Source organism: Epibacterium sp. HA2-3 (assembly GCF_055693725.2).
The window spans coordinates 538,447-596,117 of record NZ_CM172490.1; the positions used below are offsets into that span (position 1 = coordinate 538,447).

Genomic DNA, 57,671 nt, shown 5'->3' on the forward strand with positions numbered 1-57,671 from the left:
CTGGCCCGCCGCCAGCTGGCGACCTGATGGACGCGCTCGAGACAAAGTTCCTGCGCGAGTTTCTCGCGGTGGCGCATGAAGGTTCGATCCGGCGCGCGGCAGACCGGCTCAACGTGGTGCCTTCTGCAATTTCGCGCAAGATTGCCGAGGCCGAGGCGCGGCTTGGGGTCACGCTGTTTGAACGCAGCTCCAAGGGGGTTGTGCTCACCGAGGCCGGGGAACTCTTGCGCGAGCACGCGCAGCACATGCGGGACGAGCAGACCTATCTGCTGGATCAGATCGGCCATTTTCGCGACGGGCGCAGCCAGATCGTGCGTATTGCAACCGGCGAGGGGTTTGCAGCCGACCTGATGGGCAAGGGTCTGTTGGGGCTGACGCGCGCGCATCCCGAGCTGCGGTTTATTGTCGACCACGCGGGCACGGATGAGATCCAGCGCAAGGTCATCGAGGGTGAAAGCGACATCGGCATTGCCTATAACCCCCTGATCACAGACGCGACCCGATCACTGGCCCAAGCGCGGCAATCGCTCTGTGTGATCGCCCCGACCCACTCGCCTTTGGCCCAGCGAAAGAGCGTGACCCTTGCCGAGGTGCTGGAGCATCCGGTGGCGATGCTCAATGCCGGCTATGCCATCCGGCATCTGGTCGGGCAGGCAGCTGCGGACCGGGGGTTGGCGCTGCGGGTGCAGGCGGAGATGGCCTCGATCCCGTTGCTGATCCACTATGTCTGCGCGGGGGTCGGGATCAGCTTTCTGCCGCGCTTTTGCGCCACCAGTCAGGCTGAACGCGGCGATCTGGCGGTACTCGACATCGAAGAATCCTCGCTGCAGCAGGTCAGCACTCATCTGATGGTGCGCGCGCGCCGACGCCTGCCAAAGTCGGTGGCATTGGTGGCACGATATCTCGCCGAGAATATGCAGGCCTTTCGCGACTGACCGGACAATGCGTTGCCATGGTGGCAACACATTGTGCGCAAACGACACTCTTCCTGTGATCACCTCAGCTGCGGTTTCCTGATGCAAAGCGCCCAAGGTGGGGCGGTGCAGCAGGGAACACAGATGGCAGCAACACAGAACAAACGGGCCGGGGTGATCGGCCTCGGTGCAATGGGGCTGGGCATGGCGCGCAGTCTCTTGAAGGCGGGTTTTGCCGTGTCTGGATATGACCCGGCACAGACCGCTCGCGAAAACGCGGCGGCGGCGGGTGTTTGGCTCACTGCTGACACGGATGCTGTCTTTGCCGACTGCGATGTGATCGTGCTCTCCCTGCCGACCGCGCAGCATGTACTCGCTGTTGTGCAGGCGGCTCAGGCTGCGGGACATTTGGCGCAGACTGGCGCTGCGCGGGTGATCGTGGACACCTCCACCTCCGAGGCCGCGACGAGCCGGACTCTCGCCGCAGAGCTCTCAGCCCTAGGGCACGGCTTTCTGGACGCCCCTGTGAGCGGAGGTCCAGCCGGGGCGGCCTCGGGACAGCTTTCGGTGATGCTCGGCGGCGAGACGCAGTGGCTTGAGGCCGCGCGCCCGGCGCTGGAGGCCATGGCTGCAAAGATCCTGCATGTCGGCCCGAGTGGGGCAGGTAACGTGGCCAAGCTCGTGAACAATATGCTGGTTGCAAATCATATGGTGACCACCCTTGAGGCGCTGCGTTTGGGCGAAGCGGCGGGTGTGGCCGCAACAGAGATGCTCGAAGTGGTGAATTCCGCGACCGGACGCAGCGCGATTTCGGAGGTTCACTATCCCAACTGGGTGTTGCCGCGTAGCTTTGACAGCGGGTTCTCCGCGGGGCTGATGCGCAAGGATCTGCGTCTCGCACGCGCGCTGGCGGCAGAGGTCTCTGTGGCGACCCCGATGGCTGACCGAGTGGCAGAGCTCTGGGCTGAAACCCAATCGGGCCTGAGCGATAGCGATGATTTTATGCGCATGGGGGACCCGCAGGTGGATCGCCTGAGCGCCAGGGAGGAACAGGCATGACAAAAGATATGATCGACATCACAGGCCGTGTGGCGACCCTGTTGCGCGACCTCACAGGCACGTCGGAGGTCCGCTCATATGTCGGGGGGGAACTGGTTCAGGGGAGCGGCGCTGAACTGGAGCTTACCGATCCTGCCACCGGAGTGGTCTTTGCCCGGTATCGCGATGCAGGTCCGGATGTGGTTGCGCGCGCAGCTGAGGCCGCGCGGGTGGCACAGAAAATCTGGTATGCCAAAACCGCGTCAGAGCGTGGGCGCATCCTCTTTGAGATCGGGCGCCAAATCCGCCAGCATGCCGCCGCCCTCTCGGAGCTTGAAGCGCTGTCATCAGGCCGTCCCATGCGTGACACAGGCGGTGAGCCGGCCCGTATGGCGGAGATGTTTGAATACTATGCAGGCTGGTGTGACAAGATCACCGGTGACGTGATCCCGGTGCCTTCGAGCCATTTGAACTACACTCGCCAGGAACCGCTCGGCGTGGTGGCGCAGATCACGCCCTGGAACGCTCCACTCTTTACCTGTTGCTGGCAAGTGGCGCCCGCGATCTGCGCGGGCAATGCGGTCATGATCAAGCCGTCGGAGCTGACGCCGCTCACTTCGGTGGTGATCGGGATCTTGTGTGAAAAAGCGGGCGCTCCCAAGGGGTTGGTCAATGTGATCGCGGGGGATGGGCCCGGGTCGGGGCAAGCGATGATCGCGCAACCGGAGACCGCGCTTGTGGTCTTTGTTGGGTCGGCAGAAGCAGGCAGCAAGATCGCCGCCGCGGCTGCAAAACGCCTGATCCCCTCGGTGTTGGAACTTGGTGGCAAATCCGCCAATATCGTTTTTGACGACGCCGATATTGACCGCGCCGTGGTGGGCGCGCAGGCAGCGATCTTTGCCTCTTGTGGCCAAAGTTGCGTGGCGGGGTCACGCCTCTTGGTGCATCGCTCCGTACAGACTGAGGTGGTGGAGAAACTCTCTGCTGCTGCAGCGCGTATCCCCGTGGGTGACCCGATGGATCCTGCGACACAGGTCGGGCCCGTCAACAACCTGCGCCAATGGAACAAGATAGACGCAATGGTCCAAGCCGCGACCCGTGCTGGGGCCAGTGTCGCGAGCGGTGGTGGCAAGCCTGCAGCGCTCGCGGCATCGGGCGGGTTCTTTTACGCGCCTACGGTGCTAGATGCAGTCACGCCGCAGATGGAGATCGCCAATGAGGAAGTCTTTGGCCCGGTGGTTTCGGTGCTGCCCTTCGACGATGAGGAGGAGGCCATTCACCTTGCGAATGCGACACCCTATGGCTTGGCCGGGGCGGTCTGGACCCGAGACGTGGGGCGGGCACACCGGGTCGCGGGCGCTGTACGCGCGGGCACCTTCTGGATCAACAGCTACAAGACCATCAATGTGATGTCGCCTTTTGGCGGGTTCGGGCGCTCTGGCTATGGACGTTCCTCCGGGCGCGAGGCGCTCTCGGCTTACACGCAGACCAAATCCGTATGGGTCGAAACAGCTGAAAACCCGGCCCAAGGCTTTGGCTACGCGCCGGGCTGACGCCAAAGCTCATCGCTCCCCCCAGACAGTTCATCGGCACCCGCCTTGCAACGGGGCCGTTGCTAAATTCACGCGCCTCTGAGAGTGGGGGCGCAGATCGAAATGACAGGAAGTATATTCATGAATATCAAGGACATCGTCCTAGATTGGCGATTGCACCTGAGTGCGGTTGTCATCACGGTAGTCGCCGAGGCCATCGGCGTTGTCAAAGTTCCCATCGGCTTTGGAGCGATCCTGCTGCTGCCGTTGCTTTATGCTTTTGTGCTGGGGCTCTTGATCAACCCCAATGTCGTGGGTGCGGCAAAGGTCTGGATCTCGGATCGCAACGTGAAGGCTGCCTCTCCGATGATTGTGATCGCGATCATGCCCTTCATTGCCAAATTTGGCACCATTATCGGCCCCTCGATGGAGACCATCATTGCCGCCGGGCCAGCGCTGATCCTTCAGGAGCTTGGGAACCTCGCCACTATCGTGCTCGCCTTTCCGGTGGCGGTGCTTGTGTTGCGCATGGGCCGAGAGTCGATTGGCGCCTGTTTCTCTGTCGCGCGCGAACCCAATATCGCGATCATCGCGGATAAATACGGTCTCAAAAGCCAGGAGGGCGCTGGGGTCATGGGCGTCTATGTGATCGGCACGCTCTTTGGCACGTTCATCTTTGCCATTCTGGCGTCGATCCTCGCCACCACCGGGATGTTTTCCATTGAAGCGCTCGCCATGGCCTGCGGTATCGGCTCCGGGTCGATGATGGCGGCTTGTTCTGGTGCCCTCGCCAGTGCTGTGCCCGAAATGAAAGACCAGATCCTCGCGCTGGCGGGCGCCAGTAATGTACTGACCTACGCCACTGGCATGTATCTTTGTGTCTTCGTCGCACTGCCGGTGACTGAAAAACTTTATGATTGGCTGGGTTCCAAAGAAACCACGGCCCCACAGGCGGGAGAATAATCATGAGCGAGACGCAGTCTTTCGAAGATCCGACCGTTGAGCAGAAACTGGGCCTTGGCGTGCATGCTGCGGCGTTGATTGTCGTGTGCGTGGTGGTGCTCGTGGGCAATACCGTGGCCACTGACAACAGCCTGCCCGACGGGCTGGTCGGGCTCATTGTGTTGTGGCTGATCTCTATGGTGGGGCTGACGCTGACCGAGATCGTCCCGTTCAAACTGCCTTCGGTGGCGTGGATTTCGCTTGTCGGCATCATTGCAACCTTGCCCTGGACCCCCGGCAGCGCCTGGGTGCTGGATAAGGTTGCGCATGTAAACTTCCTGACGCTCGCAACCCCGTGTTTGGCCTATGCGGGTATCGCGATTGCCAAACGCGAGATCGACATTGCCAAGACCTCGGGCTGGAAAATTGCGGTGGTTGCGGTTCTGGTGATGACAGGCACCTACGTGGGCTCGGCCGTCGTGGCGCAGATGTTCCTCTGATCTCGTGCTCTCGCCCTTGTCTTGCCGGGTGCAAATCGGGCGGGGCAAGGGCGGATTGCTCTAGGGTGGCCTCACGTGCCACCGCAGAGGAGACAAAAAAGCCGCCAGCGGGAACCCCGCGGCGGCTTTCGTGTTTTGAGGACCAGTCCCTCAGAAATCCCAGTCGTCATCCTCGGTCGCAACTGCCTTGCCGATCACATAGCTTGAGCCGGACCCGGAAAAGAAGTCGTGGTTTTCATCCGACCCCGGCGACAGTGCGGCCATGATTGCCGGATTGACGCGGCAGGTCTCTTCCGGGAACAGGGCCTCAAAGCCAAGGTTCTGCAGCGCCTTGTTGGCGTTATAGTGCAGGAAGTTCTTCACATCCTCTGTGAGCCCAAGCCCATCATAGAGCTGCTCTGTGTAGCGCGCCTCGATATCATAGAGGTCAAACAGCAGACCAAAGGCAAAATCCTTAAGCTCCTTGCGCTCAGCCTCGCTGGCGCGCTCCAGGCCGCGCTGGAACTTGTAGCCGATGTAATAGCCGTGAATGGCCTCGTCGCGAATGATCAGACGAATGAGGTCTGCGGTGTTGGTCAGACGCGCGCGGCTCGACCAGTGCATCGGCAGATAGAAGCCCGAATAGAACAGGAAGCTCTCAAGGAACACGCTGGCGATCTTTTTGCGCAGCGGCGAGGCGGTGGCGTCATATTCGCCGAGGATCAGACGCGATTTTGCCTGCAGATGCTCGTTTTCCGCCGACCAGCGGAAGGCTTCATCCACTTCGGTGGTCTGACAGAGGGTCGAAAACACCGAGGAATAAGACCGCGCGTGCACCGCTTCCATGAAGGAGATGTTGCTCAGCACAGCCTCTTCATGTGGGGTGATCGCGTCCTGCATCAGGGTCGGCGCGCCTACGGCATTCTGGATCGTATCCAGAAGCGTGAGGCCAGTGAACACCCGAATGGTCAGGGTCTGCTCGTCCGGTGTGAGCTGGGACCACGACTGGATGTCATTGGACAGCGGCACCTTTTCCGGCAGCCAGAAGTTTACCGTCAGCCGGTTCCAGATCTCCAGATCCTTGTCGTCCTGCAGCCGGTTCCAGTTGATCGCTTTGGGGACAGCGCGGGCTTGGGTCATATCTTTCATACACTCGATCTCAGCAGCTTGGGGGCGAGGCCCCTTCATCTTTTCCAAAATACCTCGGGGGCGGCCACGGAGGTGGCCGGGGGCAGAGCCCCCACCCGATTTACAGCGAACAGGACACGCAGCCTTCGACTTCGGTGCCTTCGAGGGCCTGCTGGCGCAGGCGGATGTAGTAGATCGTCTTGATCCCCTTCTTCCACGCGTAGATCTGCGCGCGGTTGATGTCGCGGGTCGATGCTTCCGCCGGGAAGAACAGGGTCAGCGAAAGCCCCTGATCGACGTGCTGTGTGGCCGCCGCATATGTGTCGATGATCGCCTCAGGCCCGATCTCATAGGCATCGCGGTAATATTCGAGGTTATCATTGGTCATATAGGGCGCGGGATAGTAGACGCGGCCGATCTTGCCTTCCTTGCGGATCTCGATCTTTGCGGTGATCGGGTGGATCGAGGAGGTGGCATAGTTGATATAGCTGATCGAGCCGGTGGGCGGCACCGCCTGAAGGTTGCGGTTATAAAGCCCGTGCTTCATCACCTTGTCGCGCAGCGCTTCCCAGTCTTTGCGGGTCGGGATCTCGATACCTGCGGTCTCAAACAGCTCTTTCACCCGGTCCGTTTCCGGCAGCCAGTCCTGTTCGACATATTTCTCAAAGAAGCTGCCATCGGCATAGGCCGAGTCTTCAAACCCTTTGAACTTGGATTTCTTTTCCTTTGCCAAGGCGTTCGAGGCGCTGATCGCATGATACAGAACAGTGCAGAAGTAGATATTGGTGAAATCCACACCTTCTGCGCTGCCGTAATGGATGCGCTCGCGGGCGAGGTATCCATGCAGGTTCATCTGACCGAGACCAATGGCGTGGCCTTCTTCATTGCCCTTGCGGATGGAAGGCACAGAATCGATGCTCGACATTTCAGACACTGCATTGAGCGCGCGGATCGCGGTACCCACGGTGCCTGCCAGATCGCCACCGTCCATCGCACGGGCGATGTTCATGGAGCCAAGGTTGCAGGAAATATCCGTGCCCATCTGCTCATAGGACAGGTCGTCATTGAATTTGGACGGCTCGTTGACCTGCAGGATCTCCGAGCAGAGGTTCGACATCGCAATGCGGCCCGCAATCGGGTTTGCGGCATTCACCGTGTCCTCGAACATGATGTAAGGGTAGCCGGACTCGAACTGGATCTCGGCAATGGTCTGGAAGAACGCGCGCGCGTTGATCTTCTTTTTGCGGATCTGCGGGTTGTCGACCATCTCGTGATATTTCTCGGTGACCGAGATTTCCGAGAAGGCCTGACCGTAGACCTTTTCCACGTCATGCGGCGAGAACAGATACATGTCCTCGTTTTTCTTGGCGAGTTGGAAGGTGATATCCGGGATCACCACGCCCAGCGACAGCGTCTTGATGCGGATCTTCTCATCCGCGTTTTCGCGCTTGGTATCTAAGAAACGCAGAATGTCCGGGTGATGCGCGTTCAGATAAACCGCGCCGGCGCCCTGGCGTGCGCCCAGCTGGTTGGCGTAGGAAAAGCTGTCCTCAAGAAGCTTCATCACCGGGATGACGCCCGAAGACTGGTTCTCGATGCCCTTGATCGGGGCGCCGTGTTCACGAATGTTGGTCAGCATCAAGGCCACGCCACCGCCGCGCTTCGACAGTTGCAGCGCCGAGTTGATGCCGCGCCCGATCGACTCCATGTTGTCTTCGAGACGCAAGAGGAAGCAGGACACAAACTCGCCACGGGCCTTTTTGCCGGCATTGAGGAAGGTTGGCGTTGCAGGCTGGAAACGACCGTCGATGATCTCTGACATCAGCTTCATCGCGAGCTTTTCATCGCCACGTGCCAGCGTCAGCGCGTTCATCACCACACGATCTTCATAGCGCTCGAGATAGCGCTGCCCGTCACGGGTCTTGAGCGTGTAGGAGGTGTAGTATTTGAACGCCCCGAGGAAGGACGGGAAGCGGAACTTCTTGGCGTAGGCCGCGTCCCAGATCTTGCGGTGGAAGTTGCGGGAATATTGATCCAGCACTTCGGGCTCGTAATAGCCTTTCTCGACGAGGTAGCCGAGCTTTTCATCCAGCGAGTGAAAGAACACGGTGTTCTGGTTCACATGTTGCAGGAAATACTGCCGGGCCGCCATACGGTCGGCGTCGAACTGGATGTTGCCCTCGTCGTCATAGAGGTTCAACATCGCGTTCAGCGCGTGATAGTCGAGATCGGCGGTTACGCTTGCGTCAAGCATGTCTGCTGCTCCTGTGCCGCCCAGAACCGGGCGAGGCCCGCGCGCATGCGGGCGATGTCTGTTTCGGTTCCCGCCAACTCAAAGCGGTAAAGGACGGGGACATTGCATTTCTTGGCGATCACATCCCCCGCGAGGGCAAAGGTGTCACCAAAGTTGCGGTTGCCTCCGGCAATCACACCCCTGAGGAGGGCACGATTGCGGCTGTTATTCAGAAATTTGATGACCGGTTTTGGCACTGCGCCCCGGCCTTCACCATCGGCAAAGGTTGGCGTCACCAACACGTAGGGCGCATCTACCTCGGGGGAAGGCTCCGTCTGCGGCAGCCGCAGAGCCTCAAGCCCCAGTCGCTCCATCAAACGGGCCGTATTGCCCGAACGGGAGGAGTAATAGACAAGCCCGACCACTTACCCGGTCACCTTTTACCTTTATGCCAACTGGCCGATCAGGTCAGGGCGAAAACCAGCCCAGTGCTCTTCGCCAGCGACCACCACGGGTGCTTGACGATAGCCCAGACCCTGCACCATTTCCAGAGCAGCGGCATCTTGTGTCAGATCAACGAGGTCAAAAGAGATCCCTTTCGCCTCAAGAGCGCGGGTGGTGGCGGTGCACTGCACGCAGGCAGGTTTTGAATAGACAGTGATGCTCATCTGCAAGATCCCCTCAGGTGTTGTCCTTCTGGGCGGAGAGGCCACGGCAGCCGACACCGGTTCCGGTGTCAGATGACGCGTCCGGGCCCACCGCCGCGGTCGTCGTGTGTCGTGCTCTGGCAGGTCTCCTGGCTTCGCGGCTCAAACGCCCCCTCCCGCCTTCCCAACGCAGCAATGCGTCAGTGGCACGGGCAGGGCTTGCCGCTTACAGTTGCGGGGGCAGCACCGGATTTTCACCAGTTTCCCTCTTCGCTTGCGAGTCGCCTCGAAAGAACCAAAGCAACACGATATTGATGCAGATGCGCGAAATGGTCAATATATGGTGTAGGACGCGTTGATTTTTGTTTTCCACAGGGCAGGGTGTTCGCCCGCGGTTTCTTTGTGGCTGCAATGTAAGGGGATCGGCAAATTCGCACACCCTTACCCCCATCTTTATCCACAGTCTTGGATCAGACGGGCCGTGTGAAATTGTCGCGCAGCTGTGTCCTGCAAGACATACTACATACAAAGACGCCTCCGGCGCGCGCCGTCCCGGCCCTCACGCCCCGCGATTGCGAGAGTGCTGATGGGCTCTGGCGAGCGGGGTGAGCCAGTGCTCGCGCCGGTCTGTCCATAGCTCATAGGTCGGCGTGAACTGGTTTGGCTGATCCATTGCTCCGAGATGGAGTTCTACCTCACCTTCGCTGCATGAATAGACCGATGATCCGCATCTCGGGCAAAAATGTCGGCCCTGATATTGTTGCGTCTGGCCGAATACTTCGACCTCCTCAGCCGGGTAAACCGCCGCGGCCCAGAACACCGCACCATGGTGCTTGCGACAATCCATGCAGTGACACAGGCCGACACCGATGGGGGGGCCGGAGGCTCTGACGCGGATATCGCCGCACAGGCAGCTTGCAGTGACCTCGGACATGGTGGACCTCCTCAGCGCATGAGGGCTCAGCTTGCCTGGTGGTCTGCTCCGGTCAAGGCAAACCTGGCACGGGTGCGATTGGCAAAGGCCACCAGTGTCAGCATCACTGGAACCTCGACCAGTACGCCAACCACGGTTGCGAGCGCCGCCCCGGAGTGAAGCCCAAAGAGGCTGATCGCGACAGCCACCGCCAGTTCAAAGAAATTCGACGTCCCGATCAGCGCGCAGGGTGCTGCGATCCGATGTGGCACCCGCAGCGCATAGGCGGCGCCATAGGCGAGAAAGAAGATCCCGTAGCTCTGGATCAGGATGGGCACGGCGATCATCGCAATCACGCTTGGGCGGTCCAGAATGACCTGACCTTGCAGGCCAAACAGGATCACCACCGTTGCGATCAGCCCCAGCATCGAGAGCGGTTTGATCCGTGCGAGAAAGGCCGTGATGCGCGCCTCTTCCGCCAAGCGGTTGCGGGTCCAGAGACCGGCCATCAGCGGCAGAGCAACAAACAGCACCGCCGACAGGATCAGCGTGCTCCATGGCACCTCAATGTCCGTGACACCCAAGAGAAAGGCCACGATAGGGGCAAAGGCCACCACCATGATGAGATCGTTCACCGAGACTTGCAGCAGGGTGTAGCTTTCGTCGCCCCGGGTGAGTTGCGACCACACAAAAACCATCGCGGTGCAGGGCGCGGCCCCCAAAAGGATCAGCCCCGCGATATACTGCTGTGCGTCTTGGGGCTCCAGAAAGGGTGCAAAGATCACCTCGAAGAACAGCACGCCAAGTGCGGCCATGGTAAAGGGTTTGATCAGCCAGTTGACCACCAGCGTGATCGCAAGGCCCTTGGGCTGGCGCGCCACGTCCCGCAGGCTTCGTGGGTTCACGCCAATCATCATCGGGTAAACCATGGCCCAGATCAGTGCCGCGACCACCAGATTGACACGGGCCACCTCCAGCGCGGCGATGGCCTCCATCACGCCGGGGGCCAGACTGCCAAGCGCAATGCCTGCCGTCATCGCCAATGCCACCCAGAGGCTCAGGTATTTTTCGAAGATGCTCATGCCGTGGCTCGTTCAGATGTTGGGGCAGAGAGGCGCCCTGCAGCCAATGCGCTGAGTGCGATCATCAGGGCTGCGGTGCCAAGGCAGGCCGCGACCCCGCCCAGTTGATAGGTGAGACCAGAAAGCAATGTGCCCAGGAGCCGCCCACCCGCATTGGCCATGTAGTAAAAGCCCACATCCATCGTGACCCGCTCGTCCTTGGAGAAGGCAAGGATCAGGTAGGAATGCAGCGAGGAGTTCACCGCAAAGAGCGCCCCAAACAGCAAGAGGCCGATGACCAGTGTTGCCGTGAGCCAAGGCGCGGGCGCGCCAGACATCACCACGGCCACGGTCAGAGCCGCCGGAACCAACGCCAGCAGGCTCGCCCAGTGCCGCGCGGCGGAAATCAGCTCTGCCTCAGAGCGGCTCGAGGCCCGTAGGATGCGCGGCGCCGCCGCCTGCACCGCCCCGTAGCAGATGATCCAGACTGCCATGAAGCTGCCGATCATGAAGAACGCCGCGCGGTTGCCAGCCTCGGTGCCGTCCGAGAGGACGGCGTAGAAATAGACCGGAATGCCGACCACGAACCACACATCGCGCGCCCCGAAGAGAAACACCCGCGCCGCCGAGAGCCAGTTGATGTTGGCGGACTTGGAGAAGACCTCGGAAAATTTCGCGCCTTTGCGTCCCGCCGGCAGCCCCTTTGGCATCGCGATCAGAACCGCAATCAGGATCGCGGCCAGGATCAGCGCCATTCCGAGCGTGGCCCATGTGAACCCGGCAAGCGCCAGAAGCACCGCGCCCAGCCCAAAGCCCAGCCCTTTGACCGCGTTCTTGGACCCTGTCAGCACCGCAACCCAGCGAAACAACCCGTCGCCTTCTTTGGGGGCGAGCAGTTTCACGGCAGATTTGGACGCCATCTTGGCCAGATCCTTCGCCACACCCGACAGGCCCTGAACTCCCATCACAAAGGCAACCGACGTGGCGATCTGCCAGCCGGGATCAAGCTGCGTCAATGCAAGCAGCGCCACCACTTGCAGCGCAAGCCCCGCATAAAGTGTGGTCGTCAACCCGAACCGCGCAGCAATCCAGCCCGCCGAGAGATTGGTGACCATGCCCGCGATCTCGTAGAGTATAAAGAGATAGGCCAGCTGCACCGGGCTGAAGCCCAGCGTGTGAAAGTGCAACAGCACCAACATGCGCAGCGCGCCATCCGTGAGCATGAAGGCCCAATAGGCTGCGGTCACCGCCATATAGGCGGCAAGGCCATTTTGCGCGGGCGATTGGGTCACAGGCTCTCACCCACCATCAGCGCCACGTCCACCAGACGATGCGCATAGCCCATCTCATTGTCGTACCACGCGTAGATCTTCACCTGCGTTCCGTTCACGACCATGGTCGAGGGCGCATCCACAATAGACGACCGCGTGTCGTTGGTGTAATCGGCCGAGACCAGCGGGCGCAGCTCATAGCCAAGGATGCCGTCGAGTGCGCCATCGGCAGCCTCTTGGAACAGGGCATTCACCTCTTCGACCGTGGTGTCGCGCGCGACCTCAAAGACGCAATCCGTGAGCGATGCATTGAGAAGCGGCACCCGCACGGCGTGGCCGTTCAGCTTCCCTTCTAGCTCCGGGTAGATCAGCGTGATCGCCGTGGCGCTGCCGGTGGTGGTCGGGATCAGCGAGTTGAGCGCCGAGCGCGCGCGCCGCAGATCCTTGGCAGGGCGGTCCACGATGGTCTGGGTATTGGTTACGTCATGGATCGTTGTCATTGATCCGTGTTTGATGCCGATCCCCTCGTGCAGCACTTTGACCACGGGCGCGAGGCAGTTGGTGGTGCAGCTTGCCGCGGTCACAATCCGATGGCGGGACGGGTCATAAATGTCATGATTGACACCCATCACGATATTCGCCGCATCTCCGTCCTTGACCGGGGCAGAGACCACGACCTTTTTGACGCCAGCCTCAAAGTAAGGCGCAAGCTTTGCTTCGGTCTTAAAAACGCCGGTGCAGTCGATCACGACATCAACGCCGTCCAGCGGCAGATCCGCAAGATTGGTCTTGTTCAGAACGGGCAGGCGGGTGCCGTCGATGGTGATGCTCTCGGCGTCGCTTGAGAACTCTGCGTCCCAGCGGCCATGAACCGTATCAAACTCCAGAAGATGTGCGTGCATTTCAGCATCGCCCACCGCGTCATTGATCCAGGCGATCTGAGCGCCGCGCTCGAGCAGGGGTTTGAGGGCCAGTTTGCCCATCCGGCCGAGGCCATTTACTGCGTAGACGGTCATCTGCTGTCCTTTATATCGATTGGGTCGCGCCCCTTGGGGCTTCAGTGTGTGCGGGCGATGTCGTCAACCGCTCGTTGCAGCGAAATCCGGTCCAGCTCCGTAAAGGGCAGGGCGGCAAAGGCGCGGATCCGGTTCTTGAGCGTGCCATAGGCCTGCTGAAAGGCAAGACTCTGTTCCGCTTCGCTGCCTTCGGCCTTGACCGGGTCAGGCATGCCCCAGTGGCCAGAGATCGGCTGACCTTCCCACGCCGGGCATTCCTCATTGGCGGCGCGATCACAGACGGTAAAGACGAAGTCGAACTTTGGCGCGGTATCCCCGATAAACTCGGAGACGTTCTTTGCGCGCAGCCGGCTCACGTCATGGCCCTTGCTGCGCAACACGTCGAGCGCGACCGGGTTCAGCTCGGAATAGGGGCGGGTGCCCGCCGAGTAGACATTGAACCGCTCGGCGCCCTCGCTGTGCAGGATCGTTTCGGCAAAGATCGACCGGGCAGAGTTGCCGGTACAGATGAAGAGGACATTGTATTTAGAGTCGGGCATGGCGGGGGCCTCCGATGTCATGTCTGCAGACGCGGGAACGCAGAGGTCCGGACGGCCACGGCAGCAGTCGAGAAACAGGGCATCAAGCGTTTCGCGCATGCCTGTCATATCGACCTGATAGTTGAGCCATGTGCCCTCGCGGGTTTGCGTCACCAATCCGGCCTGCATCAAAGCAGATAAATATGACGACAATGTACTGGGCTTCACATCCAGCGCTGTCGCGATCTCTCCTGCGGGAACACGGTCGGGATAGCGGCGCATCAAAAGCCGAAACACCATGAGGCGCTGCGGGTGGCCCAGAACGGACAGGCGAAGGGGAATCTCTTTTTCCATATTTCGGGTTTTATCGAAATATTGATGCGGTGCAAGAAAATTCAGCCAGGTCGCACTAGGTGGCCGGAAGCCTTTGCCAAAAGGCCGGTGTTCCGGTTCTGAAAGGCTCCTTGGGCGGAGCAGTCTTAGGGTGCGCTTTGTCGAAGTTCGGGTCTTCGGGCCGGGCGGTCGAGGACAGCTAAAAGTTTAACGACCTGCGGAGCGATTCAGAGGATCTTAATCCGGGTAAATGTGGCAGAAAGGACAATTTCTGCCGCCCCGACCTGCCGATTTATGAAGAAATTACCCTCCAAACCGAGAACAATGCGCACTCATCGATGCGAGAGAAGATACAATTTGTTATAAATTTCAGGATATTAGTGACAATTTGTCCAAATTGTTAACTTTTCCACCTGCAAATCCTTAATTTTCTGGCATTCTGGCAACGTCTGACCTGGGGGGGTTAAGATTTGTTAAGACTGACACAATCAATCCATGTTTTGGTCCAAGGCCTGCAAGGGCCAGCCATATTCCAGCCGCACGCCTGAACGAGTGTGGAGTTGTGGGAACATGGAGTGGAAACATGAGACGAGTGCTTGCGATTATCGCGGCTTGCTTATCCTTAGGCCTTGCCGAAACAGCGACTGCTAAAGATGGACGTGCCAGCAGCCTTCCGGGGTGGGAAGCGGTTGGTAGATTGAATATTGCTGGCAAGTATATGTGCACCGGCACGTTGATTGCACCAAATCTGGTACTAACTGCGGCGCATTGCGTGTATGACGCTCGCACCGGCCAGCGGGTGAACCCGCGCGGTATCCGTTTTGAAGCGGGGCTTGATGGGCGCCGGGTCAAAGCGCAGCGTTCTGTGTCAAAAGCAGTGGTGCATCCGGCCTATGAATTCCGCACCGGCGGCAACTCGCAGCTCGGTGCCGATCTTGCGGTTCTGCGTCTGTCTCAGCCGATCAACCGCTCTGACATCCGCCCTTTTGCGATGTCGGCCTCCGCCAATCAGGGCGCCAGCGTGGATGTGCTCTCTTATAGCTATCACAACGCCACCCGCGCCAGCCGCGAACAGGATTGTCAGGTGCTGTCGCGCCGGACCCGGACCCTCGTGATGTCGTGCAGAGTGGATTTTGGGGCCTCGGGTGCTCCGGTTCTGGAAATCACGCCCGGCCAGCCGCCCAAGATCGTTTCGGTGATCTCGTCCAAGGCTGCCATGGGGCGTCGCCCGGTCTCGATCGGAACGGCTCTGGACCGGACCCTGCGGGCGATGATGCAAAACGCGATCTGAGGACCTTTTTATAGACCGCACGCGACATGTGGCCAAAACGGCAAACCGTCGCCGCGTAAGCATCCAGAGTTATCGACAGGATCCGGTGCCAGAATGGTAACCGGACATTGTCGTTTCCCACCTATGGCTCCCGGAAGGCTTCGCGTGATTTATAGAGCGGTTTCAAAAGGTAACTGAGGATCGTCTTTGATCCGGTTTGCAGCTCTGCCGTGGCACGCATGCCGGGGCGGATTTCGATTTGTTTCTGGCGCGCGGTCAGGCTGGAGCGGTCTACGCGCACGGTGACCCGGTAAAACGGGGCCGCGCGGGGGTCGCGCTCATCCTCAAAGGTATCGGCGGACACGATGTCCACCTTGCCCCGGAGCGAACCATAAATCGTGTAGTCATAGGCGGTGAGCTTGATGGTCACATCCTGCCCGCGCTGCACATTGGCGATGTCTTCGGGTTTGACACGGGCTTCGACAAAGAGCTCTTCGCCCAAAGGAATTATCTCGAGGATCTCATCACCGGGGCGCACCACGCCACCGATGGTGGTCACGGCGAGGCTGTTGACGATCCCCGCCATGGGCGAGGTGATCACCGTCCGGTCAAGCTGGTCACGCGCAAGCCGCTGTTCCTGACGCAGCGATGTCAGCTCGCGCAGAGTGTCGGAATATTCTTCGGCGAGCGTCAATTCGGCCTGGGTACCGATCTCGTCGAATTTGGCCTGCGCGTCGCTCACCTTTTTCTTGGCCTCGTTCACCTCAAGCAGTGCGACAATCTTCTGTTCGTGCAGGGACTGCAGGTTGGAAAGCTCGTTCTTCAGCTGACGCAGGATGTCCTCGGCGCTGTTGCGGCGGCTGTCAAAGTCGCTCTGACGCGCCTTGAGCAGCGCGCGTTCCGAGGCAAGGATGTCCGGTGAACGGCTTGCCAGTGCGTCAGGGACGGCAAACTCATAGGCACCCTCGATCTCCGCCTCGAGGCGGTATTGCTTGATCTCAAGCGCATCAATCTGGTCTTGGAGATCGTCAGAGGCCGCCCGAAATTTGGTATCCTGCAGCTTGGCGAGGATCTGCCCGGCCTGCACGGTATCGCCTTGACGCACATAGAGTTCCGCAAGGATGCCGCCTTCGAGGTTCTGTACGATTTGCGCCCGCGATGAGGAGACAACCTGCCCGTCGGCGCGCACGATCTCGTCCACCGAGGCAAAACCGGCCCAGGTGACAAACATAACGAGCACCAGCGCCACCAGCTTGATCATGCGGCTGGCGCCATGGGTGCCTTCAAGGATGTCCATGTCAGCTGCGATGCTCATGAGGCTTTGCTCCCCCCGTTCAGATGCGCCAGCACCTCGTCGCGTGGCCCGTCCACAACCATGCGCCCGGCCTGCAGGATCAAGGTGCGGTTAGTGAGCGACAGGATCGGCATACGGTGCGTTGCCACAATGGCAGTGCGCGTCCCGAGCCAGCTGTCCAGACGGCTCACCAGCGTGCGTTCAAGCGTCTGATCGAGCGCCGCGGTGGGTTCGTCCAAAAGCACGACCGACGGGTTCTGCAAGTGCAGGCGCGCCCATCCCACAGCTTGACGCTGACCGATCGAAAGGCCCGCGCCTCCGTCACCGATTTCAAGGTCGAGCCCGCGCGGGTGTCCCCGCACGAAGGCCGCAAGCCCTGCAAACTCAAGCGCCTCCATGATCCGCTCGTCTTCATGAGGCAGATAGGAGAGGTTCAGGTTGTCGCGCAGCGTGCCTGCAAAGAGGCGCACCTCCTGGCCGAGATAGCCGATGTGGCGCCGCAGGTCGCGCGGCTCGATCTGGCTCATATCGGTGCCGTCCAGCATCACGCGCCCACGTTCGGGGGTGTAAAGCCCGGCGAGCAGCTTCAGAAGCGTCGATTTTCCGGACCCGTTGACGCCAAGAATGGCAACGCGCTGACCGGGGAGCACCGCAACCGCAGGAACATCTACTGTCGGCGCTGCATCAGGGTCATAGCGAAATACAACTTCGCGCAGCTCGAAACGGCCTTCGATGCTCTCGCGGCGCAGGTAGGCGCGGCCCTTTTCGCGCTCCTGCGGGGCGTCTGCGATCATATCGAGCGCATCGAGCGCCGCACGCACATTGCTCCAGCGCGCCAGCGTGCCTGCAAACTGCGTGAGCGGTGCGAGTGTGCGGCTTGTCAGGATACCTGTTGCGATGATCGTGCCGACCGTGAACTCACCGGCGAACACCATATAAGTACCTAGAATTACAGCACAAATATAGGTGGCCTGCTGCACCCCCTGCGACCAGTAGGTGAGCGCACTTGCGAGTTTGCGCTGGCCGTTGGAGGCCTGAGAGGACAGGAGGTTCAGCTCATCCCAGAGACGCAGGACACGTTCCTCGCCACGTTGGGTCTTGATGGTCTCCATCTCATTGACCACCTCATTCAGCAGCCGCCCGCTCTTGGTGGAGGCACCTTGCGCCAGTCGGGTCATCGCCAGCATCTTTTTCTGGATGAAATAGGCGGGCAAGAGCATCAGGACGGCGCCGATCAGGATGACATAGACGACCGGCCCACCAATCGAGGCGACCAGCAAGAGGAACACCGCGATGAAGGGCACGTCGGCCAGGGTCGACAGGGTTGAGGAAGTAAAGAACTCGCGCACCGAGGCGAAATCCCGCAGCGCTGCAAAGAGACCCGACGGGGGCAGGGGGCTCTGATCCATCTTGAGGCCGATCACCCGACGCATCAGCTTGTGCTGCACGGCCATATCGATTTGGCGGCCTGCCGCATCGGTGATCCGGGCACGTGCCAGCTTCAGGATGCCTTCCATCCCGATCGCCATGAGGGCCCCGATGGCGAGCACCCAGAGGGTCGCCTGCGACTGATGGGGCACCACGCGGTCATAGACCTGCAGGGAGAACAATGCCACCGCAACCGCGAGTACATTGGCCACCAGAGAGCCCAGCATGATCTCGCCCATCTGTCTGCGATACTTGGGGAATTCTCCCCAGAACCAATGCGAGCTATCCAGCTGAGGCGTATGGCGCTGCGTCAGTTGCGACAGAGTCGCGCGTGTCGTGAGGATCTGGCCCGCATAATAGGGCATGAACTCCTGCATCGGCACTTCGGCGCGCCCATCGGGGCAGGTGCTGTCGTAAATGGTAACGCCAGCCTTGCCTTGAGAAAGCACCAGAACGGGCTGTCCGCCCTGCATGATGGCGATGCCCGGCCAGTGCCGGGGTGTGGGGCGTTTCACGCTTTGCACGCGGGCCTTGAGGCCAGCGGTGATCAGCGCGCTCATCATGGCTTCGGGGCGCAGGGCTGCGGGACCGCTGGCCTGAAGATGCTCGAGCATATCCTGTGCGTGAAGCGTGCAGCCCCGCAAAGCTGCAAGGCGACAGAGCAGCTGTGCCCGTGCTTTGAGGCGTCCCAACGTGTCTTCCGCCGCGACCATGGACGCAGAGGCAGCTTCGGTCTCGCGAGCCGTTTGCGGCGCGGGCTCCGGGCGCATCTGGTCTTGATCCGCTGCTTCGGCGTTCTGTGGATCCTCTTCGGGTTCGAAAGTGGCCAGTGGCTCTGTTGCCGGCGCGGCGTCCGGCTTTGTTGCGGCAGGGCGGGGCGCCACGAAGGATTCGATCTCAATTGGATCTACGGCAGGGGGGGCTTGCGTTTGGGGGGCGGCGGGTGTCTCGGCTGCTGCGGGCTTTGCTTTGCGTTGCAGAAACTTAGGGACAGAGAGCCGCGCATCCAACTTGGCTTCGGCGTTTGCGGGCTTTGGGTTCGCTGTCGGCGCGACCATGGAGATCTTGACCGGCCCCTCGGTCTGGTTCGCAGCGTCTCCGCGTCGTTTGCGGGTCAGGTTGGGCGTGATCGAAGACAGCTTCAGCCCACGTTTTGCGGGCTTGGAGGCGGGGGGTGCGGGCGTATGCGAGTCCTGATCCGTCAAATCTTGTCCCCATCTGCAAGCAGACCCAGAGAGGCGGCGAGTGCCAGTTGGATCATGACCACTTCATATTTCGCGTCGATATAGGCCTGCTCGCGTTTCACCAGTTCCTCGTAGATCGGGATCACGTCCATCACCGGTCTTTGACCGGCCTCGAACTGGGCTTTGAACAGGTTGTAGGTCTCGCGGCTGGCGCGTGACAGGGCCAAGGCCTCGCGCTCCTGGCGGCGATAGGACGCAAGACGTTGCATCTCGCGGCTGTATTCACGGCGGGCATCTTCTTCTGCCTCACCAATCCGGCGCAAGGCCGCTTGTTTGGAGGCCTCGACCGCGCGCAGGGCGGCTGGCGTGCCCAGTCCGAGAGGTTCGGCAAGGTTCAGCAAAACGCCGGCGCCATTGCCCTCGCTGCCGACCTGTCCGCTGGCCGAGACCTGCGGCAGCAGGCCGGCGCGTTCCATCTTGGCCTGTTCAATGGCGCGGGTGGCCTCCGACTTGGCTTTGAGGACGCTTAGATAGTTGCTGCCATCCGGTGGCAGATCTAGGCTCAGGCGTTGGGGCGAGGCTGGAAAACTCTGCCCCGTCATGGCTTGAAGCTCTGCACGGGCGGTGCGTGCGGCATCATTGGCTGTGGCCATGCTCGATTGCATGCCACTGATTTTGGATTGCACCACATTGAGGTCGGAGCGGTCTGAAACGCCACCATTCACCCGCCCTACAACCACGCGTTCAAAGTCGCGCATGGTACGGATGGCGCGGTGGGCGTAGGCGGCTTTCTCATCGCCGCGCAAACCGGATACATAAAGCGAGAGCGCGGTTTTGACGCGGTCGTTCATATCTGCCGAGAGGGTCACGGCAGCCACTTCGACGTCCGCGGCGGCAAAGGCGCGCTCGGCCTTGCGACGTCCGTTGTCGAAAAGAACCTGCTCGAGGAGCATGCTGGCCACCATCTCGCCGAGATCGTTCAGGCTGACGGTTGGCCGCAGCGACGGCAGCCAGTTCGTCGATTTTGCCTCTGCACGCAGCTTGGCACTGATCAGCGCAGCTTCGGACGCCCGGGCAGATGCCGAGAGCGCCGCAGAGGCCACCGTGTCATATGCGGTGCCACCCTGCAGCAGGGATTGGCGCTGCATCAGCGCCGTGATCACTTCCGATTGGGGCGTGTCTTCGGCCTGCGCGAAATTGCTGCGCCCCGCGGTGCTGTCTTGCGTACCCGACAGGGTGCCGGGGAGTGGCAGACCACACGCCGTCAGGCTGCACAAAAGTGCAACGGCAGAAATGCGTCGTGCCAGAGCCATAGAAATCCCTCGTGCCTCAAACTGTCCCGCGGTTTGTCCGTGGGTTATTGCGTGCGCGCAGCCCGTAGCCTTGCCTGAAGAGGCAGCAAGGGGCTGCGCGGAGCTGTCTTAGATGACCGGTGTGCCGTTCAGGCTGATGCCGGCGTCTTCTTCGATCAACACGGTGGCATCGCCGATCGAATAGGCGCTGTAGCCGCTCACGGTAGAGGTGATCTCCGTCGCGCCTGTCAGCGTGACCTCATGGGTCACATTCGCCAGCTCATCCGCGCGGATGGTCAAGGTGTCGGAGTTGTCCGACATCTCCTTGATCAGCGCCTCGGTGAGCACAAGGTTTGCACCGTCGGTGCCATCTTCGAACACAAGGTCGATGGCATCGATGTTGAACCCATCGAGTCCGGAGAGCAGGCTCGATGTAGGGTTCTCCTGGTCGATCACGAGGGTCGAGGATTTGTTGCCGGCATCATCCGTGCTTTGCACGATCAGGTTGGCGCCATCCGAGATCGGAGTGTCAAGGTCGAGTTTATCAACACCCGAAATCCCCGAGGACGTCTCGGTCGCGTCCAGTTGCGTTGCATTGCCGCTGCTGTCCAGCGAATACATCGTCAGGGCATCATCGGATTCATCGAGGAAGATACTCTGGATTTGGCCCGCGATTGTCGTGGTGCCTGCAAACTCTGGCGTTTCATAGAGCGTATCGATGTCGATCGGCTGCATGAGTGTGTCGACGTTGCCCGCCGGATCGGTCGCGGTCACGGTCGCGACCAGTCCGCCCTGCGAGAAACTGCCGATGTCATCGCCATCTACGGTCAGGCTCCAGTTGCCGCTGCTGTCGACCACGGCGTCATGGGTCGTGCCGTTGATCTCAACCGAGACACTGGATCCCTCTTCAACGGTGCCTTGCAAGGTGAAGCCCTGCTGCATCTGCTGAAGGTTCACACCCACGGTATCGTTCTGATCTGCCGAGGTGTAGTTGGTCACTTCGGTATCATAGGCCACGGTGTCGGTATCGCTTGCAGTATTGCCTGCGCTGTCCTGAATCGTCGCCGAGATGTCGAGATCGCCGGTGCCTTCGGGGATTTCGCTGGCGGCAAAATCATAGGACCAATCACCGTTGGAATCCGCAACCACCGTGCCCTGCGCCGTTCCAAGCTGGACGGTCACTGTCTCGCCGGGCGTTGCGGTGCCGGTGATGGTCACGCCATCGGCGCGCTCGTCTTCGTTGATCACATCATCGGTTTCGATGGGATCATCGCTCAGTTGAACAAAACCAGCCTCGGTATCGACCGCAATGGTCGAGTCGGCAGTGGCGCTGTTGCCTGCAGTATCGGTCGATGTGACCGAAATATCAGCGTCATAGGTGCCACTGGGCAAGGTGCCCGCCTCATAGATGACGGACCATGTGCCGTTGCTGTCGGCGGTGGTCGTGCGGGTTACCCCCTCGACCACAACCTCGACCGCGGCGCCTGCTTCTGCAGTGCCGGTGATCGCAACACCTGCGGCGGCAGCGGCCTCGGCAGCGTTGATCAGATCATCGCCCCCCGCAAGACCCGTGTCGATTGCCACCGTTGTTTCTGTATCCACAACCAGCACATCGCTACTCACAGTAGAGTTGCCGTGCGGATCGGTGGTCGTGATCTCGATGTCTGTTTCGTACTCGCCGGTATCGATTTCATCGGAGCTGAACGTCACCGTCCAGTTGCCATTCTCATCGACGGTTGTGGTCTGGCTGTGGCCCTCGATCACAAGTGTGACCGTTGCGCCCGCCTCACCGGTACCACTGATGATCGTCCCGCTTTCCTGTTCGTCGCCATTGACGATGTCATTCACGGATTTGGTGCCTTCGGTGACGATCACAGTCGGCGCTTCGGTATCGATGTCGATGGTGGGGCCATCAAGATCGTCGTAGGTGGTGCCGTCTGGCGCAACCACGTCCACGACAGTTTCATAGACGCCGTCCCCCGGTAGATCCGAAGTTGGGAAGTCCACCGACCAGGTGCCATCCTCGCCTACTGTTGTGGTGCCGGTGACACCGCCAATATCGACTTCTACCGTAGAGCCTGCCTCGCCGGTGCCGGTGATGGTCACCCCGTCAGGGTCGCCCTCAGGAACATCATAGGTGCCATCGGCGTCGTCGACGGTTGGCACGATTGCGCCATCTCCGTCTCCACCATCGCCGCCGCCACCGCCGCCGACAAGAACCGCCGCGCCTGCCGCTGCTGCGCCGAGCCCGCCGAGACCGCCAAGTAGCGGTGCCGCCAGGGGCGCAACCACGGGTTCGATCCGGTCCACATCAAGGAAGACCATGTCGTCGTAGGCGCTCCACTTGCCGGAGATATCAATCGGCTCGTAGCTGGCAAACAGCATCCCGTCGGCCTTGTCTTCAAGCACGACTTCGATGAAATCGCCCCCGTCACTGAGGAAGAGGTTTTTGGACCCGGTCGCGACGGGATCATAGAACCCCTCCAACTCGACAACGGTCCCATCAAACAATGTAATGTGAAGATCGCGACCGCGCCGCGCGTAACTCTGTACGTCGCTGGGATCGAGATTGAGGGAAATATCCGTCGCGCCATTGGTCGGAATGACGGAGGGGGAACCTTCTGCAGAGGTCCCATGCTGGTTCGTACCCGAAGCGTTGCGGGTAATATATGCAACGGTGCTCATGCTCAACTGCTCACTTTATAAGCGCACGCGGAGAGACTTACCTCGCGCCGCTGGGTTCATTAGCCTGTATGTGTCTGCCTTGTGCCGTCTTTGCGGCGTTATTGAGGTTAATATGCATTCAACTTACTTAAGCTGTCTAGACCGTGATTGGCCTTTTGCGCCCGGATTGAGGGCAGATCGTGCCTCAAACACCTCACTTTTTACCCAAGTCGCCGATGCGTGACCTCGCGCAGCTAAAAACACTCGAAGGTGTTAATATTTGATTAACCATAATTGACGCGGTCATCCGGGGTGGGGTGTCTCGGTCACAGGCGGCGCGCGCGTTGTGGTGAAATGCCCCGATTTGAAGGCGTATCTGGCCCTGCGACACACGGGTTTCGCGTGAAATTGAAGCAAAGTTACGTTCAAATTTACCGGTGTTAATAGAAAATATACCAAACTTAGGTATCAAGAGGGGCATATGTAGTGTATGCTACAAAGAAAACAGATCCGACGCTAAGCCCCTTGGCAGCGGTGGAAACCCACCTACCATCAGGTAGAGAGAGGGTTGCCGACTGATCATGCGGCCAATAGCGCCGAACAGACCCAACAAATAACCACAAACGCGGATACCTTCATGGCCCTCGTCAGGCCACCCTGTTCGCGTGCGATCCCAAAACCCAGGAGGCCGGGTAACGACGTTAACCAGGAGGCGAGACCCCGATGAATAAAGTTGCAGAGCTTTTTGCAGAGGCCTATGGCCAGACGCGCGAGCAGGAAATGTCTTTGCAGGACTATCTCATGGCCTGTCGCGATGACCCAAGCATGTATGCAAATGTTGCAGAACGGATGCTGAAGGCCATTGGTGACGAGGAACTCGTAGATACATCGAAGGACGCCCGACTGGGGCCGATTTTCCAGAACCGGACCATCAAGCGATACTCCGCCTTCAAGGATTTCTATGGCATGGAGGACACGGTCGAGCGGATCGTGGGATATTTTCGCCATGCAGCGCAGGGCCTTGAGGAGCGCAAACAGATCCTCTACCTGCTCGGACCGGTGGGCGGTGGCAAGTCATCGCTTGCGGAACGGCTGAAGCGCATTGTTGAGGACGAACCGATCTACGTCCTGAAGGCGGGCGATCAGATGTCGCCGATCTTTGAAAGCCCGCTGGGCCTGTTTGACCCCGTGCGCATGGGCAAACTCCTTGAAGAAGAATACGGGATCGCCACCCATCGTCTGCCGGGCCTGATGTCACCCTGGGCCGTGCAGCGCCTTGATGAGTTCGAAGGCGACATCAACAAGTTTACGGTTGTGAAACTCCACCCCTCCCGCCTGCGTCGCATCTGTGTCGCCAAGGTCGAGCCGGGGGACGAGAACAATCAGGACATCTCCACCCTTGTCGGCAAGGTCGATATTCGCCAGCTAGAGCACTTCAGCCAAGACAATCCGGATGCCTACAGCTTTTCTGGCGGGCTGAACCGCGCCACGCAGGGTGTGCTTGAATTCGTCGAGATGTTCAAAGCCCCGATCAAGATGCTGCACCCGCTGCTGACTGCGACGCAGGAAGGCAACTATATGGGGACGGAGAGCTTTGGCGCGATCCCATTCAATGGTCTGATCCTAGCGCACTCGAACGAAAGCGAATGGCAGACGTTCAAGAACAATAAGAACAATGAGGCCTTTATCGACCGGGTGTCGATCGTCAAAGTGCCCTATTGCTTGCGGGTCTCGGACGAGGCGCAAATCTACGAAAAACTGATCCAGAATTCCGAGCTGCGCGAGGCACCCTGCGCGCCGGAAACCCTCAAGATCCTCAGCCGTTTCTCGGTGCTGACGCGTCTGAAGCCGCATGAAAACTCCAACCTTTACAGCAAGATGCGGGTCTATGACGGCGAAAGCCTGAAGGACACCGACCCCAAGGCCAAGACGGTGCAGGAATATCAGGACCGCGCTGGTGTTGATGAGGGTATGAACGGTGTCTCCACCCGCTTTGCCTTCAAGGTTCTCTCGTCGGTGTTCAACCACGACACGCAAGAGGTCGCCGCCGATCCGGTGCATCTGATGTATGTTCTCGAAGGGATGATCAAGCGCGAGCAGTTCCCCCAGGAGACCGAGCAGAAATACCTGGAGTTCATCAAGACCGAACTGGCCCCCCGCTATGAAGAATTCATCGGCAACGAAATCCAGAAAGCCTATCTCGAGAGCTATACGGAATACGGCCAGAACGTCTTTGATCGCTATATCTCTTATGCGGATGCATGGATCGAGGAGCAGGACTACAAGGATCCTGACACCGGTCAGCTTTATGATCGTGAGGTGCTGGACGCGGAGCTCTCCAAGATCGAAAAGCCTGTGGGGATCGCAAATCCCAAGGACTTCCGCAATGAGGTCGTGAAATTCGCCCTGCGTCATCGCGCCAACACCGGGTCAAATCCGGCATGGAACTCCTACGAGAAACTGCGGGATGTGATCGAGAAACATATGTTCTCTCAAGTCGAAGAGCTGCTGCCGGTGATCTCTTTTGGGTCCAAGAAAGACAGCAAGACCGAGAGCAAACACCAAGAGTTCGTCGAGCGCATGCGCGCCCATGGCTACACCGACAGGCAGGTCCGACGCCTTGTCGAGTGGTACATGCGGGTGAACAAGGCGGGCTAACAGGCGGGAGGTGTCTTCATGCACCACTTCATCGACAGGCGCGCAAATCCAAAGGGCAAGAGTTTGGGGAACCGGCAACGGTTCCTCAGACGCGCGCGCGAAAACATCAAGGAACGTGTAGATCGCTCCGTAAAGGAAAAATCCATTGGGGCAGGGGAGGCCGTGCCAGAGAATGGTGAAAAGATAACAATTCCTTCCAAGGGCCTAAAAGAGCCGCGGCTGTATCATGGTCCCGGCGGGAACCGGCGGCATGTGTTGCCCGGTAACAAGGATTTTGTGGTTGGGGACACCCTCGACCGCCCTCAGGGCGGCGCCGGGGAAGGCGGGCGTCAGGCCTCTGAGGATGGGGGGGGGGATGACGAGTTTTCCTTCACCCTGACACGGGATGAATATCTCGAAATCCTGTTCGACGGGCTGGAGCTGCCGGATCTGGTGGAAAAAGCCACGGTAGAGACGGAAACCATCGGCACCCGTCGCGCGGGCCTGACAACGGCTGGTACGCCCAACAACCTCAATCTGGTGCGCACCATGCGCAATTCCTTGGGGCGCCGCATCGCGCTGCAGCGCCCTAGCACGCAAACGCAGCGGGACCTGGAGGCGCAGGTCGCCGAATTGGAGGAGATCGAGGCCCGCTCGCCGAGCCAAGACGAATTACTGGCCGAGCTCGTCGCAAAGCTTGATGGCATCAAGCGCAAGCGCCGGGTTGTGGGCTACATCGACCCGCTCGATTTGCGCTATGATACCTTTGTGCCGGAGAAAATCCGCAACTCCAGCGCGGTGGTGTTTTGCCTGATGGATGTTTCGGGCTCGATGCAGGAGCGTGAAAAGGATCTCGCGAAACGGTTTTTCCTGCTTCTGCATCTGTTCCTGACGCGTGGCTACGAGCACACGGAGATCGTCTTTGTCCGCCACACCCACTATGCGCAGGAAGTGGACGAAGAGACTTTCTTTTATGCCCGCGAAACCGGTGGGACTATTGTCTCTACGGCGCTGGAAAAGATGAAGGAAATCATCGACGAGCGCTATCCGCCGGATGAATGGAACATCTACGGTGCGCAGGCCTCGGACGGGGAGAATTTTGGCAACGACTCGGTGCGGTGTCGCAAGATCCTGACCGAGCAATTGCTGCCGATGTGTCAGTTCTACGCCTATGTGGAAATCGTCGAAGAAAGCGCGCAGATGCTTTTGGACAATACCGAGGCGGGTGAGGACCTGTGGCAGAACTACCGGCAAGTCAAAGAGGCCTGCCGCCATTTTGAGATGCAGCGCGTCTCGGAGCCGGGTCATATCTATCCGATCTTCCGGGAGTTCTTCCTGCCCAAAGTGAAAGGCTGACCGCGATGGAGACCGCAAAAACCGCCACCGTCCCCCTGTTTGATGGGCCAGAGTGGACGTTTGAGCTCTTGGAGAAGGCCCGCGACGCGATTGAGAAAATCGCGCTGGGCGATCTGGGTCTGGACGTCTATCCCAACCAGATCGAGATTATTTCGGCCGAGCAGATGCTCGATGCGTATTCTTGTGTGGGGCTGCCGCTGATGTATCAGCACTGGTCTTTTGGGAAACACTTCGCCCGTGATGAAGCGCTCTATCGCACCGGGCGTCAGGGGTTGGCCTATGAGATCGTCATCAACTCCAATCCCTGCATCAGCTATAATATGGAAGAGAACACCATGGCGATGCAGACGCTGGTGATGGCACATGCGGCGTTCGGGCATAACCACTTCTTCAAGAACAACTATCTGTTCCAGCAATGGACCGATGCGGGTGGCATTCAGGACTATCTGGCCTTTGCCAAGAATTACATCGCCGCCTGCGAAGAGCGGTATGGCTTTGATGCGGTGGAGGAAATTCTGGATGCAGCGCACGCGCTACAAAGCCAGGGTGTCTTTCGCTATGGCCGCCCGCCCAAGCCCACAATCGAGGAACGCCGCGCGATGCAGCAGTTGCGTGAAGCCTATGAAAAAGGCCAGAGCGCGCTGGATATCTGGACAGATGCAACACTGGGTCTGAAGCGGGATGCGGATGCGCCGGATGCGGATCTGGATCATTCAGAGCGACGCAAGCGGATGAACCTGCCGCAGGAGAATATTCTCTATTTCTTGGAAAAGCACAGCCCTGTGCTTGAACCCTGGCAAAGGGAGATCCTGCGCATCGTGCGCATGTTGGCGCAGTATTTTTATCCGCAGAAACAGACCAAGGTGATGAACGAGGGCTGCGCAACCTTCGTGCATTACTACATTATCAACGAACTCTACGAGCAGGGGCTGATTACCCAGGGCGCGATGATGGAGATGATGCACAGCCACACAAATGTGGTGATGCAGCCCGAATATGACGATCCGCGCTATTCCGGCATCAACCCTTATGCGCTGGGCTTTGCGATGATGCAGGACATCCGACGGATCTGCGAGGAACCGACGGAGGAGGATCGAGAATGGTTCCCGGACATCGCTGGGAGCAAGGATTGGCGCGGTGTCCTGCGCAACGCATGGGCCAATTACCGCGATGAGAGCTTTATCCAGCAGTATCTCTCGCCGCATCTGATCCGAAAGTTCAAGCTCTTTACGCTGACGGATGATGAGAGCCACCCCAAACTGGTGATCAGCCAGATCCATAACCGCGCGGGCTACAAGGCGATCCGCCGCGATCTCGCGAAACAGTATGATCTTGCCTATATCGAACCGGATATCCAGGTGAGCGATGCTGATCTCAAGGGGGATCGCACGCTGAAGCTCGTGCATAAGGTGCGCGACAACGTGCATCTGGCCGAAGCTGACCGGGATGAGGTGCTCAAACACCTGCGCAGGCTATGGGGGTATGACGTGAAACTCGACGCGGTTGCGGACGGACCACAGTAGAATCTGCGAACCTCAGCGCAAAAAAAGGCGGCCTAAGGAGGCCGCCTTTTGTTTTTTGTATCAGGGGTTTCTCAGAACTCGACCACGGCTCGGATCGATTTGCCCTCGTGCATGAGGTCAAACCCTTCGTTGATCTGATCAAGCGTCAGCTTGTGGGTGATCATCGGGTCAATCTCGATTTTGCCGTCCATGTACCAGTCCACGATCTTTGGCACATCTGTGCGACCGGACGCGCCGCCAAAGGCGGTGCCGCGCCAGGAACGACCGGTCACAAGCTGGAAGGGGCGGGTGGAAATCTCTGCGCCCGCCGGAGCCACGCCGATGATGATGCTCTCGCCCCAGCCTTTGTGGGCCGCTTCGAGTGCAGTGCGCATGACGCTGACATTCCCGGTGGCGTCAAAGGTGTAATCCGCACCGCCGCCCGTGAGCTCAACAAGGTGCGCCACCAGATCACCCTCGACTTCGGAGGGGTTTACAAAATCGGTCATGCCGAATTTTTCCGCCATCGCAACCTTGCCGGGGTTGAGGTCCACACCGACGATCTGGTCCGCACCGGCCAAGCGAAGGCCCTGAATAACGTTGAGACCAATCCCGCCAAGGCCAAACACGATCGCAGTCGACCCGATTTCGACCTTGGCCGTGTTGATCACCGCACCGATGCCTGTCGTAACGCCGCAACCGATGTAGCACACTTTGTCAAAGGGCGCGTCCTCACGGATCTTGGCGAGCGCGATCTCGGGCACAACCGTGTGGTTGGCGAAAGTCGAGCAGCCCATGTAGTGATGGATCGGCGTCCCGTCCGGTAGCGAAAAGCGGGTCGTGCCATCGGGCAGAAGACCCTGACCCTGCGTCGAACGGATCGCCTGGCAGAGGTTGGTCTTTGGGTTGAGGCAGTAATCGCACTCGCGGCATTCGGGCGTATAGAGCGGGATCACATGATCGCCTGGCTTCAGACTTTTGACGCCTTCGCCGACCTCAATCACAACGCCTGCGCCCTCGTGGCCGAGAATGGCGGGAAAGATGCCTTCGGGGTCATCGCCCGATCGGGTGAATTCGTCGGTGTGGCAAAGGCCAGTGGCCTTGATCTCGACGAGAACCTCGCCCGCCTTGGGGCCTTCGAGGTTCACCTCCATGATTTCAAGCGGCTTGCCTGCTTCGAGGGCCACTGCGGCGCGGGTTTTGATCATCACTTTGTCCTTCTTCTCAGACGTTTCAGACCGTTACGCCTGCTGCCGGGTGTGGCGGCGCAGACGCAGGCAAACGATTTGGGCATATGTGGTCACAGGTGTGACTTTGGCTCGCGGGGCCATTGGACGCTTTGGCCATGTGTTCAGGGGTACAGCAGCCCGGTGGGGCTACGCAACCATCGAACGCAAGGCGCCGCGCCATCTGGTCTCGGTCCTTCCCTCTATATCGGCTGCGCCTTGGCGGCGAGAGAGTCAAAACCGACATTCGCATTCTATGCTGCGTCACGCCGGGGTGTCGGCGCGTCTTTGTGGAGGACGACTTGAGATTGCTTGCAGTCGTCTCCATCTTGGGGAAGATGATGTAGTAAGCTTAACGCAAGCGATGTCTGGGAGGCGTGGACAGATGAATATCGGTGACGTAGCGGCGAAGTCGGGACTTCCGGCCAAGACGATCCGCTATTACGAGGACATCGGTCTGATCTGTCCCAACCGTAGTGCCAATGGTTATCGCTGTTTTGAGGAGAGGGATCTCCACAAGCTGGCCTTTTTGGGGCGTGCCCGGGCGCTGGGGTTTTCGATAGAGGATTGCCGTGTCCTACTTGGACTCTACGAGGACGACAGCCGCGCCAGTGCGGATGTAAAACAGCTGGCGCAGGCACATTTGTGCAAGATCGAAGCAAAGATCAGCGATCTGGCGGCGATGCGTGAAACCCTCAGCGAATTGATCACCTGCTGCTCTGGCGACAATCGTCCTGACTGCCCGATCCTCAAGGATCTGTCCGGCGAAACCGATCCGATTGGATGATCAGGCAGGCTATCCCGAAGATCAAACCCTGACAGAAGGCACAATCAAGGCTTGATGGGCAATCCTTGGGGCCGAGAGGCGCGGCGCGCTTGACTGAAACTTGCGGATCTTTGCGCCTACTCAGGCCGATGGCAGCTGTCTCTCAGATAAGCATCTGGCGTGGAGTTTCCATCTTTTCGAAACTAAGGTCGGGAAGCCAGCGCTATCTGGTGTTGCGGGGGCGACCTGCAAGCGCCGCAAAGGTGCAGAATCACCGCGTCCTGCGTCTTGGACGCTTTGTGATGGCTCTGTTGTGCCGCGGTTTGCCCTGAATGATTTAACGATAATTTTACAGCAGAGCGACTCAACGACTAGTGCTGTATCGCCGTGCAACGCGGCCTCCTGACCTCTCAACTGAACGCTCCAGGGGGCCGGTTTCGACTTGGTTCCTGGGTGCACCGAACAGGGTGTGACGCGCCATCACAAGATCGGGGTAGGATACACGGACTGGCAGTATCGTTAAACGCATGCAAAATGCCGCATGTTATCAAGGCTTTCCGCGCTCTCTCGATCCGACTAATTGAAAGGTTTCCTTTTATTTAGCACTCATAGGTTGTTTTGAAGTTGCCTTCGTTAAATTCCCTCTTCGTTTGTTTGTAATTTGTTAACCTATTGCGGATCTGTGCTTTTTTGCCGCGGCGATTTTTTGTTTGTCGCACCGTGCGTTTGCTGGTTTAATGGTAGTGTAAGGCTACAGGCGCTTATTTATTTTAACTTTTGCTCTTGTAGTTCGCGTAACTTGTTTGTCGAGAGTGTCCCATGGTTGTAGTTTTGAAAGTACGTCAATACGGCGCGTTTGGTGTCTACAGACCCGACGGAGAACCCATTCAACTTGGTGCGAAACACCAGGCGCTCATGGCGCTGATGGTGACAGCGGAAGAAGGGGTTCGAACGCGCGCATTTCTCGAACACACGCTTTGGAGTTTTGCGCAGCCGGAACAGGCCAAGGCGAGCTTGCGAACGGCGCTCTCCACCCTGAGAAAACACATCGGGCCGACCGCTTCTGCCGCTTTCAAGGCCAATCGCGAACGCGTCACACTCGATTTGAGCATGATCGAAGTGGAGCGCGATCCGGCAAGGGGAGAATTTATGGAAGGCTTTGAGCTTCCACATGAAAATGCCTTTTCGGAGTGGCTTTCTGAAATGCGATCTCAGGCCTCCGGGACGGCAAGCGTCGCGCAAGAACAGCCTTGGGCGCCACGTGACAGGAGCCGCGTCATCCTGGACGAGTTGCTCCCCTCCATCGCAGTCTTGCCTTTTGCCCAGCGTGCGCCCGGTGGGTCGACCGCGCCGCTTGGTGCGATCCTGTCGGAGGAACTGTCGCGACAGTTGTCACGCAGTCAGGCGTTCTCTGTCACCTCATATCTGGCGTCGCGCCAATTCAGCCTCGAGGATGTGCGCCCAGCCGAAGTCTCCTCGGTCGCTGGCGTAAGCTATCTGGTCTCTGGTTCCGTTTTTGTTAGCGGTCACGATTTTATTGCGCAAATTGATTTGCATGACGCGCATCGGGAAAAAGTCATTTGGTCGCGGGAGTTTCGCGGGAGCCTTTCGGATTTGTTAATGGGGCAGGGGGGCGCATTGCGGGATGCCACCAGCCAAATCGGGCAAACGGTCGTCGGAGAGGCTGTCAGACTTGTAAGTTTCCGGCCTTTGGGAAATCTCGCCAATCACACATTGCTGATGGCCGCGATTGTGATGATGCAAAGCAAACACCCCGATCAATTTGAGAAATCAAATGAAATTCTCGACACGCTCATGGAGCGAGAGATGCATCATCCGGTCGTGTTGACCTGGGCAGGCATCTGGCATGTGATGCGTGTTCAAAAAGGGCTGTCGGGGGATCGCCGCAAGAGCACACTGATGGCAGAGAACCTCGCGAACGCGGCTCTCGCCCAGGACCCCGCCTTTTCGCTGGCGCATACTCTGAAGGGAATGATTGCCAGCTATCTCACGTTTGACTTCGACAACGCACAGTACTCCTATGACAAGGCGCTGCAAGACAATCCCAATGAGGCGCTTGCCCTGCTGCTCAAGGGCGCGACGCGCGCCATGCAGAACCGTCCGGATGAGGGCGTGGTGTTGACCGAAGCTGCCCGCAAGCTCACCCCGCTTGGGCCACAGCGCTATTATTTTGACTCGCTGGCAGCTGCGGTGAGCCTGGCGGCGCGCGACTACAACCGGGCCATCGAGCTCGCGGACCGTTCGCTTGAGGAAAACGACTCTTATCCATCGACCCTGCGCACCAAGGCGATCGCCTTGCAGATGTCTGGCCGCTCCGATGAGGCGCGTCACGTTGTCGAAAGCCTGATGAAGGTGACGCCGGATTTCTCTCTATCGCGCTACATGCAGGAACATGCAGCCGGCTTCACCCCCTCTGGCCCGGATTGGGCCAGCGCATTGCGTGAAGCGGGCGTGCCTGAATAACTACGCACACATCCCGCGGCGCCCCTCTCGATTGCCCTCTCCATCGCTCCCGAGCATTGGAGGGGGCAGCGTTGTTTCAAACAGTCCTATCGCGGTGTCAGAACGGTCCTTCGCCCCTGTGGTGCGAGCCATCATAAGTATCTGTTCTAAAGGAACATCTCAGCATTTTTTTAGGGCGAGTATTTTTTTTCCGAAAAACCTCTTGCAGCCCCTCGAAACTCTCATTAGAAGGCCCCTCACACACAGCGTTGGGGTGTAGCCAAGCGGTAAGGCAGCGGTTTTTGGTACCGTGTACCGTAGGTTCGAATCCTACCACCCCAGCCACTTTTCCAAGCAAAGCTAAGAAAAACAGGCTCTCCGGGCCTGATTTTGTGCGTCATGTGTCACACTCCACGAGAACTGTGACACATCCTGTGACACACGGCATCCGCCGTATCCGCTACGCCCCCTCCCGAAAACACCCACATTCCGCCGGTCCCTACCTGATGCGCAGGGGGCGGATCTTCTACTTCCGAAAACGGCTGCCACGCATCGGGTCAAACCAGGAACCAAACCTTTTTCTGTGTCTCTCGCTTCGCACCGACCTCCCGCTCGACGCCGTGAAACGCGCAGCTGCGCTGCTCACGGTCTACGAGCAAGAGGAAGACAAGATCGTGGACGCACTGAAGAAAAACCTACTCACCCCCGCCGATGCCAAGAGCCTCCTTACGGAAGTGCTGCGTGCCGAACTCACGCGCATCCTCGGGGAACAGAATGCCATGGGCGGTGCCTCTGACGATGAGTTGGATGCCCGGATCGAGAAACTTGAAGCCGAGAACAAGGAACTCCGCCGCGCCTCCCGGCGCCATGACTGGAGCGCTGTCCAGGCCCTTCTTCAGAAGGCCAGCGAACTGGTCTCGATCCCCCTTCCCGAACCGATGACTGTGGAACTTGGCAGTCAGGCCATGAATTTGAAGCGCAGCCTCAACGACGTCGAAGTTCATGTGCTTGAAGGTGACGACATCCGTCCCTCCTCTGCCGATTTGCGCGCGGCTCATGGGGCCGGGGACCTTGACACCTTCGTGCAGGCCCCGGTGCTGCTCTCGCAGGCTTGGAAGCAGACCCTGAAGAACCACCCCAAGCCGTCCATGAAGGGCAACATCGACGCGATTGCCCGGGTCGCGCTGGAGTTCTTCGGCGACATACCGGTCACCGCCATCACCAAGGCGCGCCAGCAAGCGTTCTTTGCCTGGATGGCACGCCTGCCAAAGAAGCAGGGCAAGAGTCACGGCAAGAACCGCTTCAAAACCGAAGCGGCCGTCGTGCTGAAAAACGATGAAATTGAAGCCGCCGATGCTGCGGATTTTCTCGTGACCGAGGAACTCCGCAGCCGGACCGACATCTCGAATGCCGAGAAGCGCGCGATCCTCGCCGAGAAGCTCACCCCGCGGCTTACAATGACCACGTTGAGAAACAAGCGGGATGCCCTGAACCGAATGCTGGTGAGCGCGAGGGATCTGGGCGCCCCGGAGATGGACATGTTGTCCTACAAAGAGATGGAACAGCTTGTCGCCGCGCAAGCTCCGTCCGATGAGCTGTATGTTCGGGTTACCAAGCCCAAGCTCCGGATGCCCTGGTCCGAGGAGCGCCTTGCCGCCTTTCTCACCTCGCCGATCTTCACGGGTTGCTTTTCTCCTGCCCGGCGCTGGCGCCGAGGTCCGCACATCATCCGTGATGCAACCTATTGGGTGCCGTTGATCGTGCTCATGCTGGGCTCCCGCATCGAAGAGATCCTTCTTTTGAAGCGGACCGATGTCCGCCTGCGGAATGGCCACTACTGCCTGGCGATTGCGTCAGGCCCGGCGAATCCGGGGAAAACCGAGGACTCCAAGCGAATCGTTCCGCTCCCCCAACTTCTCCTCGACCTGGGCTTCGTCGAGTGGTTCCACGCTCTGCCTGAGCAGCACGGGATCCTCCTGTTCCCCGAGGCTGCCCGGCGGTCGGCCAAAGGCGATGTCACCAGCGCGTTCGGCAAGCATTTCCGCCGCATCCTCGATCGCCTGGGCCTCGGTGATTTCGACGAGGACTTTTACGCCATGCGGAAAACTCTCTCCAGCATGCTGCGCAGCGCGGAGGTCACCGATGGGCAGCGGCAGGCTATTGCAGGCCACCAGCACGGCAATATCCTCAACATCCACTACACTGCGCACCACACGAAAGACCTCAAGGCTGCGGTTGACAAAGCGGACTTCAACATCGAGATCGGCCGGAGGCGCCAATACGGCTTCCCGGTTATCCTGGGCTCGAATCTCGCTCAGAAGAACAGTCTCGAGGTCGAGATCACGCTCACAGAAGAGGGCGAAGCGGCGACTGTCACCATCAAAGACGACAAGAGTTCGCAGCCGGTTTTCTCTTACGTCCGCGAAGACCAGCACTCGCGGCAGCATCTGCAAATGGTTGCCAAAGACCTGAAGAAGTTGCTCGCCGCGCGCTCGCTCCGCTTGCCTACAAACGCGATGAAGCGTGCAGCATTCGAGCACCTTCAAGCTTTGGCTTGATGTGGCACGAGCATTCCCGCCGCCTTCTGCAACGCGCTGAGGGGCTACGGCGGCTCGTAATGGCGTCCTGGCGGCCGAAGACACGCGCTCCGGCTGCAATGGGCTATCAGCGCAGTTCCCCTGCCATCAGTTCGCTTTGCTGGGGTTCGAAGCAACTGAAACACGGTTTGCGAGGTTGCGCGGGGACGCTCGCAGATCGCTCAATGCCCTGGCGGCACCATTCAGCACGGTTTCCAGGTAATCGCCCGACATGTCCCTCTCGTCGTGCGCACACCACTTGATCATGCCCCGCCTGATAACGCGGTGCCATCGGGCTGTGTTTCGAACGGCTCGCGGCAGGCTATGAAATTGCCTCGGTGGAGCTGACGTTGTCGAAGCTGTAACGGCCCTCCGGCCAGCACATGCCGCTGAAACCTGAGGCCTTCGACAAGAAGAGAGAGGTTTCGGAGCTGTGGGGATAGAGGATTGCCTGTGTAGAGTATCACTTCAGACCTTACATGATCAGGAAAACTTACTTCCCCGCCACATTCGGCCCGCTTCCGTAGAAGGCGCCAACGGTCGAGCTCGTATCCGAGCAAGTGGAAACTGTTCGCCCATGAAAGGACCCTATATCCGTCTTTTCGGGATTTCGGGATTTCAAAGATTCAAGACTTCTGTAGATGGTTTCCTTTAATCGTCAGGCGCTTACGCTTTTGTGTGCTTTCCTTGAGCAGGCAGCGCAGGCCATCCGGCAGTGAGAGGATTTCCTGGAGCGGGGCGCTCTGGAAAATAAGCGGGGTGCACTGCAAACGTGCAGGAAAAGTTCCGCAATTCTTTAGTGCTTAGTGGCGACGCGCCCACTTCCTTTCCATCAGGAAAGGATACAAAGATGACTACAGGTAATTCCAAGTTTCGTATCTCCGCTCACGTAGCCGAGATCATCAAAATGGCGGGCTTTTCCGCCGCGGCAGCCAAGCTTCTTTTCGCCCTTATCTATTTCCAGGAGCAGACCGAAGAAGCATGGCCGACCAATCTTGTGGCGCGTCATAACCCGCAAGATCACTTTTGTTTCGTGGCTCAGCTTCGGGAGCTGGGTTTTCCTGCCAAGACGAAATCGAGCCGATTTCTGCGTAAACCCGTGGCAGAACTTGTAGGTGTTCCAGCAGTGTTCGATCAGCTCGAGATCTCGTCAAACGGCCGCTATCTGACATGGCGCTTTTCCGAAGATTTCTTCGATGCCATGTCAGACATGAATGTCTACGCGCTGATGGAGGCAAGCGAGATCGCTTTGTGCCAGCGACATTTTGATGGTGCCCTCCTGGCGCAAATCCCGTTACATCGCCGGAAACGCCTGCCAGAGTTCAGGCTGTTAGGCCCGAACCGAGGCTATGAATGTCCTAAAGGCTATGTCCCGCCAAAGCTTACACCAAGCCAAGTCGAACGGCGACTTCGCCCGTCACTGCAAATCTGGTCAAACGCCACAGGCATTACATTCGCAGTGTTGCTTGTCCAAGAAGGATCGCGCCCCGGTTACACTGATATCTTGATCAGGATGCAGCACGCGGACACGACTTGGCCGGAGGGCCGTTTCATCAAACGCCCCGCAGCTGCCCTGTTTTGGACCGTCGAACCTTTGTTGATCGAGGCAGCCAGCACAAGCGCAGCTTAGGCCCCGGCGGGCCCGCCTTTTTCTGCCAGGAAAAAGGGTTAGCGGGTTAACCCTTTTTTGAAAGGGGTAACTCTTCCCTACCTCCCTGACATGAGCAGAGGTGACGAAAAGGCCGGGCGCGTAGGCGCTGTTCGGCAGAAAGCAATTGGGTTCCCGGACCTGGCGAACATGGAACGCCACGGGAAGCGTGCAGATGCAAGCGGACAGCAAAGACGCGTCCGGAACGTGGACCCTCTCGTCTATGGCACCCTGGACCTCGCCGAGGCGCGGAGAGAGCACATGAAGGGGGTCAAGCAATCCGGGCGGTGTGCCTGTATTCATGCGCTCGTGCAGTTTCCTACGGGCCTCCTGGACGGCTCTGACGAAGCGCATCAGCGAGCCATGCTCCATCACGCGGTTGCATTCTTGAACCACTACCATGGGGGCGACGCGGTCTTCGCCGCGCGCCTCGATCGAGACGAAAGAGGCAGGCACACCGTCGATGCCTTTCTCCTCCCCCGCTACGATTTTCATTACAAGGACGGGCGGAGGGTGAAAAAGGCCAGCGTCAGCAAGTTCTCGAAAGCGCATGCAAAGCGGCGATTTGGGCGCGATGACCGCCGTTCCCAAGGCTCGGCCCTCCAGGATGCCTTCTTTGAGCATTTGAGAGACAACATGCAACTCCAAGGCGTCATGCCTCCCGAGCGCAAGAAATCGACAACGAAAGACCGTGTGGAACCGGAAGTTTTCGGGCTTCGGAAGGACCGCCAAAAGCTGCATGAAACCTCTCGGAGGCTGGTGAAGGCGGACCGGGTGGCACGGCAGCGCATCAAGGACCAGAAGGCGGAGATCGAGGCCAAGGCGCGGCGAATAGCAATGAAGGAAGCGGCCCTCACATCCGGGCAGAAAAAGCTGGCGGCTGAACGATCGGCCTACGAGGAGGCTTCAGCGAAGCGCTCATCAGCTTTGGTTCAGAGAGAAGCGGCGGTCAGGCGTGATGCGAAGACGGTGCGCAACGTGCGCATCCTGAGCGGTCAAGGGGTATCCCGTTCCCTCAACCGCATTTTGAACGGGGCATTTGAAAGCCAGGAGGAGAGATGAACGTCACGAAGAAATTCATGAAGGAACTGGAAGACCGGGACTATAGCGACTTGGAGGTCCCGGAGCACCTTGTCCATTTTGTCAAATGGCGAGATCGCCTGGCCTACTATTCCCTGCAGCTCCGCCCGTTCTTCTATCAGGAGCCATGGGATTTGCCGGTTGAAGTGGAGGGCCGAAGATATACCCCGGCTGATCTCATCACATTGGGCGGGCACGGCATGTCGCCGGTGGACTTCTACAACCTTTTGACTGACATCGAAGTTGCGTTGATCGAGGCCGCAGCGAGGCGTGGAATCTCCCTGCGCAGACGCAGCAGGGTTGATGATGACGGACATACGGGCGCTCACCCTCAGCGGCAGAAACCTGGGGACGATTACGCCCTGGGAGGATAGCCCAAGGCGCAAGCGATCACCGCCAAAACCGCCACCAGGACCGCGCCCTCAGGCGCAGGACTTCCGCCTCTGCCGCCTCTGCCCTTGATCTCTCGAACGCGGCCATTTGCTCGGCCTCCTCTGCGCGGAGGCGAAGGGCCTCGATCTCGGCAGCAATATTCTCCTGTCCGCCGATTTCGTCCGCCAAAATGGCAACACTCCGGTGCAGCCAATCTTTCTTGTAGCCTGCCTCTTTCTTCCGCTGAGTATAAGCACGCTGCCGCTCCTTGCTGGTTTTGGGTTGGTCCTCGTCGGTATCGTTACTGACCTTCGGCGGCAGCAGATCCTTGGCGTTCAACGTGAACACCCCGCCCGACAGCTTCATACGGGCTTCGGTGATTTCGATCTTGGTCAGCCTGCCAGCGTGAATCGCGGCTTCGATTTCCGGGTCAATGTTGAAGATTTGCGCGCTCATGGTTGGGTCTCCGTTAGTCTAACGCGTTTGACTAACGGGAGATGGGGCCAGACTGCTCATTTCAAAAAATCTGGGCGTGTCGGAAAATTGTGTTGGCGGCCCTTGCGGCCCACAGCGGACGTCGACCCATACGTTTCAATGCTGCTGTCGCAGGCCGCTTTGCGGTAATTCGCTACAGGCGCAGTCCAGACGCGTCTGGATCTTTCTCCGACCGTTCATGCACTCTCCTGGTGTGAGGGATGTTCAACATCAGGACCGATGGTCGGACGCCCGGAGTGGCAACCATGCGAGGCGACTTTTCGTTTATGAATGCAACTTGCACTGGAAACGCGCCGTGAAAGGTGTCAACTTGCCAGTGAATCAAGAATACAAATCAAAGGATTGCCGTTCTTGGCGAGGGACGCATGAAACCGGACGACCTGCTCCGCTACATTACCGAGCACATGCGAATGTCGCACGTGTATCAACCGGTGATGCTGCGTGAACTGCTGAAGTCCGACGGTGAGGCAACGGTCGAGCAGATCGCGAAGGCGCTATTGTCGCACGATCGGTCACAGGTCGAATACTACGAAATCCGAACCAAGAACATGGTGGGTAAGGTGCTCACCAACAATGGCGTCGTCGTTCCGGTCAAAAAAGGGAGCCGCATCGTCGGATACCGATTGAAAGACTTTGTCGACGTGCAGGCCAGGGACCGAGACCGGTTGATTGCCGAATGTGAAGAGAAGATCGCCGACTACATCGAGCGGCGTGGCGTTAACATCTGGCAGCATCGGTTCAACGCAAAGGGCTACGTGCCCGGATCAGTCCGCTACGAAGTTTTGAAGCGTGCCAAGTATCGTTGTGAACTATGCGGCGCATCCGCCGAAGAGGTTGCCCTTCATGTCGACCACATCGTCCCACGCAATAGGGGCGGTCAGGACGACTTGAGCAACTTCCAGGCACTCTGCATCACATGCAACACCAACAAACGCGACCAGGACGATGCGGACTTTCGCGGAGTGTCGGATAGTTACGAGCTGCGCGAAAAAGGATGTATCTTCTGCGAAGCTCCCTCGGATCGAGTGATTGCCGAGAACGAGCTGTGCTACGCTATCAGGGACGGGTTCCCGGTGACGCCGTTACACACGCTCGTCCTCCCGAAGCGGCACGTCTCCGACTATTTTGGTCTTTTCCAGCCCGAGCTGAATGCGATCCGCCGAATACTGGATAATCTGCGTTCAAGCATTCAGGAAGAAGATCCAACCGTTACTGGTTTCAACGTGGGTGTAAACGCAGGGACATCTGCCGGGCAGACGATCTTTCACTGCCATGTCCACTTGATCCCGCGCCGAGACGGCGACGTTCCCAACCCTCGTGGAGGCGTTCGAGGCGTCATCCCTGCGAAGCAATCCTATTGAAGAAATATCCGTGATGGTGACCAAGTCATACTTTGCCGCAAGCGTTCCTGATTTTCTGGCGCGATCGACGGAAGATATCCTTGGGCGCCTGGCGACCCGGGTTGGCTCTGAACACAGCGGAAATGAGACCCAGCAGATCCGTGCTTGGCGCATTCAAATCGACCTATTGAAAGACGCTCTGAGAAACGCAGATAGTGATAGCTGGGGCATACTCCTTGAGTTGCCGCTTCTGCGGTTAGGGCGACGCATCGATACAATTATCTTGGTCGGCGACGTGGTCGCCTGCGTTGAGTTCAAGATTGGGGCAACGAATTTCACCGGCGCAGATGTTGATCAGGCAGTCGACTATGCCCTTTGCCTACGAGACTTTCATGCAGCCAGCCATGGAAAGCGCATCGTGCCTGTCCTGTGCAGCGACCAGGCGTGCAAGTCCCAATTGCCCGAGAATATCGACTTCATCGATGATGTGAGCCAGTGCATCCGGACGAATGGCGAAGGTCTTTCGCGCGCTCTCCTCGCGATCGAAGACTTGTCTGGTGGCGATCAGATCGACTGGCAGTCATATGACGCCTCCAGCTATAGCCCGACGCCTGATATCGTGACGGCGGCGCGCAGCTTGTATTCCGGTCACTCGGTGAGAGAAATCGGCCGCGCGGACGCGACGGCAGAGGCGTTGGAGCGAACCGCCGACAGATTGAAGGCAATCGCCGAAGAAGCGCGCCGAGACCAAAAGAAGGTGGTCTGTTTCGTCACTGGTGAACCGGGCTCCGGCAAGACGCTGCTGGGTCTGGACCTGGTGTTCTCGGGAACCGCCGGTCGGGTTGCTGAGGAACCGGCTGCTCTTCTGAGCGGCAACCGACCTTTGGTTTTCGTGCTACAAGCGGCGATCGCAGAGGACGCGCGCCAACGTGAAGGCATTAAGGCGGACGAAGCCAAGCGGAGAGCGCAACAAGCGCTTCAAACCCTTCTTGGGTATCTGAAAGATCACGCTGACGCTAACGCCAGCCCACCAGAAAACGTCATCGTCTTTGATGAGGCGCAGCGCGCCTGGGATGCCGATACCGGTCTCAAGCTGCTCGGGCGGGCAAAGTCAGAGCCTGAACTGTTCATGGAGATCATGGGGCGCCTCCCCTGGGCGTGCCTCGTATGCCTCGTGGGTTCAGGACAGGAAATCAACCGAGGTGAAGGAGGTCTCGCTCTGTGGGGCGAGGCGCTTGCAAAGTCTGAGGACTGGACTGCACATATTTCCGAGAAGGCTTTGGCTGCACGGGAGGGCTTACTCGGGTTTTTCGATATCGCGTCGGGCTTAGACGTATCGCTCGTGAACGATCCGGAACTGCATCTGAACTCGAACCTCAGAGCCTATCGGAACAATCTGCATGGCGGCTGGGTCGCCGCCCTGTTGGATGGCAACATCGACAAGGCACGAGAGATTGCCGATGAGATGGAACACGCGCCCGCCTTCGTGACACGCGATCTTTCAGAAATGAAAGCCTGGTTGCAAACGCGCCGCCGTGGCGATCAACGTGTCGGGCTACTCGCCAGCAGTGGTGCAACGCGTCTCGTCGCGGAAGGCGTGCCGCCGTCGCCTCGTTCTGACAGTCTTGAAACGGTTGTGCATTGGTTCCTCAAACCGGCAGGCGATTTCCGATCATCGAACGCCCTGGAGACGCCGCTTTCCGAGTTCGTGTGCCAGGGTCTCGAAATCGACTACGCGGGTTTGTGCTGGGGCAACGACTTGATCTGGGATGGGCAAGCGTGGATGCCCAGAAAAATGCGCGCACCCAACTGGCAGTTGCTGCGAAAAGATGCAGAGCAACAGTATCGTATCAACACCTACCGGGTTCTGCTGACCCGCGGGCGTGCCGGGACGGTCATCTACATCCCAGTTGGCGAGGAGTCGGACAGCACCCGAAGGCCGAAAGAGTTCGATGGCATTTTTGATGTTTTAGTCAGCTCGGGGTGCCGCCAGCTGTCGTGACGGTTGAGCCACCAGAAACACCGCAGTAGCCTTCTCGGATCATGGCTGCGCCGAGGTCACGCCCATCCTGCAATCGGCACCCACCAATCTTACGATGGTAACTTGTTCGACCATTCAGGTAGCAGGTCAGCGTCTGACAAGCCACGAGCGTTCGCATTCTCGCCGTCGCGCGTTCGCCCGCGCTTGAGGCATCGTCACAACTTCGCGTCCAAGGTCCGCCCTTGAAGTGAAGGCCTTGCCAGTTTGCATATGCAACGAACTACCGCATTCCGCCGTTCAAGAAGCCCGGTGCCAACGGCCCTCTGCGGACATTCTCGGGGCCAACACGATGCTGCAGTTGCAGCCCGCTTCCGGGCCCTCAGAGGAGCACCAATTCTAAGACTTGAGTAGTGTTCCTTCGGAAGTTTGGATAATTGAAACTCCTGATCCATCAGGCGAAAGGTCGGCAATTTGATTGATGATGAACTGCTGGGTTTCGCTCGCAATAATCTCCAGAGACGAGTTGCCGCTCTCGATAATGCGGCGTTCGGGGACGTGATCGAGCAAGCCTTCTCATTCCACAAGATAAGAGCGGGGTTCGAGCCCGGCGAGATTCGCGAGTTGATGAGGGCATTGCTCGGCGCTGACATCAGCTGTGCGGCCATCTACCGCCTTACCGTAAATGACCAGGCTGCAGCGGATATGCTACGACTGGCTTTCGAACAGTTCAGACCACCAGACGGGCTCAAGCTGACACGAAACAATAATGTCGATGATAGCAGAACCGTCTATGTTGGCAGTTCAAGAGATATCGGGTCGAGGCTTCATCAACATCTGCACACCAGTGCCAAAGGCACGTATGCGCTAAAGTTGCATCTATGGTGTCCGGATGCAGAGAACAGGATAAATGTAGAAGTCACTCCTGTTCGCGGAGTGGCGGAAGCATCGTTGGTTCAAGACGTTGAGGATGCCCTTTGGGCAAGGTCGCGCCCGATGTTTGGTAAGTTTGGCGCAAAGTAGCCACGGCCCTTAGCCGACGGTCACTCACCTTGGTCGTCAAAGTCCGCTAAAGTGTTGCAACCAAAGCATCAACAAACTCTGACCTGACCGCGAGGAAGGGGATTGTCCGGTCGTCGTCGTTTGGCCCTCTAACGATTACGCCGACAACTTTTCCAGAGAATAGCACGGGACCACCACTCATTCCCTCGTAAGTTCCCGACAACAAGGCGATCACGTTATCGGAGGTGGCGGGCGTGCCGTCAAAGGTTTGCCGCGAGAAACCCATCACCTCGGTGTCGCGGATTGTCAGAGACGTGCTGTCCAGATTCGAAGGGTAGCCCGCAGCCTGCACTGCAGAGCGGATGCCGAGCGCGCGAGCTTCGGCTGTCGACGCGATTTGCAGTGTGGCTGCGGGATTAAATGCGGGCAACGGTGTTCGTAACCGAATTAGCGCAAGGTCGTTGTGTTCGTCGCGGGCCACTTCTTCCGCGTCCATTGGGAATTTCGGGCTGTGTCGCGGAAAGATGCGGAGATTTGGTCCGAGGCAATGCGCGCAGGTAACAAACAGGTCCGCGGCGACGGCGAAGCAAGTGCCCACTGATCCGCCATCTGTGTCATTTTCAAGATACCAAACGGCGGCGTTTAGAACTTCCCTATCCTCGACCAACGGAATCGAAAAGTGTTGGCCCGAAGCCAATGCGTTAAACCTCGCGGCAAGGCTCCTGAAGACCTGATCAGTGGATCCCTTCACCTGCCGAATAAACTCGATTTTTCCTCGGACTACCCATTCGAAGTTCGTAGCCTCCTGTTCCGGCAACCGGCCTCTATCTGGGCGCTTCTCGTTGAAATGGCGCGCCGATGCCGCGTCATAGCCATTGCGCTCCCAGTCATGAAGCATCGCTCTGACATCGCGAACAAATTTGCGCTTGACGTTGACTTTCTCATTCACAACCAGACCCGTGACATCCTGTTGAAAGGCGGCGCCCAGCAGTCGAGTCTTTGCGTGGTTAACTCTAAATCCGTTGTCCTCAATTATCTGTTGAAAGGAGTCGGATAGAATAAAGTCGTCGTGGCTGTCGGGATTTGCGAAATGTCCGATTGGCGCAGGAAAGGTCCTGCGATTGGAGGAGATAGTGATGTCATCGGCATATCGCGTGTAGGTGCATCCAAGTTGCCTACAAAATCGTGCCAACTCAGCATCAAGTTTGTCTGAAACGATGTTTGCAAGTATTGGCGATAGTGCGGCGCCAGGCATCAGGACGTGGGTTGTTCGATGACTACCGCCGACCTCCTTTTCTGTCTGAAAGCAAGCGATGTGCGCGATGAACTGGGCAATCTCTTTTGGGTAGTCATAAGGCGGGGCCATCAGACGCCCGCGAATACGACCGAAGTGAATGGTCTCGAAGTAGTCTTCAAGGTCTATGTTTAGCACCCAGCGCTTACCGACGTGTTGTCGGGCATTGCTCACGATGCTGCGTTGATGCCCGCCGACAAAGCCGTGGACGTGGGCGCGGGGACGATAGTCTCTTTCCAGAAGGCGCTGGATGTCACGCTGCAACTCGAGAAGCGCAATACGCGGTGCGCAAATACGCCGTGTCCCACCGCTTTTCTTTGGGATGGTGAATTCTTTGTATCGCGCACCCGGAGAAAGCCCGTAAGCGATGTAGAGAAATCTTTTCCGATAATTCCGGTGAAGCGCAAAGGCGATTTGTCGAAGGTTGGCAAAGGGCTTTAACGACATGGGGGCATCAACGACCTACAATCTCGCATTCCCAACATCGCGGGAATTTCTCAATTCCATAACAGCATGTGGCGGGGCGAGTTGAAAGTAACCTTCTCGCAGGTGTCGCAGGTAACACAACACTTGGTTGATTGCAGGCCGCTGATGCTCTCCAACGTGTATCTTGATCTTTGAGTGGAGGCAACGGTGGCAGCGTCTCGGTTGCTTCCATTGCAGTCACTCATTCGGAGTGCAGCGAACGACCGCTCTCCGTCCAGACGACCCGAGCCGGATGCGACACAACAGATCAACTCGGGAAATTGCGGACATCTGCCCTACACAGCGACGCGTTCCGAGGCTCGTATGACGTCGGTCCTTCTCACGCCCGCCATTCGTTGAGTGCTTTGTTCTCCGATAACCCCGGGACGGTTCCAATCGATGCGGGCAGACGCGAAGCTGTTGGAACTGACCTTGTCGGGAGCACATCGTGCAACATGAAACAGGGTGTGCTCGGTGCATCCTGCGGAGACCGACGACAGAGTTCGCCTTCTGGCTACTCGGTTCTTGGCGCATGTTGTGTGACACCTGCCGGGTATCCAACCGCTTTTGAGCAGGCGCCCATTGACCCAATGTTCACTTGTTTCTACCATATTGATATTATGACAGAAAATCCTACCACCCCAGCCATCGGCCTTTCCGCAAACAGAAAAAGACGTTGTCGGTTCCGAAAGAGCAGGATTGCCCCCGTTTTCGGCCCCAATGGTTTGCGGGTAAGTTGGCGTATCGGGTTAGCTGTTTGCTGTGATCGGTTCTGCCCCACCCCCTGACACCCGCTATCACCTTTTGCGGGTATGACGGGTGTGCCCCTCCCTAGCTGCGGGAGAGGCGTTGGCTTGGATTCGGTCAAATCAGTGCATAGCCACGGTTATAGCTGGCGATAGTCCACCCCGTTAGCCTGCCGATCCCACTCATCCATCAGATTGTCCCGCCGGTCTCCGATGATCAGATGACGCGGGTTCACACAGCACCTCTTATGGCACCGATGTCTGATGACCTGATCGCGGGTGGCGACAAGCCGGTTAGTAATACAGTAAACAAACCGATAAGCACGGTCCTGGCCTCCATTGAATCGCAGCTTCCTAGGCTCCTTGGTCGGCGTAACCAAGCAACCGTCATCATCTCTCTCAGCGCTGTTCAGCAATTCCTCTACCCGCAGCATTGCCTGATCCAGATGGTTGTCCAGGATGTCCTGATACCAAACCATTGACCGATCACGCGCGGTAAACCTGACAGGCGCCCTCATATGATTTCCACTCCATCTTCACCTTTATCTATTGGCTGGTCGTAACCGTCCGGCCCAATCACCCGGCCATTCGTGACCTGGTAATCAGGATGAACCCACACCACGCGGGCATAGTCAGCTCCGCCCCATTTGACCTTTTCAGCATGCCAACCAAGCTCATTCATGAAGTGAGTGATACGATTCGGGTTGGCCTTCAGCTCCACGGTGAACAGCCTTCGCAATGTCGTCTGAGCAACCGCCCGCAACTCCCTGCCAGCGAGAAGTTCAACAAGCTACTGCTGCAGCACTTCCCCGGCACCCGCTGAGAGACGCCGCATAATAGGGGTATCAATTGCCGCCATGTTCATAGACCGCGGGTTAAAGCTGTTCGACTGCCTGTGCTCCAGGAGGGCGTTATACAGACGAGCCAGCACTTCCCGCCGAGACATCTGCTCGTGGAAATGGGTCATGAAGGACTGGAAGTCCTCCGCATCTGGACCGGAGGCGTGCCCAGAGTGATTGGCGTCGGCAACATACCAACGGCGATCGTCAGGTTCGATCCAGTGCGGGTAGTGGTTCGTAGTCATCACGTATGACGTGAAGTTGTTTACTTGAGTGACCTCCTTTCCTTTGCCTTCCACCGCAACTCTACTTTCGGTGATCAGTGCCTTGATGGCGTTGCCTGCGTCCGTGCCAGGTTTCAGTTTCACCTCTTCACAGCCAACAAACTTCTTTGCCATCGTGGTTTGGTTGAACCGAGACGTCAGCGTTTGAAGGCCATTGACCGTGATAGAGTTTTGAGCACCGAAAAGTTGGCCGGAAGTTTGCAGCAGTGTGCTTTTGCCGGTTCCCTTGTTCTGGGAATACAGCAAGAACGCCCAGCCAGGCTTTAGATGCTCGTTCTGAAGGCCCGAAGATAGCCAATCTTTGAAGTAAACCCGATCAGTAGGGTGCACGAAGATCCGCTCAAGAAGCTCATCGAACAAGGCACTATCAGCCTCCTGGATGCCCAGCTTCCTGTATGCTGGCTTGATCCACGAGTTGATTGTTGCTGAGCCCTTATGCCAGATCACCCCTTCAGACAGGCCCGGGTTGCACTCGACTCTGCCATCCCAGACTGCAATAGTGTGAGATCGGTCAGAATGAACCCTCTCCACGGCATGCTGAACGACATCACGCCAAAGTTCATCGGTCATTTCGATGTCCGGAAAGGTGTCCGAGAGATCGACAGCATAGACACGCTTCAGGTCCGTTGCTGACATGGAGCTGCTCGGGTCCTCAATCCGATAGAAGCGCCCCTCTTTGCGAACGAACTTGCTCGCGAGGTCCATGCACAAGGTTGCTTTCGCTACCTCGTGTTGGTTTTCCTCTTCCGGCTGCTCATCAGTTTCTTCAACCACTTCCGTTTCAGTGGTCGAAGTCGCTGCATTATCCCGGTTATTGGTATCGTTAGCCGCACGGGAAGATGCAATAACCCCGTCAGCAGACTCTTCCGCCACCTCAATTATCTGTTCTTCGCGCCCCTCTTTAGAGGCCGCGCCAGGCAGCTTTTTTTTCCGCCGAGTTGGACGGTCTAGAAGGCGATTGTGAGTCGCGCCTTTGAAGATATCGTTCAAGCTTTCGCTCATACACATGCTCCTTTGTTCTCTTCGAACTTCATTGGTTAGGGTTCAGCGCTGCTCGATTGAGCCTCCTTTCTCGAAAATGACTGCAGCCGAGTGCGGTCATGAGCAGCGTGTTGAAACAATGAAGGCCTAAGACCGCCGACCTTTCGTCGCGTTCTTCCCAAAACAACATGGATGAGGGGGAGTGATGGCTAGCTGATGCTGATGCACCAATAGCCAACGCCTACATTCCACTAGCAATGCAATTGCCAGCTGTCCGAGACCTTAGTTTTCTCTGAATGTAGACGTTGGATGTTTCCCACCTATGGCGACGACCGAAGCTGAGTGAAAGGAACGTCGCAATATGCGCTCCCCACTGTGCTGCAATCGGCGTCACCAGAACGCGGTCCGCACCATCGTAAGCGGGATTTCTGTCATAAGGTGCGAACACCGTCAACCGGCTTGTCGCCACCCGCGATCAGGTCATCAGACATCGGTGCCATAAGAGGTGCTGTGTGAACCCGCGTCATCTGATCATCGGAGACCGGCGGGACAATCTGATGGATGAGTGGGATCGGCAGGCTAACGGGGTGGACTATCGCCAGCTATAACCGTGGCTATGCACTGATTTGACCGAATCCAAGCCAACGCCTCTCCCGCAGCTAGGGAGGGGCACACCCGTCATACCCGCAAAAGGTGATAGCGGGTGTCAGGGGGTGGGGCAGAACCGATCACAGCAAACAGCTAACCCGATACGCCAACTTACCCGCAAACCACTGGGGCCGAAAACGGGGGCAATCCTGCTCTTTCGGAACCGACAACGTCTTTTTCTGTTTGCGGAAAGGCCGATGGCTGGGGTGGTAGGACGCCTTGCCTGCCGAGTCTCTTCATCACCTTAGCCGGACCGATAGCAAATCTGGGGCCGTTCCCGGGGCGAAACGTAGTGAAGCCTGGGGCGGTTCGGTAGCTAACGACCCGTCGCCGAGCCGCTAGCAACCCGCTGTCACATCCCAGCCGCAACTTCCCAACCAACCTGCCGCAACCAGTCCGCCAACATCCCAGCCTATCGCTATCGACCCGCTGACGAGGGGTGACGGTGGAGACCCAGTGGTGGCGTAGGCCGGTGTGGGGTAAGAGGGCGGGCGTGAGAAACTCTTTGCGTTTAACCGTTATCGGACTAACCTGCCACTGCATTGAAAGGGGTTGTTTATGAACAAGGACAACAAGGAACTGGTAACGGCGTCTGGCGCAATTGTTGGTGGTGGCGCGGCCATAACGGGGATCTCTCAACTGGGGGCGGTAACCGGATTGGGGGCAACAGGCATAACGTCTGGCCTAGCAACGGTCGGCGCTCTCGTTGGGGGAGGAATGGCATCCGGTTTGGCGCTTACTGCTGCAGCACCTGTTCTTGGCGGTGTATTGGCATACGCTGGATACCGCTACTTCACCGCAGAGGATAAAGGTCAACCAGAAGAGTAAACACCTAGAGGTGCGCCAACGTCTGCTCGTCTGCTCGGTGACCGTGCCTGATCCTTAAGGAATAGGTTCTCCCAACTAGCTGGCCACTGCCGAGCCGCTGTCTCGTCCCAGAGCCAAAACCCCAACCAAGAACCGCTATCAATCCGCCTTCGATCATCCCAGCCTAGTGGTGGTGGTGGGAAATTGCACCTATGATGCACTGCTTGCAGTTTTTTGTTGACTTTCAAGGCGCTAACCTCCGTGATCGAGCATATTGAAGCTAGCGAGAAGAGCTTAGAAATTGACCAAGGAAGTGAAAACGCCCATCGCTACTTTGAACCACAAACGAGGTCTTATTCGAATATGGATTGTACTCTCGGTGATCTGGGCCGCGTTTTCACTCTTCGCGCACCTCGACGATTTCGCCCGCGTCGGCGGTCTGCTGTGGAAGAGCGAAAGCACCATTTTGAATGAACTGGCTTATCGGGGAAGGGTTGATGAGGAGTTGATTAGAAGTAGAAGCTATCAGGTTCATCATGATCACTTCACGCCGGAACAAATGAGTAAGATGATCACAGACCTCGGCGATCAAGGGCGCAGAGTGGCAGCTCTTACCAGCGAAATGGTCGTCAAGGCTTGGGCCAATCGGACAGCCGGAAGCATATTTTTTCCCTCATTATCGCTGTTCCTCTTGAAGGCCGCCGTTCCTCCTACCTTACTTTTCTTACTCGGGTGGGCCGCCTTGTGGGTCATTCGAGGGTTCAGGGATTTTTGACACAGGCGTAGCCTTATGAACTGGAAATGCCGAAGAGAAGCCCCTTGAGCCGCCAGTCCGTCATCTTGATAGGGCCGGGAAAACCCAGTCTCCGGCAGTCCAAAGCTAGTAGGTACCTTGCATGCATCGGAGTATCTAGCATGCCCATGCTTTCGGAGGAATCTTCCCGAAAAAAAGCAAAGTGTTGACCCCGGCTAGCACGAAGCCAGCCGGGGGTCAACTATGGTATCCTGCGGGTCAGGACGTACTCCGCCAGCCAACGCCAGTAGTCTTCAGCGTCAGCGAAGCCCTGAGACCGAGCCGCCAGATCTTCAGCCGCCCTACGAGAAAGACCGCCATCGTATTCAGCGATAGCGGCCCTCTCCTCGAACTCCTCAATGTTGGGTGGTCTCATCCCGGCAACCCTATCTGGTCGATGATAGACCGCTTCTGTTCGTCACTGATGCCTGCGGAGTAGATGCCGTAGGTGATCCCGTTCTCCGATCGAGCCGACTTATGACCAACCACGGATGCCGTGAAATGCTCCGGGACACCGGTACGCTCGCACTGGGTGATGAACCACTTCCGAGTCGAATGAAACACCAGCCCTGGACGCTCCAGCTTCAGCCGCCGCCGGGCCTTAGCAAAAGCCTTGGTGATCTGGTTGACATTCAGGTCAGGGAAAAGCGGGCCGAAGTCAGGCAAGCCCGAGAACAGTTCCTCTAGCACCGGGTGAACCGGAACCAGCCGTTCCGCAGCGTCGGTCTTCAGCAAACGCAGCTCATTTGGTCTGACCCAAGCAAAGGTTCCTAGATTGCCCTTCGACACCAGATCTTCCCGAAGCAGGCCAGCCGCCTCTCCAGCACGCATCCCCGACAACAAGCAGGTCAGAAACACCGGATGCAGATCGACATTCCGGTCAGCCAGCAGACGCCGCACCTCTTCGTCCATCAGTACCGCATAGGGCTTGGGTCGAACCTTCTGCTCAAACAGCACGGACTTAAACGGATTGGCTTCCAGAGCGCCCTCGTAGACGCACCAGTCGAGGAAGTGGTTCACCTGCGACCAGATACGCTTCTGGGTCCGCACGGTAATCTTGGCCGCGCAGTTTTCCGAGAAAGACAACAGACCGTCTAGGCCCAACCCTCTCGTTGAAGCCGACTTGCCAACAAGCGGGGACAACTTGGCGATTGTCCCAAGAAACTCCCTACCGTCGTCCCGCCCAAGGCTGCATAGCGACCGCTCACCATACCGGCTAGCGAACAGTTCCACCGAATAGCGCACCGACTTGAACCCGCCATGGCGAAGCTGGCTGCTCCGGTGCCTCAGATACAGGTCAGCGCGGTCACCGATCAGGATCTTCTTCTTCGCGGTCAACCGGTTGAAGTCAGGCCGGTCAAGAACAGTGCCAGAGTCCACCAGAGAGGCCCGCAGGCGGTCGAGAGCGCCTTCCGGATTAGCTGCCCATGTCGGGGCGGTTCCGTTGCTCCTTGGGGCGCTCAGTGCTTCTTCTGCTAGTGACCGAACTTCTGCCACCTGCGTTTCATAGCGAGCGTTCAATTCAGCTGCCCGGACGCGGGCGGTAGCGGCATCTTTCGTCTTCAGAGATTGTTTTAGGGCTTGCTGGCCAAGAGCCAGAGCCACGTCTTTCGGGTAATGGCGTCGATAGAGCCACGTGTGACCTTTCAAGTACGCATACTTGATCTGAGCAGACATTGCGTCTCCTCCTTCTTGTTTTGAGTTTTGGGGATTGGCCTATTCAGCCTTGGAGTGGACCCTCAGGATCAGGTCGAAGTCCGGCTCGCCGTATTCGCCTTCCAGTGGTCCGTTCAGTGAATAGCCGCCCACGCAGTCGTCAAAGACTTCTGTGATCCGGAACAGATGCTCCGGCCAGTCTTCAGACGCGCGGATGACCACTATGTCGTCGGGGTGATACTCGCCCATCAGTCGATCCTGGCGAACAGGACGATGATGATCTTGCCGATGACGATTTCACCGCTGCTGGACCGTCTGGCCTTTATCGGCTTGGATGCTAGCAGGTACTTAGCAAGAATTTGAGACAGCATGATAAACCTCCGTAGTTGCTATCGATTTAGATACGGAGGAGGCCTCAGTTCTTTGATTGGAGCATTCGGCACACCTGCGGACAAAGCCCCTTGCCAAGGTCAGATCCTCTACCGTGTCAAAGAGAACACTTGACGCGGCTGAGTTGAGTGTACTTTTGTCACGGCATTGCTCGGTGGTAAACTTCATTGGCGCAAATTGTGTGATCATTGAAGGTGCCTTGAGCTGCCTATCAACCTAAGTAAAATAGGACTTTAACTTTGACTATTGGAGAGAGCATTTTCACTGGGGTGATCGCGAACATCGTTTATGGCAATGTAAGAAGGCCGATAAAGGGGTTGGCGGACGCGCTATCACGCAGGGGTGATATAAACTCCGCCTTGAAAAGAGGCTCATCAAAAAAAAGTTCAGGCAGTGAAGAGGCCGCTCGCGCGGTGGGCGATGTACTGCGAGTGCTTGCCAATGATCACGGGCAAAATACCCAGAAAATCCATGATTTTTTGTATGACGTGGAGCGAAGTGCGGTTCCCGATGCCATAAAGCAGTTCCTTCTAGTCGGCGCAGACACCAATAACGCGCTCTCAGCATTTGGAATTATTTACGACAGTCACGCCCCTCTGCCCTTCGGAAAAGAGGAGATATTCGCATCGATCTCGGCAGCCATTGAGGCTCGCCTGCACCAGGGGGAATCGGATAAAATTTTACTTGGCGCCACTCAAGCGCAAACGCAGGAGTTGGTTTCAAGAATTGACGCGCTCGCAGCAAGCTTTCGTCTTGGTAAGCCAAAGGTTGCGCTGCCGTTTGATGAATTTAATAAGATAAGATTGAAAGTAGCTAAAGGGGTGGAGAACGCAAACAAGAATATTAATGTGGAAACTACCAAGGGAACAAGGAAAGTTGCCTTAAAAAAAGTGGTCATACCAGCAAGACTGTCTGCCATTTCCAGCGCTAACGATCTTCCGGCCCCACATCGAGATGAAACACCTAAGCCAAAACGAACAATTGGACTTATTCCCTTTCGTCGCAGTTTCAACAAGGCGATCATTTTAGGTGATCCTGGAGGGGGGAAGACAACACTTACGCAGCTGCTGTGTTTTGACTTGTCACATCAAATTGTCCTTGAGGAAGATAACCCGAACTATTCAAAATTTGATGCGAGTGAGCTTCGCTTACCGATGAGGGTCGTTCTTCGCACGCTCGAAAAGAGGCAGAATGCAAACCCATCCTATAGTATTTTTGATTACCTAATAGATGAGGTGAGGCAGTATTGTGAAAGCGATAGCTCTTTAGCGATAAGCTTTTTGCAACAGATGTTGCATCTAGGGAAGGCGATCATAATTTTTGATGGGTTGGATGAAATCCTAGAAGTTGGCGCTAGACGGTTAATGTGCTCTCTCATTGAGCAGTTCTCGCACACCTATGAACCTTGCCCCGTTCTAGTCACCTCTCGAATAGTCGGCTACAGAGACGCCCCACTTTCCCCTGACTTTGAGCTACACACCTTAGCGCGCTTCAATAGGGAAGAGGTCAAAGATTTTTCGTCGAAGCTTATCAGAGTCATCAACCAAGAGGCAAAATCTGCCGCAGAAAGTAAAGCAAGAGACTTCATTCGTCAAACTGAGGGGACTGCAAATGACTTGAGAGAAAACCCTCTTCTGCTCGGGTTGATGGTTTACATCTTCATGGCCAGAGGCGACGTTCCGAATAACCGACCGGAAATATATCGTGAATGCTCCCTTCTTATGTTTGAGAAATGGGATCAGAGAAGAGACATAATATTCAAGTTTCCCCAAGATTTTGACTTGCTTGATTTGTTCGGATTTCTTGCGTCCAAAATTTTTGGTGACGCAGAGGCGGAGTATGGTGTTTCGGAAGACTGGCTTACCAAACAGCTACGGCAGTACTTTACGGTGTGGTATGAAGACCGCGCGAAGTCTGTTCAAGCATCAAAGGCGCTGGTTGATTTTATAACCGGACGCGCTTGGGTTATGTGCGAAGTTGGCCCCGGTACATTCAAATTTACGCATAGGACTTTTTTAGAATACTTCTTTGCTCGACGCATAGAAGAAGAAGCCGGAGGAGTAATTTCTCTAGTATCAGACCAGATCGTTGGGAAGGCGTATAATGCTGAGTGGGATGTTGTAAGTCATTTAGCACTGCAAATTGCCACCTACAGAAGTGCCCCTAAATCCCTTCAAGCCCTACTCACATTAATCGATAATGGAGATAAATGGAATGAAGATATTTCCAAACAGCAGAACTACTTAGACTTTTTGGGTCGATCGCTGGAGTATTTAACCCTCCCGGAGTCCAATCTCATTGAAGCGATTAACTTCATCTTCGATCGCGTAATTGTCTTATCAAAGCATGCAGGTTTTGACGGCGTAGAAGTAGTTCACAGCTTGCTCACGGCATGCAATAAAAGGTCTGAACTTGTTCAACGTCACCTAAATGCAATCCTTGCTCCAGTATTGGAGGGTGAAAGCAATGATCAAAGATATTTCGCCCTCAGGCTTATAGGAACTAGGTACTATGGGTTTCGATCGGGTAATGGCCGGAACGCTTCAGCCATTATTTGGACCACATTTGGTAAACTCCGAAAGAAATGTAAGAATGACCAGTACGTGCGAGCAACGAAGAACCTGAATGAAGCCCAGGCCTATATCGAAGTTTACCGAGACAGCTTGTCAGCTCTTTACGCGTACCAGGGCCTCTCACTGCTAACAGGTGGCGAAAGGGATGAGGCGGGATTTGACTTTAACCCTCTTGGCGGCATCATCCTTGCAGCTAGCCTTACACGGGTCATGAAGACCACAAGAATACGGTTTGACGGTTTAGAGTTTGAGGAAGATGACCTTGCAAATCTCATAGGATTGGTCGCTTCTGATCTTAGGGGTATGTGGGAGAGTGGGGAGATTTGGAAGCTTGAGAGTGGCACTTCAGATTACCACTTTCTTGATCTGTTGGGCATTGTTCTTGAGGACTTCATCAATGAAGGAACTGGACGTGTTCGCCGCTCTCCCAAAGGAACACGCCTTTCGGAATGTTTCCTTGTTTACATCTCCTTGCACCTGTTTTCTTTACGAAACTCCAAAGGTACTTCGCTGGAAATTATTGAAACGATCAAAACAGGCCTTCCCAACAAAAGGGAAGCCTTAGAAGATCTTGTCGAATATTATTCATGCAAATTGGCGGAGCCTCAGCTCGAAGGAGCTATTCGAGATCTTGGAGCTAAGCTCTCCGCTGAGTTCGCTCTATGCCCTGTTAGTACCGACGTATTGCAAGCGACCAATTAACCACCCCACCGCCCCTCGCCACCACCGGGTCTCCACCGTCACCACTCGTCAGCGGGTTGATAGCGGCAGGCTGGGATGTTGGCGGGTCGATAGCAGCTCTTGGCTGGGTTGTTGACGGCTGGGATGTTGGGTGAGCGGCCCGGAGACGGGTCGTTAGCCACCGAACCGCCCCAGAAACCGCCCCAGAAACCGCCCCAGGTTTGCTGACGGGGCGGCTAAGGCGATGAAGCGGATCGGTGGGCAAGGCGTCCTACCACCCCAGCCAGTGTTTTCCTGAACATGGTAGCAAGAACGACAACCGCGACCGGTGACCGGAATGTCCCCGTTTAGTGCCCCAGTCCGTTAGCGCAGGGACCGTGAGCTGAGCCGGATGCTTTCCCCGGGTGGGAGGGGTCGTTAGGTCCGAGTATAGTCGGGCATAGGGATCAGCAATGTAAGCGCTGTCCCGGCCCCACGTTGTAGCGCCTATCCCGTACTGCGAGATCTTGCACATCTCACAGTGGGGAGTGCGTTTCGCAATGTGCACTACAAATTCGTTTCTCAAATCGTTGGGCGTGGAGATCTACGCGTCGGGTCACCGGCGGTGGCCGGATGAAGCCAAGGCCCGGGCAGTGGCGGATACGCTCGAACCGGGCGCGACAGTGAATGGCGTGGCGGCGCGGTATGGAGTCTTGCCAAACCAGCTGTCGGCCTGGCGCCGGTTGGCGAAGCAGGGGAAGCTGGTGTTGCCAGCAGCGGAGCTGGACGAACCGGTCTTCGCCCCGCTGGTAGTCTGCGATGTGCCGGAGGTGCTGCCGGAACCGGACATGGCGGCACCGAAAGAGGTGATCCGGATCGTCTCAGGCGAAGTCAGGATCGAGCTGGCGCCCGGCACGCCCGCGACCCGGATCGCCGAGATCGCGCATGCGCTCGGGACCTCGCCATGCTGATGCCCTCACAGGGCCTCCGGATTTTGGTTGCGACAAAACCGGTGGACTTCCGCAAAGGCCATGACGGCCTGGCAGCGCTCGTGCAGTCGACGCTTGCCGAGGATCCGTTCACGGGCACGGTCTTCGTGTTCCGGTCGAAGCGCGCCGACCGGTTGAAGATCCTGTTCTGGGACGGCAGCGGACTCGTGATGGCCTACAAACGGCTGGAAGAAAACACCTTCACTTGGCCCGCGATCCGCGATGGGGCAATGACCCTGAACCGGGCGCAGTTCGAGGCCCTGTTTGCCGGTTTGGACTGGCGCAGGGTTCGATCTCTGGAGGTGCGCCGACCGGCTGTGGCAGAGTGACTCAGCCTATTGAATAACCGGGCATTGGCGCCCCGGGCCCGGTATAATCCAGCCATGCCCGACGCCCCGCCCATCGACCTGTCCGCGATCCCTGAGAGCCAGCGCGCCGCCGTTCTGGCGGTGCTGCAGGAAAACGGCGCCCTGAAGGAAGCCAACCGGCGGCTCGAGCATCTCGTGGCCGAGTTGAACCATGTCGTGCATGGCAAACGGTCCGAGAAGCTGAGTGATGACGACCGGCAGCTTGCCTTCGAAGACCTGGAAACCGCCGTCGCCGAGGTCGAGACCCGCAGGGAGCAGGCCGCCCCCTCCACCCAGACCCCGCGCGCGACACGGCAGCGCAATCTCGGCCATCTGCCCGCGGACCTGCCGCGCATCGAGCGTGTCATCGAACCGGCGAGCCTTGAGTGTCCTTGCGGCTGCGGCCGCATGCACCAGATCGGCGAGGATCGGACCGAACGTCTGGACATCGTGCCTGCGCAGCTTCGTGTGCTGGTCGACATCCGGCCGAAGTATGCCTGCCGCATTTGCTCGGACGGGGTCACCCAGGCGCCCGCCGCGCCGCGGCTGATCGAGGGCGGTCTGCCGACCGAGGGCGCCATCGCTCATGTGCTGGTCTCGA

47 protein-coding genes, 1 tRNA gene and 1 riboswitch (2 of these 49 only partly in view) are annotated in these 57,671 nt (G+C 57.9%); of the genes, 27 read left to right on the forward strand and 21 right to left on the reverse strand.

Features of this window, described 5'->3' with window-relative positions; all coding sequences use genetic code 11:
• The 6 genes from ACZ1HH_RS02590 to ACZ1HH_RS02615 form a co-directional block, all read left to right on the forward strand.
• A protein-coding gene (locus ACZ1HH_RS02590; RefSeq protein WP_472637228.1) for an amidohydrolase crosses the window boundary here: on the forward strand, nt 1-27 show its 3' end. Its footprint begins 1,113 nt before the window's first position; the window shows 27 of its 1,140 coding nt (coding positions 1,114-1,140); the start codon falls outside the window, past its left edge; its stop codon occupies nt 25-27.
• Entirely contained in the window at nt 27-935 is a 909-nt protein-coding gene (locus tag ACZ1HH_RS02595) for a LysR family transcriptional regulator (protein ID WP_011537861.1), read from the forward strand. Before ACZ1HH_RS02590 ends, ACZ1HH_RS02595 begins: the two co-directional genes overlap by 1 nt.
• Before the next feature lie 123 nt (nt 936-1,058).
• Nucleotides 1,059-1,973, forward strand: a complete 915-nt coding sequence (locus tag ACZ1HH_RS02600) for an NAD(P)-dependent oxidoreductase (protein ID WP_487320358.1) — start codon at nt 1,059-1,061, stop codon at nt 1,971-1,973.
• Entirely contained in the window at nt 1,970-3,505 is a 1,536-nt protein-coding gene (locus ACZ1HH_RS02605; protein WP_487320359.1) for an aldehyde dehydrogenase family protein, read from the forward strand. The genes ACZ1HH_RS02600 and ACZ1HH_RS02605 overlap by 4 nt, the downstream gene beginning before the upstream one ends.
• A 120-nt stretch (nt 3,506-3,625) precedes the next feature.
• On the forward strand, nt 3,626-4,447 hold the full coding sequence (locus ACZ1HH_RS02610; RefSeq protein WP_472637231.1) for a DUF3100 domain-containing protein: 822 nt from the start codon (nt 3,626-3,628) through the stop codon (nt 4,445-4,447).
• 2 nt (nt 4,448-4,449) lie between these two features.
• Entirely contained in the window at nt 4,450-4,926 is a 477-nt protein-coding gene (locus ACZ1HH_RS02615) for a hypothetical protein (protein ID WP_472637232.1), read from the forward strand.
• Between the two features lie 150 nt (nt 4,927-5,076).
• On the opposite strand, the gene nrdF is transcribed toward ACZ1HH_RS02615, so the two are convergent.
• From nrdF to ACZ1HH_RS02660, 9 genes are all read right to left on the reverse strand, one after another.
• Nucleotides 5,077-6,054, reverse strand: coding sequence for a class 1b ribonucleoside-diphosphate reductase subunit beta (gene nrdF / locus ACZ1HH_RS02620; protein ID WP_044026669.1), 978 nt, complete (start codon nt 6,052-6,054; stop codon nt 5,077-5,079).
• A 100-nt stretch (nt 6,055-6,154) separates the two neighbouring features.
• On the reverse strand, nt 6,155-8,287 hold the full coding sequence (gene nrdE / locus ACZ1HH_RS02625; RefSeq protein WP_472637233.1) for a class 1b ribonucleoside-diphosphate reductase subunit alpha: 2,133 nt from the start codon (nt 8,285-8,287) through the stop codon (nt 6,155-6,157).
• Nucleotides 8,269-8,691, reverse strand: a complete 423-nt coding sequence (gene nrdI / locus ACZ1HH_RS02630; protein WP_011537868.1) for a class Ib ribonucleoside-diphosphate reductase assembly flavoprotein NrdI — start codon at nt 8,689-8,691, stop codon at nt 8,269-8,271. The genes nrdE and nrdI overlap by 19 nt, the downstream gene beginning before the upstream one ends.
• Before the next feature lie 21 nt (nt 8,692-8,712).
• The gene (gene nrdH / locus ACZ1HH_RS02635; protein ID WP_472637234.1) at nt 8,713-8,934 is read right to left on the reverse strand and encodes a glutaredoxin-like protein NrdH; all 222 of its coding nucleotides are present in this window, start codon (nt 8,932-8,934) and stop codon (nt 8,713-8,715) included.
• A gap of 101 nt (nt 8,935-9,035) precedes the next feature.
• A riboswitch (cobalamin riboswitch) is annotated at nt 9,036-9,228 on the reverse strand.
• 244 nt (nt 9,229-9,472) lie between these two features.
• The gene (locus ACZ1HH_RS02640) at nt 9,473-9,847 is read right to left on the reverse strand and encodes a GFA family protein (RefSeq protein WP_487320360.1); all 375 of its coding nucleotides are present in this window, start codon (nt 9,845-9,847) and stop codon (nt 9,473-9,475) included.
• A 26-nt stretch (nt 9,848-9,873) separates the two neighbouring features.
• Nucleotides 9,874-10,908: an ACR3 family arsenite efflux transporter gene (gene arsB / locus ACZ1HH_RS02645; protein WP_472637235.1), complete on the reverse strand. Its 1,035-nt coding sequence runs from the start codon at nt 10,906-10,908 to the stop codon at nt 9,874-9,876.
• Complete coding sequence (arsJ, locus tag ACZ1HH_RS02650) at nt 10,905-12,179, reverse strand: organoarsenical effux MFS transporter ArsJ (RefSeq protein ID WP_472637236.1); 1,275 nt, start codon at nt 12,177-12,179, stop codon at nt 10,905-10,907. Before arsJ ends, arsB begins: the two co-directional genes overlap by 4 nt.
• Entirely contained in the window at nt 12,176-13,174 is a 999-nt protein-coding gene (locus tag ACZ1HH_RS02655) for an ArsJ-associated glyceraldehyde-3-phosphate dehydrogenase (protein ID WP_472637237.1), read from the reverse strand. The genes arsJ and ACZ1HH_RS02655 overlap by 4 nt, the downstream gene beginning before the upstream one ends.
• A 41-nt stretch (nt 13,175-13,215) precedes the next feature.
• On the reverse strand, nt 13,216-14,046 hold the full coding sequence (locus tag ACZ1HH_RS02660) for an arsenate reductase/protein-tyrosine-phosphatase family protein (RefSeq protein WP_416367975.1): 831 nt from the start codon (nt 14,044-14,046) through the stop codon (nt 13,216-13,218).
• A gap of 697 nt (nt 14,047-14,743) precedes the next feature.
• Here ACZ1HH_RS02660 and ACZ1HH_RS02665 point away from each other — a divergent pair.
• On the forward strand, nt 14,744-15,316 hold the full coding sequence (locus ACZ1HH_RS02665) for a trypsin-like serine peptidase (protein ID WP_044026670.1): 573 nt from the start codon (nt 14,744-14,746) through the stop codon (nt 15,314-15,316).
• A gap of 121 nt (nt 15,317-15,437) precedes the next feature.
• On the opposite strand, the gene ACZ1HH_RS02670 is transcribed toward ACZ1HH_RS02665, so the two are convergent.
• From ACZ1HH_RS02670 to ACZ1HH_RS02685, 4 genes are all read right to left on the reverse strand, one after another.
• Nucleotides 15,438-16,610, reverse strand: coding sequence for an HlyD family type I secretion periplasmic adaptor subunit (locus ACZ1HH_RS02670; RefSeq protein WP_011537876.1), 1,173 nt, complete (start codon nt 16,608-16,610; stop codon nt 15,438-15,440).
• Entirely contained in the window at nt 16,607-19,222 is a 2,616-nt protein-coding gene (locus ACZ1HH_RS02675; protein ID WP_487320361.1) for a type I secretion system permease/ATPase, read from the reverse strand. The genes ACZ1HH_RS02670 and ACZ1HH_RS02675 overlap by 4 nt, the downstream gene beginning before the upstream one ends.
• The gene (locus ACZ1HH_RS02680) at nt 19,219-20,514 is read right to left on the reverse strand and encodes a TolC family protein (protein WP_472637239.1); all 1,296 of its coding nucleotides are present in this window, start codon (nt 20,512-20,514) and stop codon (nt 19,219-19,221) included. The genes ACZ1HH_RS02675 and ACZ1HH_RS02680 overlap by 4 nt, the downstream gene beginning before the upstream one ends.
• Before the next feature lie 108 nt (nt 20,515-20,622).
• Entirely contained in the window at nt 20,623-23,178 is a 2,556-nt protein-coding gene (locus ACZ1HH_RS02685; protein WP_472637240.1) for an Ig-like domain-containing protein, read from the reverse strand.
• 702 nt (nt 23,179-23,880) lie between these two features.
• Between ACZ1HH_RS02685 and ACZ1HH_RS02690 the strand changes: the two genes are divergently transcribed.
• From ACZ1HH_RS02690 to ACZ1HH_RS02700, 3 genes are read left to right on the forward strand one after another with little or no spacing between them, the layout of a single operon-like run.
• A complete protein-coding gene (locus ACZ1HH_RS02690) occupies nt 23,881-25,815 on the forward strand; it encodes a PrkA family serine protein kinase (RefSeq protein ID WP_011537880.1) in 1,935 nt (644 codons plus the stop codon).
• An 18-nt stretch (nt 25,816-25,833) separates the two neighbouring features.
• Nucleotides 25,834-27,150 (forward strand): YeaH/YhbH family protein, encoded by a 1,317-nt coding sequence (locus tag ACZ1HH_RS02695; RefSeq protein ID WP_487320362.1) that lies wholly within the window; start codon nt 25,834-25,836, stop codon nt 27,148-27,150.
• 5 nt (nt 27,151-27,155) lie between these two features.
• Nucleotides 27,156-28,673, forward strand: coding sequence for a SpoVR family protein (locus ACZ1HH_RS02700; RefSeq protein ID WP_472637241.1), 1,518 nt, complete (start codon nt 27,156-27,158; stop codon nt 28,671-28,673).
• 71 nt (nt 28,674-28,744) lie between these two features.
• Here the strand turns inward: ACZ1HH_RS02700 and ACZ1HH_RS02705 are convergent, their stop codons facing one another.
• Entirely contained in the window at nt 28,745-29,857 is a 1,113-nt protein-coding gene (locus ACZ1HH_RS02705; protein ID WP_044027014.1) for an S-(hydroxymethyl)glutathione dehydrogenase/class III alcohol dehydrogenase, read from the reverse strand.
• A gap of 406 nt (nt 29,858-30,263) precedes the next feature.
• Here ACZ1HH_RS02705 and cueR point away from each other — a divergent pair, with 406 nt between their 5' ends.
• The 7 genes from cueR (at nt 30,264) to ACZ1HH_RS02740 (ending at nt 38,785) form a co-directional block, all read left to right on the forward strand.
• Nucleotides 30,264-30,665, forward strand: a complete 402-nt coding sequence (cueR, locus tag ACZ1HH_RS02710; protein WP_011537885.1) for a Cu(I)-responsive transcriptional regulator — start codon at nt 30,264-30,266, stop codon at nt 30,663-30,665.
• A gap of 798 nt (nt 30,666-31,463) precedes the next feature.
• On the forward strand, nt 31,464-33,128 hold the full coding sequence (locus tag ACZ1HH_RS02715) for a transcriptional regulator (protein ID WP_487320363.1): 1,665 nt from the start codon (nt 31,464-31,466) through the stop codon (nt 33,126-33,128).
• 249 nt (nt 33,129-33,377) lie between these two features.
• Nucleotides 33,378-33,452, forward strand: a tRNA-Gln gene (locus ACZ1HH_RS02720).
• A gap of 89 nt (nt 33,453-33,541) precedes the next feature.
• Complete coding sequence (locus ACZ1HH_RS02725) at nt 33,542-35,665, forward strand: site-specific integrase (protein ID WP_487320364.1); 2,124 nt, start codon at nt 33,542-33,544, stop codon at nt 35,663-35,665.
• Between the two features lie 868 nt (nt 35,666-36,533).
• On the forward strand, nt 36,534-37,313 hold the full coding sequence (locus tag ACZ1HH_RS02730) for a hypothetical protein (protein ID WP_472637243.1): 780 nt from the start codon (nt 36,534-36,536) through the stop codon (nt 37,311-37,313).
• A 279-nt stretch (nt 37,314-37,592) separates the two neighbouring features.
• Entirely contained in the window at nt 37,593-38,393 is an 801-nt protein-coding gene (locus tag ACZ1HH_RS02735) for a hypothetical protein (RefSeq protein ID WP_472637244.1), read from the forward strand.
• On the forward strand, nt 38,390-38,785 hold the full coding sequence (locus tag ACZ1HH_RS02740; protein WP_472637245.1) for a hypothetical protein: 396 nt from the start codon (nt 38,390-38,392) through the stop codon (nt 38,783-38,785). The genes ACZ1HH_RS02735 and ACZ1HH_RS02740 overlap by 4 nt, the downstream gene beginning before the upstream one ends.
• A gap of 16 nt (nt 38,786-38,801) precedes the next feature.
• Here ACZ1HH_RS02740 and ACZ1HH_RS02745 read toward each other — a convergent pair whose 3' ends face one another.
• A complete protein-coding gene (locus tag ACZ1HH_RS02745) occupies nt 38,802-39,239 on the reverse strand; it encodes a hypothetical protein (RefSeq protein WP_472637246.1) in 438 nt (145 codons plus the stop codon).
• A 404-nt stretch (nt 39,240-39,643) separates the two neighbouring features.
• Between ACZ1HH_RS02745 and ACZ1HH_RS02750 the strand changes: the two genes are divergently transcribed.
• The 3 genes from ACZ1HH_RS02750 (at nt 39,644) to ACZ1HH_RS02760 (ending at nt 43,619) form a co-directional block, all read left to right on the forward strand.
• The gene (locus ACZ1HH_RS02750; protein ID WP_472637247.1) at nt 39,644-40,639 is read left to right on the forward strand and encodes an HIT domain-containing protein; all 996 of its coding nucleotides are present in this window, start codon (nt 39,644-39,646) and stop codon (nt 40,637-40,639) included.
• 13 nt (nt 40,640-40,652) lie between these two features.
• The gene (locus ACZ1HH_RS02755) at nt 40,653-42,620 is read left to right on the forward strand and encodes a DNA/RNA helicase domain-containing protein (RefSeq protein WP_472637343.1); all 1,968 of its coding nucleotides are present in this window, start codon (nt 40,653-40,655) and stop codon (nt 42,618-42,620) included.
• Between the two features lie 450 nt (nt 42,621-43,070).
• Nucleotides 43,071-43,619: a hypothetical protein gene (locus tag ACZ1HH_RS02760; RefSeq protein ID WP_472637248.1), complete on the forward strand. Its 549-nt coding sequence runs from the start codon at nt 43,071-43,073 to the stop codon at nt 43,617-43,619.
• A 46-nt stretch (nt 43,620-43,665) separates the two neighbouring features.
• Here ACZ1HH_RS02760 and ACZ1HH_RS02765 read toward each other — a convergent pair whose 3' ends face one another.
• The 3 genes from ACZ1HH_RS02765 to ACZ1HH_RS02775 form a co-directional block, all read right to left on the reverse strand.
• Nucleotides 43,666-45,339 carry a reverse transcriptase domain-containing protein gene (locus ACZ1HH_RS02765; RefSeq protein ID WP_472637249.1) on the reverse strand — a complete coding sequence of 558 codons (1,674 nt, stop codon included), beginning with the start codon at nt 45,337-45,339 and terminating at the stop codon, nt 43,666-43,668.
• 1,278 nt (nt 45,340-46,617) lie between these two features.
• Nucleotides 46,618-46,824 (reverse strand): hypothetical protein, encoded by a 207-nt coding sequence (locus tag ACZ1HH_RS02770; protein ID WP_472637250.1) that lies wholly within the window; start codon nt 46,822-46,824, stop codon nt 46,618-46,620.
• Between the two features lie 69 nt (nt 46,825-46,893).
• On the reverse strand, nt 46,894-48,228 hold the full coding sequence (locus tag ACZ1HH_RS02775; protein ID WP_487320365.1) for a primase-helicase family protein: 1,335 nt from the start codon (nt 48,226-48,228) through the stop codon (nt 46,894-46,896).
• 461 nt (nt 48,229-48,689) lie between these two features.
• Here ACZ1HH_RS02775 and ACZ1HH_RS02780 point away from each other — a divergent pair, with 461 nt between their 5' ends.
• The 3 genes from ACZ1HH_RS02780 (at nt 48,690) to ACZ1HH_RS02790 (ending at nt 50,437) form a co-directional block, all read left to right on the forward strand.
• On the forward strand, nt 48,690-48,815 hold the full coding sequence (locus ACZ1HH_RS02780) for a hypothetical protein (protein ID WP_472637344.1): 126 nt from the start codon (nt 48,690-48,692) through the stop codon (nt 48,813-48,815).
• Nucleotides 48,816-49,413: 598 nt separating this feature from the next.
• Nucleotides 49,414-49,683, forward strand: coding sequence for a hypothetical protein (locus tag ACZ1HH_RS02785; RefSeq protein WP_472637252.1), 270 nt, complete (start codon nt 49,414-49,416; stop codon nt 49,681-49,683).
• Nucleotides 49,684-49,963: 280 nt separating this feature from the next.
• Entirely contained in the window at nt 49,964-50,437 is a 474-nt protein-coding gene (locus ACZ1HH_RS02790) for a hypothetical protein (RefSeq protein WP_472637253.1), read from the forward strand.
• Nucleotides 50,438-50,827: 390 nt separating this feature from the next.
• Here the strand turns inward: ACZ1HH_RS02790 and ACZ1HH_RS02795 are convergent, their stop codons facing one another.
• From ACZ1HH_RS02795 to ACZ1HH_RS02805, 3 genes are read right to left on the reverse strand one after another with little or no spacing between them, the layout of a single operon-like run.
• Nucleotides 50,828-52,132, reverse strand: coding sequence for a DUF6538 domain-containing protein (locus ACZ1HH_RS02795; RefSeq protein WP_472637254.1), 1,305 nt, complete (start codon nt 52,130-52,132; stop codon nt 50,828-50,830).
• Nucleotides 52,133-52,171: 39 nt separating this feature from the next.
• Nucleotides 52,172-52,360, reverse strand: a complete 189-nt coding sequence (locus tag ACZ1HH_RS02800) for a hypothetical protein (protein WP_472637255.1) — start codon at nt 52,358-52,360, stop codon at nt 52,172-52,174.
• Nucleotides 52,360-52,482 carry a hypothetical protein gene (locus ACZ1HH_RS02805; RefSeq protein ID WP_472637256.1) on the reverse strand — a complete coding sequence of 41 codons (123 nt, stop codon included), beginning with the start codon at nt 52,480-52,482 and terminating at the stop codon, nt 52,360-52,362. The genes ACZ1HH_RS02800 and ACZ1HH_RS02805 overlap by 1 nt, the downstream gene beginning before the upstream one ends.
• Nucleotides 52,483-52,740: 258 nt before the next feature.
• Between ACZ1HH_RS02805 and ACZ1HH_RS02810 the strand changes: the two genes are divergently transcribed.
• From ACZ1HH_RS02810 to tnpC, 4 genes are all read left to right on the forward strand, one after another.
• Entirely contained in the window at nt 52,741-55,776 is a 3,036-nt protein-coding gene (locus tag ACZ1HH_RS02810) for an NACHT domain-containing protein (protein ID WP_487320366.1), read from the forward strand.
• Nucleotides 55,777-56,294: 518 nt separating this feature from the next.
• Nucleotides 56,295-56,705 (forward strand): IS66-like element accessory protein TnpA, encoded by a 411-nt coding sequence (tnpA, locus tag ACZ1HH_RS02815; RefSeq protein ID WP_472635111.1) that lies wholly within the window; start codon nt 56,295-56,297, stop codon nt 56,703-56,705.
• Nucleotides 56,699-57,052: an IS66 family insertion sequence element accessory protein TnpB gene (gene tnpB / locus ACZ1HH_RS02820; protein ID WP_168595277.1), complete on the forward strand. Its 354-nt coding sequence runs from the start codon at nt 56,699-56,701 to the stop codon at nt 57,050-57,052. The genes tnpA and tnpB overlap by 7 nt, the downstream gene beginning before the upstream one ends.
• Nucleotides 57,053-57,106: 54 nt before the next feature.
• Nucleotides 57,107-57,671, forward strand: partial view of an IS66 family transposase gene (tnpC, locus tag ACZ1HH_RS02825; RefSeq protein ID WP_168610441.1) — the 5' portion only. The gene runs 980 nt beyond the window's last position; the window shows 565 of its 1,545 coding nt (coding positions 1-565); its start codon is at nt 57,107-57,109; its stop codon lies beyond the right edge, outside the window.

Excerpts from the sequence above, each read along its gene's own strand:
- ACZ1HH_RS02595 (WP_011537861.1), top strand. The coding sequence starts at position 27 with ATGGACGCGCTCGAGACAAAGTTCCTGCGCGAGTTTCTCGCGGTGGCG.
- ACZ1HH_RS02600 (WP_487320358.1), top strand. The coding sequence starts at position 1,059 with ATGGCAGCAACACAGAACAAACGGGCCGGGGTGATCGGCCTCGGTGCA.
- ACZ1HH_RS02605 (WP_487320359.1), top strand. The coding sequence starts at position 1,970 with ATGACAAAAGATATGATCGACATCACAGGCCGTGTGGCGACCCTGTTG.
- ACZ1HH_RS02610 (WP_472637231.1), top strand. The coding sequence starts at position 3,626 with ATGAATATCAAGGACATCGTCCTAGATTGGCGATTGCACCTGAGTGCG.
- ACZ1HH_RS02615 (WP_472637232.1), top strand. The coding sequence starts at position 4,450 with ATGAGCGAGACGCAGTCTTTCGAAGATCCGACCGTTGAGCAGAAACTG.
- nrdF (WP_044026669.1), bottom strand. The coding sequence starts at position 6,054 with ATGAAAGATATGACCCAAGCCCGCGCTGTCCCCAAAGCGATCAACTGG.
- nrdE (WP_472637233.1), bottom strand. The coding sequence starts at position 8,287 with ATGCTTGACGCAAGCGTAACCGCCGATCTCGACTATCACGCGCTGAAC.
- nrdH (WP_472637234.1), bottom strand. The coding sequence starts at position 8,934 with ATGAGCATCACTGTCTATTCAAAACCTGCCTGCGTGCAGTGCACCGCC.
- ACZ1HH_RS02640 (WP_487320360.1), bottom strand. The coding sequence starts at position 9,847 with ATGTCCGAGGTCACTGCAAGCTGCCTGTGCGGCGATATCCGCGTCAGA.
- arsB (WP_472637235.1), bottom strand. The coding sequence starts at position 10,908 with ATGAGCATCTTCGAAAAATACCTGAGCCTCTGGGTGGCATTGGCGATG.
- ACZ1HH_RS02655 (WP_472637237.1), bottom strand. The coding sequence starts at position 13,174 with ATGACCGTCTACGCAGTAAATGGCCTCGGCCGGATGGGCAAACTGGCC.
- ACZ1HH_RS02660 (WP_416367975.1), bottom strand. The coding sequence starts at position 14,046 with ATGGAAAAAGAGATTCCCCTTCGCCTGTCCGTTCTGGGCCACCCGCAG.
- ACZ1HH_RS02665 (WP_044026670.1), top strand. The coding sequence starts at position 14,744 with ATGTGCACCGGCACGTTGATTGCACCAAATCTGGTACTAACTGCGGCG.
- ACZ1HH_RS02670 (WP_011537876.1), bottom strand. The coding sequence starts at position 16,610 with ATGAGCATCGCAGCTGACATGGACATCCTTGAAGGCACCCATGGCGCC.
- ACZ1HH_RS02680 (WP_472637239.1), bottom strand. The coding sequence starts at position 20,514 with ATGGCTCTGGCACGACGCATTTCTGCCGTTGCACTTTTGTGCAGCCTG.
- ACZ1HH_RS02685 (WP_472637240.1), bottom strand. The coding sequence starts at position 23,178 with ATGAGCACCGTTGCATATATTACCCGCAACGCTTCGGGTACGAACCAG.
- ACZ1HH_RS02690 (WP_011537880.1), top strand. The coding sequence starts at position 23,881 with ATGAATAAAGTTGCAGAGCTTTTTGCAGAGGCCTATGGCCAGACGCGC.
- ACZ1HH_RS02695 (WP_487320362.1), top strand. The coding sequence starts at position 25,834 with ATGCACCACTTCATCGACAGGCGCGCAAATCCAAAGGGCAAGAGTTTG.
- ACZ1HH_RS02700 (WP_472637241.1), top strand. The coding sequence starts at position 27,156 with ATGGAGACCGCAAAAACCGCCACCGTCCCCCTGTTTGATGGGCCAGAG.
- cueR (WP_011537885.1), top strand. The coding sequence starts at position 30,264 with ATGAATATCGGTGACGTAGCGGCGAAGTCGGGACTTCCGGCCAAGACG.
- ACZ1HH_RS02715 (WP_487320363.1), top strand. The coding sequence starts at position 31,464 with ATGGTTGTAGTTTTGAAAGTACGTCAATACGGCGCGTTTGGTGTCTAC.
- ACZ1HH_RS02730 (WP_472637243.1), top strand. The coding sequence starts at position 36,534 with ATGACTACAGGTAATTCCAAGTTTCGTATCTCCGCTCACGTAGCCGAG.
- ACZ1HH_RS02735 (WP_472637244.1), top strand. The coding sequence starts at position 37,593 with ATGAAGGGGGTCAAGCAATCCGGGCGGTGTGCCTGTATTCATGCGCTC.
- ACZ1HH_RS02740 (WP_472637245.1), top strand. The coding sequence starts at position 38,390 with ATGAACGTCACGAAGAAATTCATGAAGGAACTGGAAGACCGGGACTAT.
- ACZ1HH_RS02745 (WP_472637246.1), bottom strand. The coding sequence starts at position 39,239 with ATGAGCGCGCAAATCTTCAACATTGACCCGGAAATCGAAGCCGCGATT.
- ACZ1HH_RS02750 (WP_472637247.1), top strand. The coding sequence starts at position 39,644 with ATGAAACCGGACGACCTGCTCCGCTACATTACCGAGCACATGCGAATG.
- ACZ1HH_RS02755 (WP_472637343.1), top strand. The coding sequence starts at position 40,653 with ATGGTGACCAAGTCATACTTTGCCGCAAGCGTTCCTGATTTTCTGGCG.
- ACZ1HH_RS02765 (WP_472637249.1), bottom strand. The coding sequence starts at position 45,339 with ATGTCGTTAAAGCCCTTTGCCAACCTTCGACAAATCGCCTTTGCGCTT.
- ACZ1HH_RS02775 (WP_487320365.1), bottom strand. The coding sequence starts at position 48,228 with ATGAGCGAAAGCTTGAACGATATCTTCAAAGGCGCGACTCACAATCGC.
- ACZ1HH_RS02785 (WP_472637252.1), top strand. The coding sequence starts at position 49,414 with ATGAACAAGGACAACAAGGAACTGGTAACGGCGTCTGGCGCAATTGTT.
- ACZ1HH_RS02795 (WP_472637254.1), bottom strand. The coding sequence starts at position 52,132 with ATGTCTGCTCAGATCAAGTATGCGTACTTGAAAGGTCACACGTGGCTC.
- ACZ1HH_RS02800 (WP_472637255.1), bottom strand. The coding sequence starts at position 52,360 with ATGGGCGAGTATCACCCCGACGACATAGTGGTCATCCGCGCGTCTGAA.
- ACZ1HH_RS02805 (WP_472637256.1), bottom strand. The coding sequence starts at position 52,482 with ATGCTGTCTCAAATTCTTGCTAAGTACCTGCTAGCATCCAAGCCGATA.
- tnpA (WP_472635111.1), top strand. The coding sequence starts at position 56,295 with ATGTGCACTACAAATTCGTTTCTCAAATCGTTGGGCGTGGAGATCTAC.
- tnpB (WP_168595277.1), top strand. The coding sequence starts at position 56,699 with ATGCTGATGCCCTCACAGGGCCTCCGGATTTTGGTTGCGACAAAACCG.